Here is a 57,381-nt window from a genome sequence, read left to right as displayed (position 1 = left end):
CGTCGATCCGGCGCTCGTTCGTCGCTACGCAAGCGATCAGATCGTAACCCTTGCGAAACTCGTCATCGAAAATGCGTTTCAGCCCATCGTCGAGGCAGGGACAGGTGTCGTATTCGGCTATGAATCGCTGATGCGCGGACAGGAGCGCATCGGCTTCAGCTCCCCGGTAGAGATTCTGGACGAGGCCCATAAGAACCAGCAGCTGCTGCAGCTGGAGCAGATGGTGGCAAGCCGCGCGCTTGCGAAGTTCGCCACGCTCCCGCATTTCTCGAGCTCGACGCTGTTCCTCAATCTCGATGTCCGTCTGATCCCACATGGCGAGCGGCTGGTGGAAGGCCTGCTGCAGCATCTGAAGCTTGCCAATATCCCACCCTCATCGATCTGTTTCGAATTCTCCGAGCGCTTCGACAATACCAGCGTGCCGGAGTTTGCGGCCCTCGTATCACTGCTGCGCAAGGCCGGCTTCAAACTGGCGATTGACGATTTCGGCGTCGGCCACGGCGAAATGAAGCTGCTCTGCGACCACCCGGTAGACTATCTGAAGATCGACCGGCATTTCATCGCCGATATCGACAGCAACCCGCGCAAGCGACACCTTCTGAAGAACATCGTCCACATCGCCCACGTGCTTGGCACCCGCGTCATTGCGGAGGGGATCGAGACCGAGGCAGAGTTCGTCGCCTGCCGCGAATTCGGCGTCGATCTCGTCCAGGGCTGGTTCGTCTCCCGCCCGACGACCCATATCACCGAGCTGCAGCCGTCGTTTCCGCACCTGCTGGACCTTCCCAAGGGCAAGCGCAGCCCGCAATCGCTCGATGAGATCCTGATCCGCAAGCAGATCGAGATGCTGCCGACGGTCTACGAGAACGACACGATCGACAGCGTCTTCGAGCTCTTCCGTCGCAATCCGCATCAGGCCTTTTTCCCGGTATTGAACGCGAACGGCGAGCCGCGCGGCATCCTGCACGAGCGGCACCTGAAGGAATACATCTACCAGCCCTTCGGCCGGGATCTGCTGAAGAACAAGGTCTACGAGCGAACGATCTCGCATTTCGTCGAAATGGCTCCGATCGTCGGCCTTGACTCCGATACCGAACAGCTGATGGCGATCTTCGCCAACATGGAAGGCACGAACTGCCTGCTGCTGACCGACAACATGCGCTATGCGGGCGTCGTATCTGCCGCGTCGCTCATCAAGGTCATGAACGAGAAGAAGCTGAAGACCGCCCAGGACCAGAATCCGCTGACCGGGCTGCCGGGCAACAGGGCGATCCGCGACTTCATGCGCGAGTCGAGCCTCGATGGGGACGAGAAGCGTCACTTCTGCTACTGCGACTTCGACAACTTCAAGCCGTTCAACGATGCCTACGGTTTCCACCTCGGCGATCACGCGATTTCGCTGTTTGCCGCGCTCATGCGTCGCTATTTCTTCGCCGAGCGCCACTTCCTGGGGCATGTCGGTGGCGACGATTTCTTCATCGGCGTCCGTGGTTGGACCAAGGAAGAGCTGACCGAAATTCTCGATCGCTTGATCAGCGATTTCCACGATGATGTGCTCGACCTCTATTCCGACGCCGATCGGGCCGCCGGCCGCATTCGCGGCCATGACCGCGCCGGCGTCGAAGCGCTGTTCCCCCTGATGCGCTGCTCGATCGGCGTGCTGGAGCTGCCGGAAGGTCTCGTCATCGACGACATCAATCGCGTCAGCGCCGAAATCGCCCATATCAAGGCCGAGGCGAAGGAAAGCGATGAAGGGCTCGTCTTCCATCTCTTGGGCGAGACGAATTGACGCCACCCGTGCTTCCCTCCTTCTCAAGTCCGTAGAGCTGAACTATCTGACATGCTTTCGGAACGAGGAGACCGGATCATGTCTTTGCCCACGCAGATGCGCTTCATCGACCTGCCGAGCTTCGGGGCGCCTGAGGTGATGCGGATTGCCACCGGACCCGTGCCAGTGCCGGGGGAGGGCCAGCTCCTTGTTCGCACCGAGGCGATCGGCGTCAACCGGCCCGACGTCGCACAGCGCCAGGGCATTTATCCGCCGCCGAAGGATGCAAGCCCCGTTCTCGGCCTTGAGATGGCAGGAGAGATCGTCGCCGTCGGCGCGGGCGTTCGTGACTTTGCCGTCGGCGACAAGGCGTGCGGCCTGACCAACGGCGGTGCCTATGCCGAATATTGCCTGCTGCCCGCGGGCCAGGCTCTGCGCTTCCCCAAGGGCTACGACGCGGTCAAGGCTGCGGCGCTTCCGGAGAATTATTTCACGGTCTGGGCAAACATGTTCCAGATGGCCGGGCTGACCGAAGGCGAGAAGGTTCTCGTGCATGGCGGCTCGAGCGGCATTGGAACGACCGCTATCCAGCTTGCGCGGTCCTTCGGCGCAAAGGTCTACGCGACGGCCGGTTCGCAGGAGAAATGCGACGCCTGCGTAAAGCTCGGCGCAAAGCGGGCAATCAACTACAAGACAGAGGATTTTGCAGAGGTCATCAAGGCCGAGACCGGCCACGGTGTCGATATCATCCTGGATATGATCGGGGCTGCCTACTTCGAGCGGAACGTGGCATCGCTTGCAAAAGACGGTTGCCTGTCGATCATCGCCTTCCTTGGCGGGGCGGTCGCCGAGAAGGTCAATCTGGCGCCGATCATGGTCAAACGGCTGACGATCACCGGCTCGACGCTACGCCCGCGCACTGCCGAGGAAAAGCGGGCGATCCGCGACGATCTCCTGTCGCAGGTCTGGCCGCTGCTGGATGCAGGCAAGCTTGCGCCGGTCATCGATACCGTCGTCCCCTTCGAAAACGTTGCCGAGGCGCATCGGCGGATGGAAACGAGTAGTCACATCGGCAAGATCATGCTGCGTCTGTGACCGCTCGCACGTCGCTCACCGGGCCTGCCGTTCGGCGGGTGACGAGAGGGTCAAGGATATTGTGACGGCAAGCAGGCCAGGAAGTGCCATCAGCACGTAGAGCCAGTGTGCGGCCGAAACGGCGCCCGCAACGCCACCGGGATCCACCAGCCCAGTGCTGTTGACAATCACGCCAGCGACGGCGGCGCCGAAGGCGCTGCCGAGGGACTGCACCGTCGAGATCGCCGCCGAGGCCTTGTCCTGTTCGGAGTTGCCGACGAGGCTAAGAACCTTGGTCACCAGATGCGCCCAGCCAAGGCCGACGCCGAAGCCCATCAGGAACATGCCGATGACGGCCGGTCCCAGCACCGCCAGATTGCCGGACTGATTGTCCGTTGCGAGGAAGATCGTCAGGGACGCAACCGCAACCATCTCGATCACGCAACCGGCGACGATTGCGGTGTTGGCACCGCGTCCGGAGAGCGTTGCGCTGAAGAACGCGGCAAAGGTCCAGCCGAGTGCGACAAGGGCGGTCAGATAGCCTGAGACGAGCGGCGTCACGCCGTGCAGCACCTGCAGGAAATAGGGAATGTAGATGTCGCTTGTCAGCACCAGCAGCAGCACGAACATCGTCAGGTAGACGCGCGCCACAGGCTTTGCGAGCATGACGGCGCCGGTCGGCAGAAGACGGTTCTTGCCGCGCCGCTCGACGGTCAGCATCGATACGATCGCAACGATCGATGCGGCAATCAGCAACGCTTTTGAGCTTGCTTCGTCGATCGTTCCGGCAATGCTGACGAGCAGAACGGCCGCAAGCAGCAAGGCAATCTGAAGGATCGGTATCTTGCCATGGGCGCGATCGTCTTCGGCGCGCGGCAGCAGCCAGGGCGCGAGTGCCGCCATCAGCACACAGAGCGGAACCAGCAGCATGAAGGCATGCCGCCATGCGCTGCCTTCGGAAAAGAGGCCTCCGAGGCTTGGGCCGAGCAAGGTCGACACGCCCCAGATGGCCGCATAGAGCGTTGAAGCCTTCTGCCACAGCGGCTCGGGGTAGGCGAAGCGAATGAAAGCGTAGGCAAGTCCGGCAAGAATGCCGGCGCCGAACCCCTGTACCGTACGCCCGGCTAGCACCAGTGGCATCGCCGGGGCCAGCGCACAGATCAGGCTGCCGGCCCCGAACATGAGCGCGCCTGCGACGTAGACACTGCGAAGCCCGATACCGCGCGGACGCATTGCGACGAAGATCGACCCCAGGACCGCCGCGGCGACGAAAAGCGTCGTCATCCATGACAGCAGTTCGAGCCCGCCAATGTCGCGCACGATCGATGGCGCGATTGTCGCCGTGATGTAGGTCTCAACGGCGTAGAGGGTGACGCCGCCCCCGAGCATGAGGGTGGCGGGCAGCAGCGGCGCGGAAAACAGATGAAAGACGGAGGGCCTGTCTGCGGAAATCTCATCAATGCCGGTCATAATTCATGCCTTGTGTGCTTCCAGGGATATGCATTATTTTTGCAAGTTATTATTTGGAAAAAATACATGGCCATGATATTAAAGCAAGTATGAACTTGGAAAACTAGATGAGACAATCCCCGGCCAACCGCATTCTGCTGCTGATCAAGACCGAAGGACCCCAGCTTGCCGCCGCAGTTGCCGCAAGGCTCGGGATTTCCTCGGAGGCTGTCCGTCAGCAATTGACGAAGATGGCGCAGGACGGGCTTGTCGAAGCGGTGAGCGAAGCCGGAGCCGGCCGGGGTCGACCGCGGCAGCTCTGGAGCCTGACGCCTGCCGGCAACCAAACCTTTCCCGATGGTCACGCCGAGCTCACCGCCACGCTCCTGACGACACTGGTCACGCAACTTGGGAAAGCCGCCCTCGATGCGGTCATTTGCGCCCGCGAAGCAGAAACCCTCAGGCGCTACCGCCAGGAAGTCGACGCTCAGGATGTCCAATCCCGTGTGTTGCAGCTCGCGGCCGTGCGCACGCGCGAAGGATACATGGCCGACAGCTGGCATGAGGCCGACGGCTCGCTGCTGCTTGTCGAAAATCATTGCCCGATCTGCGCTGCTGCAAGCGTTTGCGCCGGCTTCTGCCGGTCGGAGCTGGACACCTTTCGAACCGTCCTCGGCGCGAAGGTGGAGCGCGAAGAGCACATTCTGCTTGGGGCCCGTCGTTGCGCCTACCGCATCACGCCGCTTTGACCTGCATCTGCGCGGCCGAAAGGCAATTGCATTATCGGCGCGACTCGCTATGCGTGACGCATCTGCGCAAACGATCAGGACCATGCCATGACCAATCCCGTCACCGTCGAAGTTACTCGAGGCTCGCTCGTTGAAAGCCAGCATCGTGGCACCGTCGTTGCCGTCGATGGCGATGGAAAGGTCGTGTTCTCGATCGGCGATATCGACGCGCCAACGTTCCCGCGTTCGGCATGCAAGGCCATGCAAGCGTTGCCGCTGATGGAAAGTGGCGCGGCGGATGCCTATGGCTTCGGCGACAAGGAATTGGCGCTTGCCTGCTCTTCGCACAATGGCGAGGACGCGCATGTGGCGCTCGCCGCCACCATGCTGGCACGCGCCGGACGCGGTGTCGAAACGCTCGAATGCGGCGCGCATTGGTCCTCGAGCCAAAAGGTGCTGATCCACCAGGCGCGCACGATGGACAAGCCGACGGCACTGCATAACAACTGCTCGGGCAAGCATGCCGGCTTTATCTGCGCTTGCTGCCATCAGGGCATCGACGCGAACGGATATGTTGGCTACGACCATCCGCTGCAGGCCGAAATCCGCGGCGTCATGGAAAGCCTGACCGGCGCCGTGCTCGGCCACGACAATTGTGGCACCGACGGCTGCTCCATTCCGACCTACGCGGTTCCCTTGCGCAGTCTGGCACACGGCTTTGCCAAGATGGCGACCGGCAATGGCCTGGAACCGCTTCGCGCCAAGGCGTCCCGACGGCTTTTCGAGGCCTGCATGGCCGAACCCTTCTATGTTGCCGGAACCGGCCGTGCCTGCACGGCGCTGATGGAGGCAGCACCGGGCCGCATCTTCGCCAAAACGGGCGCTGAGGGTGTCTTCTGTGCAGCCATTCCCGAGCAGGGAATTGCGATCGCCGTCAAATGCGACGACGGCCATTCGCGTGCCTCAGAGGCGATGGTTGCCGCCGCGCTCAGCCGCTTCTTCGGCAAGGACGACCCGATTCGCGCAAGATTGGCCGCCATGGCGACTATCGAGATGCACAATTGGAACGGTATTCATGTTGGCAACATTCGCGCGACGGCTGCGCCGACCGCATAAGCCGTTCCGGAACGGGACAGTCGCACCGCCAGAACAGAAATTGCTAATGTATGTGAAACTACAGCCCACGAGAACGGATGCGGTTTTCGAGGGTTGAGTTACCCTTTGCCCAGTACAGCGAACGCCATGAGGGCAGGATATGTTTGCGGGCCGCTATCTTTGGTGGATGTTGATCGCCATCGCGATCTTTCTCTTCTTCACCATGTGCTTCGACTATGTGACCTGGCTGACGGTCGTTTCCTCGGGTTGCGCCCGGATCGCCGGCTCCTGCGGACCGATCATCGTGACCATGACCGGGTCCATGAAACCGTCGGGCGTCTATCTCGCGGGCGGCATCATTCTCGTCGTTACCCTTGCCCGCATCCACTATCTGTCGATGGGCTGGGTCTGGGGTGTCGTCGTCGCAATCTGGTTCGTTGCATCGGCGCCGTTTCCGCTGCTGCTCGCCAATGGTTGGACCGGCCAGTTGAAGCCGGAGACCGTACTTGAGGGGTTGCCTGTGGCGTTCCTGTTCCTCGTGGTCTTCTGCGTCTATATCGGCTGGTCATTTGAAGACAGTGGCGCGCGGCCGCTTGGCGTGTGGCGGACACTGCGAGCGACCATGTTCCTCTCTGCCGTCTATGGCACCCTGCTGGCGCTGTCGGAGACGCCTGCGGTTGCCACCACTCCCGGTCGTCTCCTCGGTGAGATGCAGCTTTCGACGTCGATCGCCGCGTTGCAGCCCACACTGCATGATGTCCTCGCACTCGGGATGGCCCGCGACACCTTCGCCTATATTGTCGTCGCAATCTTTGTCGCCGGCCTCGCCGCGAGCCTGTTGCCGCAGAACCTCGGGGAACTAAAGGCGCGCCTTATCCAGCCGTTCATGCTTCGAGGATCTCGGCAGTGATGTTGCGATAGGGCTCGATGGCCGCCGCGGCGATGTCCGCGGTGACGATCAGCCCCGACACGCCTGACACCGGTAGAATATGACAAGGAGAGACATGGTCGAACTTCTCTTTCGTCAGCGGCACGTAGGTCTCGGCTGCGCAGGACGCGATGTGCCGCTTGATGGCCGCCTCCTCGAAATCGCCCGTCGACAGCCCGTGTACGGGATGGGCAGCCGTCACGCCGAGAAAGAAGATGTCGGGCCGAAGCTGCGAAATCGCGGCCATGGCAACGGATCCGAGTGAGACCATTGAGTGCTTGTAGAGCTTGCCGCCGATCAGGATCACACTCGCCGTCGGGTGATGTTCTAGCTCCGCGGCGATCGTCGGGCTGTGTGTCGCCACCGAGAACGCGAAGTCGCGCGGCAGTTGCCGGGCGATCTCAGCCGTTGTCGTACCACCGTCCAGAAAGATCAGCTGGCCCGGCTGCACGAGTGAAGCTGCCTTCCTTCCCAGCCGCGCCTTGGCCTCCGACGAGACGCTTCTTCGCGTCGAGAAGTCCGGAAGCTCAGGCGCAACAGGCATTGCCCCGCCGTGGACCCGCTTCAGCAAGCCTTCCGCCGCCATCTCCCTGAGATCGCGACGGATCGTGTCCTCCGACAGCGAAAAGTCTTCGGCGACGCGCTTGGCGATCACTTGGCCGTCTCGGCGAAGAATGTCGAGGATCAACGATTTGCGCTGGCTTGTGAGCATGGTTTCAATCCGATTGTTACACGAATTATCGTGAAATTGCACGAAACGAGTCGACATTCAAGAAATATCGTGCAGTTATTTGACTTCTCGTGCATGAGGCCGGGAGAAATGGAGTTTGAACATGTTGATTTTGATTGCTGGGCCTTACAGGTCCGGGACGGGGGACGATCCCGCAAAAATGGCAGCCAATTTGCAGCGGCTGGAGCAGCCTTCGCATAGGCTGTTTAAGGCCGGTCACGTGCCGATGATCGGGGAATGGGTGGCTCTTCCGGTGTGGAACGCCGCCGGCGGAAAGGCTGTTGGCGATGATCTCTACGACGAGATATTCCACCCCGTTGCCGGTCGCCTGCTGCAGCTTTGCGACGGCGTGCTTCGGCTCGAGGGAGAATCGAAAGGCGCCGACAACGACGTTCGTATCGCACGCGAACGCGGCATCCCGGTCTGGCACCGGGTCGAAGATGTTCCGGGCTGTGCCTGAAGCAGCTTGATTTTAGGAGGCCGGCTTGCCGGCCTCGATCTGTGCGTTTGCAGATAGCCGCGCTATAACGTCAGCATCGAAGGGAGTCGATTATGCTGACATTGTATTTTGCGCCGCACACTTGCGCGCTCGCAAGCCTCATTGCGCTGGAGGAGTCCGGTCTGCCGTTCAAAACCAAGAAACTGAACTTCGCCGAAGCGGAGCAGCGTTCGCCAGAGTATCTCGAAATCAACCCGAAGGGCCGGGTCCCCGCGCTTGGGACAGAACGCGGCATCCTAACCGAAACGCCGGCAATCCTGGCCTATATCGCGCAGCTCGCGCCGGCCGCGCAACTGGCGCCGCTCGATCCTTTCGAGTTCGCCCGCATGCAGGCCTTCAACAATTACATCTGCGCGACCGTGCATGTGAACCACGCGCATGGCCGCCGGGGCAGCCGATGGGCGGACGATCCGACGGCTCACGAAGCGATGAAGGCGAAGGTGCCGCAGACCATGAGCGAGTGCTTCGAGCTTATCGACGAGCGGATGCTGGAGGGCCCGTGGGTCATGGGCGAGTACTACTCGGTCGCCGACCCCTACCTCTTCGTCATGACCGGATGGCTGCGGTCCGATGGCGTCGATCCGATCCGTTTCAGGAAGTCGACGGCGCACTATGCTCAGATGATGGAGCGCCCGGCCGTCCAGCGAGCATTGGAGCGCGAGCAGGCATAACGACCATAGCCGAAGCGCGACTGCGACGATGGTATGGGAGGCGCGTGCAGCGCATGCGCTCACCCCCGGAAACGTGCGGCAAGCTTTTTCGGTGCGCGGAACCGCCAGGCGCCGATCAGCCGTTCTTTCAGTTCCGCGTCGCTGATTGCGCCGGCGCGCAAGGGTAGCGATGGCCAGCCGACATAGTGGTCGGTCTGATAGTAGATCTCGGGCGCCATCTCGATCAGCCGTTCCTTATCGTCGATCGAGACGGAAAGCACGACGGTCTCGTTGTTCTTGACCGCCACAAAGGATTTGCCGCCCACCTTCAGCGCCGGGTTGCCGTAGGACGTGCTTTCTTCCACGCCTGGCAAATTCGCTTCCGCAGAAAGACGCTTGAGGCGCGCATAGATCGTGTCGACGCTGTCGGTCATGGGCTCGCTCGAATGAAACGCTCACACAGACTAGCAGATTTCACAGTCTTACGCGCACCTTGCGAGCGGTTGCCGTTCGGGCTTTGGCGTGCTTGGCTGCGGGCCGAGCGGCAGGTCCGCCAACGCGGTCGGTGACATCCGCGCCAGATCGGGATGGTACAGCGGATCCCGGTTGATATCAGCGCTGTAGGGCGGCTCTATCGTCTCGACGCTAAAGAAAAACTTCAGGATTTGCATGGCGTGCCTCGCTTCCTTCCAGGGTGGCGAACGGAGCATTTGCTCAACACCGGCACATTATCGCGGCCGGCCGGGCACGTTTCAATTGAGATTACCACTCTCTCAGTATAGAAAAACTATATGCGAAACCTGAATTCGGTCCACCTGAACGGATTGCGTGCGCTCGAAGCGGTGGGGCGGCTTGGCTCTCTGCAGGCCGCTGCAGAAGAGCTGGGCGTCTCGATCGGTGCGGTCAGCCAGCAGGTCATCAAGGCCGAAGCGCAGCTCGACCACGTGATTTTCGAACGCACGCCGAAAGGTATGGTCGCGACGGAGGCAGGCGCGCGGTTGCTGGCCGGTCTGACGGAGGGCTTCAATGCCTTGTCACAGGCGGTGGCGACGACACAGCGACGCGACGACGGTATCCTGACAATCTCGGTGGCGCCGGTGTTTGCTGCTCGCTGGCTCGTCTGTCGGCTCGATCGCTTTGCCGAAAGGCATCCCGAAATCAGCCTGCGGATGGATGCCACCACCCGCCTCGTCAATCCGGCGCTGTGCGATGTCGATATCGGCATTCGCGTCGGAAGCGGGCAGTGGCCGGATGTGAAGGCGGAATTGTTGCTTGCGCAGGAGGTCTTTCCCGTCTGCTCGCCAGCGATGGCGGCGCGGTTGCGTGAGCCCGCCGATATCCTCTCGCTTCCGGCGGTGATCGACGGCCGCGCCATGTTCACCTGGGAGGTATGGATGCGCGAGGCTGGCCTTTCGGGTGCCACGCTTGAGACGCGCCACGTCTTCAACGACGCCTCGCTCTGCCTCGATGCGGCAATCGCAGGGCAGGGCGTCATGCTCGCCTGGCAGACTCTGGCGGACTTTTCCCTGCAGCAGGGACAGCTGGTCGCGCCGTTCGCCATCCGCGCCAAAACCGGCTTCGGCCACTATTTCATAACGGCCGAAGGTTCACGCGAGCCCAAGAACGTCAGGGATTTCAAGGCCTGGATCCGTGAGGAAATGGCCGGCACCCTGAAGCTCTTTGCCTGATCAGGCCGGCTCCTCGGAACGCGTCGCTTGCATGGCAATATAGGCCGGCCGAGACTGGCAGCGCTTGATCCAGGCGCTGATATTGGGATGGGCGTCGAACAGCGCCTGTTGCGTCTGCGCGTAGCGAAGCACCTCGGCGATATTGAGATCGGCGGCGGTGAAGCGGTTGCCAACAATGTAATCATTGGTCGCCAGGTGCTTCTCCAGGGTCGCGAATGGCTTCTTCAGCGAGCGCACGGCAACGCTGATCGTCGCCTTGCCGTCGTCGCTGTTCTGCTTCTCATCGTCGTAGACGTAGACGATTCTCACCGAATGCGGTTCCACCTCGGTTGCCGCCCAGATCGTCCACATGGTCATCAAACCGTCTTCCTCGACTGTTTTACCGGAAAGCGGTCCGCCATGCTTGCGCGCGAGATAGAGCGTGATGGCCAGCGACTCGTGCATCACGAGGTCGCCGTCCTTGATGCTCGGGATGAGCGCCATCGGATTGATCGCCAGAAAGTCCGGCGACAGCGTGTTCATCAACGCATCGGCGGCGAGCGGGTTGGCAAGGCGCCGCGCTTGAATGACGCGCACGGACTCGAATTCCAGCCCGAGCTCTTCCGCCATCCAGTAAACGCGCGAGGCGCGCGAGCGATAGACCCCATAGATCGTCAGCATGTCGATGTCCCCCTTGTTCGGCTGGACTCAGGGTAGGAGGCGAAGCGTCACGGCGGAAGCTGCCAAGCCTTATGAACCGATGAAAGCTTTTGATGTATCTCAGGAGGTGCGGTTGCGCTCGACCGTCAGTTGCCCATAGGGCGAGGAACCCGCCGTCGCCAGCTCGCCGGACACCTTCTTGTCCCATTCGAAACCGAGGACTGCACCGTCCGGTGTTTCCTGAAACACGTTGTCGGTGATGACGGCCGTTCCCGCGCCCTTGGCGACCGAGACGGCACAGCCCACAGGCGCCTTGCGGATGATATTGCCGGTCACGACGAGATTGCGCAGATAGGGTCCCCAACCGAGTTGCAGGCCCCACCGCGGCGCACCTTCGATGACGTTGCCGCAGACCAGCGTATCGGCCTCGGCGGCGATGCCGATGCCAAAGCCGACCTCGTGTTCATAGGGGCCTTTCAGGGTCAGGTTGCGCACCACGTTGCCGGTGACGCTTGCCAGCCTGCCGCCCTCGTCGAAATTGGCGATCGAGATGCCGTTCGCCGCGCCATCCACGATGTTGTCGGAGACGACGGCGCCCTGGAACTCGAATTCGACGTAGATCGCCGTCTCGCCCGAGCGCTGGCACTGGTTGCCGGTGATCTGGATGTTGGAGGCCGAGTTGGCGCGGATGGCGGTGAAGGCGCAATCGGAGATGTGGTTGTTTGCCACCATGACATTGTCGGCGCGAAAGATGTTGATGCCATTGCCGTTCTGGCCGGTGCCGCCGGCATTGGCCTTGATCCTGTGGATGCGGTTGCCGTTGACGACACTGTTGTCTTCCGCCTTCTTCCAGCGATGCACGAGAATGCCGCCATTGCCGCAGTCGAAGACCTCGTTGCCGGTGACCGAGAGGGCGTTAGCTTCGACGGCATAGATGCCGGATTGGGCGGCACCCGATATGCGGCTGCGCTCGATCCGTCCGCCGCATCGCTCGAGCTGGACGGCATGCTTGCGGCTGCCACCAATCTCGCAATTGTCGATCAGCACCTCGTCGACGCCGGTAAATTGCAGCAGCGCGCCGGCATAGTCGCCGAGCCAGCGGTTCTGCCCGTCGATGACGATGTCCGACAGTTCGACGCGCTTGATGTTCTCCGCGCTGAAGAGGTGGCCGTCGCCGGTGTAGACGATGCGTGATGCGCCGGGCACGCCTGTTATGCGCGTATTCTCCGGCAGCACGAGATTGGAAACCTTGTAGGTGCCTGGCGGCAGGAAAACCGGGACATTTTCTGCGGCGGCCTGATCGATCATTTTCTGCAGGCTGACGCTTTTGCGATCGGCCGCGCTCGACGTCGTCTTGTACCGGACGGCATCGATCGGTCCGCGCAGATCGCCCTCCCGCGTGGTCGCGAAGCTGCGGAAGGCGATCAGCGTAAGCGCGGATGCTCCCGCAAGACGGAGCAGGTGACGGCGCGAGGAGACTAACGAACTGTTTTCCATTCGCTAAGCTCTGCAGGAAACGTGCCAGCGCACCTGTTTCATTTCGATACAGGCGACAGTTTCGGGAGCACTACTCTTGTCGGAACCTGCACCCCACTGGCCCTTCCGTTCTTTCCCGCTATCTTTGCACGCATGAAACCAGACGCCTTGCTCTATCCCGCCCTCGAGGGGCTCTATTGTCCCGAGGGGGGATTTTATGTGGATCCCGTGCGGCCGGTGGAGCGAGCGCTGATAACCCACGGCCATTCGGACCACGCGCGACCCGGCCACACAAACGTGCTCGCCACGCGACAGACGCTGGACATCATGCAGATCCGCTATGGTGACGGCTTCTGCGCAAGCGAGCAGGCAGCGGCCTTCGGAGAGGAAATCCTGATCAATGGCGTCAGGGTCAGCTTCCATCCTGCCGGCCACGTGCTCGGCTCCGCGCAGATCGCCATCGAAAAGAACGGTACCCGCATCGTTGTCTCAGGCGACTACAAACGACGGGCGGACCCGACGTGCGCTGCCTACGTGCCGGTTCCCTGCGATGTCTTCATCACCGAGGCCACCTTTGGGCTGCCCGTCTTTCATCATCCGGATCCGGTCGATGAGATGGGCAAGCTCCATGCGTCGCTGCGCCAGTTTCCCGAGCGCACGCATCTGATCGGCGCCTATGCGCTTGGCAAGGCACAGCGGGTCATCCGCCTGCTGCGCGATACCGGTTATGACCAGCCGATCTATATCCATGGCGCGATGGAAAGGCTCTGCGACTACTATGTAGGGCAGGGCATTGACCTCGGTGAGCTTCGCCCCGCGACCATCGAAAGCCGTGACAGGTCCGCCTTCAAGGGAGCCGTCGTCGTCGGTCCGTCCTCTGCCTTTGCAGATCGCTGGGCGCGCCGCTTCAATGAACCCCTGCCGGCTTTCGCCTCGGGCTGGATGATGGTGCGTCAGCGCGCCAAACAACAAGGCGTCGAACTGCCGCTCGTCATCTCCGACCATTGTGATTGGCCCGAGCTCACTGAGACAATCACCGATCTGCATCCGGGGGAGGTGTGGGTCACGCATGGCCGTGAGGAAGCCCTGGTGCGCTGGTGCCAGCTGCAGGGCATCAGGGCCCGACCGCTCCACCTGGTCGGCTACGAAGATGAGGCCGATTGATGAAAGCATTCGCCGACCTGCTCGACCGCCTCGTGCTCACTCCCAGCCGCAACGGCAAGCTGAAGCTGCTCACCGACTACTTCCGAAACACCCCGGACCCGGATCGCGGCTACGGTCTTGCCGCCATTGCCGGCACGCTCGAAGTGCGCAACGTCAAGCCAGCCATGCTGCGCGAGTTGGTGCTGGAACGCATGGATGACGTGCTCTTTCGCTATTCTTACGACTATGTCGGCGATCTCGCAGAAACGATTTCCCTGGTGTGGGACAACGAGAAGGACATCGAGCGGTCGCCGCTTGCCCAGCCGCGTCTTGGCGAGGTCGTCACGCAAATGAATGCACTCGGCCGCACCGAGGTACGCAGCTTCGTGCGCGATCTGCTCGACAAGCTGGATACCTCAGGTCGCTTTGCCTTCATCAAGCTCGCGACCGGGGCGCTGCGCATCGGCGTTTCCTCGCGTCTGGCGAAACAGGCGCTCGCCGATCTCGCCAGCCGAGACGTGACGGAAATCGAGACGCTGTGGCATGGCCTTCAGCCGCCCTATGAATCCTTGTTTCGTTGGCTGGAAGGGCAGGGCGACAAGCCGATCCTGGCAACGCCTGCAATCTTCCACTCCGTCATGCTCGCCAATCCGGTCGAGGAGGGGGATCTGGATCAACTTGATCCAGCCGAATATGCCGCGGAATGGAAATGGGACGGCATCCGCGTGCAGCTGTCGCGCTCCGGCGACACGCGCAAGATCTACTCGCGCTCCGGTGACGATATCTCAGGCGCGTTTCCCGATATCCTTGAATCGATCAGCTTCGACGGCGTCGTCGACGGCGAGCTGCTGGTCGGGGGAACGACACGCTCGAACAGCCCGACGCGCACCTTTTCCGATCTGCAGCAACGCCTGAACCGCAAGACGGTGACGACGAAGATGCTCGACGAGTATCCAGCCTTCATTCGTGCCTACGATTTGCTTTTCGATCGAGAGGAGGACGTGCGTGGCCGCTCCTACGTCGATCGCCGTGCGCGTCTTACGGAGGTCATCGATAGCGCGCCGCACGACCGCTTCGACCTCTCCCCTCTGGTGGAATTCTCTTCATGGGACGAACTGGACGAGCTGCGGTCGATGCCGCCGGACCCTGTCATCGAAGGGGTGATGATCAAGCGCCGCGACAGCATCTATCAGGCCGGGCGGCTGAAGGGGCCTTGGTTCAAGTGGAAGCGCAATCCCTACAATGTCGACGCCGTGCTGATGTATGCGCAGCGCGGCCACGGCAAGCGCTCGAGCTATTATTCGGACTTCACCTTTGGTGTGTGGACCGAGACCCCGGAAGGAGAACAGCTGGTCCCCGTCGGCAAGGCCTATTTTGGCTTCACGGATGCCGAACTCGAAGTGCTGGACAAGTTCGTTCGCAACAACACGACGGAGCGCTTTGGCCCTGTGCGGGCCGTCAGAGCGGACAAGGACTTCGGCTTCGTCGTGGAAGTCGCCTTCGAAGGCATCAACCGCTCGACCCGCCACAAGTCGGGCGTGGCAATGCGATTTCCGCGAATCGCGCGCCTGCGTCCCGACAAACCGTCCTACGAGGCGGATCGCCTTCAGACGCTGGTCGCCATGATCGATGCCAAGGGTGAGCAGTAGGCTTTTCTGGAGCAAAACGCCGCAGGGCCACGTTTTTCAACACAACGTGTGTTGGCGACCGCGCGCTTCCGGTGCAATTCTCGAACCGCCGGGAACAATGGAAGTGTGAAATGACGTCAGACGAAGGTAATGCTTTTTTCCGCCACCGCCGCATGGTTCTTGCCGGCCTGGCCGGAGCCCTTGTACTCCCGGGCATTGCAAGTGCATTCGAGGTTCCGCAGGTGCCAAGGCTGATCGATCATGATTATGCCAAGGCCCGCAAGCGCTTCCGCACCAAGCTGCTGCAGAAGGGGCCGGCTCCCGACAAATACGAACCGCTGGATGCGCCTCCTCAGGGCGAGAAGATTCTCTATCGGTCCGGCTATGGCGGCGAATTGGAGCTGGTTGCGTGGGTCTCCAGGTACAAGCGCGGTGGCAAGCCGAAACCCGGCGTTCTCTTCCTGCACGGCGGCAACGCCATGGGCCTTGGCCACTGGGTTCTGCTCAAGGCCTATGTCGATGCCGGCTTCGTGGTGATGATGCCATCGCTGCGTGGCGAAAACGGCCAGATGGGCAATTTCTCGGGTTTCTATGACGAGGTGGATGACGTGCTTTCGGCGGCCGATCGTCTGCGCCATCTTCCGGGCGTCGATGCCGATCGTCTGTTTATCGCCGGCCACAGCATTGGCGGCACGCTGACCATGCTTGCGGCGATGAGCAGCCACAAGTTCCGTGCCGCCGCGCCGATCTCGGGCAATCCGGACGCTTTCCGCTTCTTCAATCGCTACCCGCAGGACATTCGTTTCGACGATAGCAACGCCCACGAGTTCGAGGTCCGCAGCGCGCTCTGCTATGCCAAGAGCTTCAAATGCCCGGTCCGCGTCGTTCATGGCACCGAGGAGGCGCATTTCAACGACCGCGCCGGTCTGCTTGCCAGCCGTGCGCGCTCGGGCGGTGTCCGTATCGAAACGGATACCGTGACCGGCAACCACACGTCGGCGCTGCCGGCGGAGATCGAACAAAGCATACGGTTCTTTCACGGCGTTGCAGCCTGAGTGGTCCGCCTTCAATTGATGCGAGGCTGATGTCGTCACCAGCCTCGCGCCAGCCGCAAGTGCCATCCTTGCCGCAGCTATACGTCTCGCTGTTGTCGATGAGGGTGCTTTATGACTGTTTTCAGCCGGGTGTCACCACTTGCCGGGCTTGCGGCCGCTGCTTTTTGTCTGAGCGGTTGTAATATCCTCATTCCAGATACTGGCGCCACCGATCCCGCCCGTTTCGTGCAGGAGACGTCGCCCGTCTTCTATAATCCGCCTGGCGTCGATCCCATGCGCGTCAAGGCGGTGGATACGCCGGTGCCGCAGAGGCGCGAGATCGAGCCGCCGACGCTGTATAATCAGACCTACGGGCTGTCGGCCACGAGTTATAATCGGACCTACGGCCTGCCGGTCACCAATCCGGTGAATAGCGCCATGTATGGCCAGGTGCGCGACACCGACTTCACTTTGCCGGCGATACCGATCAGCCGCATCGATCCGCAGTATCTGCGGCAGGAAGTCGACTATCCCTCGAACGAGAAGCCGGGCGCGATCATCGTCGATACGAAGAGCAAGCATCTCTACTTTATCGAGCCGGGCGGTAAGGCGATGCGCTACGGCGTCGGGCTCGGCCGCGAAGGCTACGCGTGGTCCGGCCGCGGTCTCATTCAATGGAAGCAGAAATGGCCGCGCTGGACACCGCCGGCCGAAATGGTCTCGCGTCAGCCCGACATACGCGCCTTTTCGGCAGAAAACGGCGGCATGAACCCCGGCCTCGGAAACCCGCTTGGTGCGCGCGCCCTTTATATCTTCAAGGATGGGCAGGATACGCTTTACCGTATCCACGGTACGCCGGATTGGCAGTCGGTCGGAAAAGCCACGTCGTCGGGCTGCGTGCGCATGCTGAACCAGGATGTGGTTGACCTTTACAATCGCGTTCCGGCGAAGGCCGCAATTGTCGTGATGTAGCCGCGCAACAGCGTTTGGGATATCGTGTGTCCGCGGGCGGACACGACTTCGTGAGGTGATGGTTTATTTAGCACAAGCGGATAGATTTCTTGTGCGTCACCGGCGTTGACCCACCCTCCGCGAAGGGCGTTCGTCCTTCCAGCGCAACAGGAAACCAGACCCGCGTTATGAGCTTTGAAAAATCCCTTTCCCGCCGCAGCTTCCTTTCGCTTTCGGCAATGACCGCAGCTTCAGCGCTGACCGGGTGTGCATCCACCGCCGGGCCGTCTCCGATGGCTCAGCCGGTCGTCATGCGCAATCCGATCAACATGTTCCAGGCGCCGCAGACGCCGGGTGATGCCGAGCTGGCGGTCATGTACGGTCCGATCGAGGATGGTGGCTTTCTCATTCCGGCCGTGCCCTACCAGCAGATCGATCCGCGCTTCTATCGCCAGCAGGTCGTCGATCCGACCGGCCAGGCGCCCGGCACGATCGTCGTCGATACCCCCTCGCGTTTTCTCTACCTGGTGCAGCCCGGCGGCACGGCGATGCGCTATGGCGTCGGCATCGGCCGCGAAGGCTTCGCATGGCAGGGCTCGGGCGTCATCCAGTGGCGTCAGAGATGGCCGCGCTGGAAGCCGCCGAACGAGATGGTCGCGCGTCAGCCAGAGCTTGCCAAGTATTCGATCGAAAATGGCGGCATGGAGCCGGGCCTGAAGAACCCGCTTGGTGCACGCGCACTCTACATTTTCTCGAGTGGCGAAGACACGCTCTACCGCCTGCATGGCAACCCGGAATGGCGCTCGATCGGCAAGGCGGTGTCGTCTGGCTGCGTGCGCCTGCTGAACCAGGACATCATCGATCTCTATGACCGCGTGCCGAACAAGGCGCCGGTCGTCGTTCTGCAGTAATCCGCGCAGGTGCGGCCGGCCGATTGGCTGGCCGCATTCATTGCCGATGTTCGGCGAGCTGGAATTCGGTGGGCGGCGACAGTTCCCTGATCAGCTTCTTGCGGATCGCTGCTGAATAGTCTGCAAAACGCCTGACTTCGATCACGAACGCGTCGTCGCCGAGGATGACGCGTCGTTCGTAGTAGCCGGGAAGATCGGGTTCCTCGTCGGAAATGACCAGTCCATTGACCGTTGTGCCCGTCTTCATGGCGCGCTGGCGCGCCTGATAGAGAGATGGCGTCGGCCGTCGTTTCGGCGCAATCGTCTCCTTGCCATCGCCCGAGACGTTGATGATGGTTTTGGCGGCGCAGAAGCGTGGATCGGATAGCATGTCGAGCGCGGACCATATGCCGTTGCCGATATCGGTGTTGCCAAAGACTTTGCGCCGGTTGGCCTCCATCGCCAGCGCGAAGGGCTCGGCGCCGTTGCCGCTCTCTATGACGAACCATTCGAGTTTCTGGGTGGAGAACTCGCCGTCGCCCCAGAAGACCGCCGATACGGCGACGACGCCGGCATTTCTCAAGGCCGCCAGGACGTCATCGTCGCGGAAGGCCGCGGCGATGGCAGACTTCTGAAACTTGTATTCGTCGTCGGTGATGCTGCCGGATCCGTCGACGGCGAGAACAAGTGCGATATCGGCGCAGGCCGAGGATTGAGAGGCTGCCATCGTCCAAACCAATGCCACAGCCAAACCGATCAGCTTCTTCAGCATCGCCACATCATCCCCTCGCTCACCGCCCCGTGAAATTGACTATGACAAACGGCCGCTTTCCTGCTGTTATAGGGATGTTAAGGCGATCGCTAAAATAAGGCTCTGAGGGGAGCTCGATGGGGTTCACGCTGCGCCTGCTTGGTCGATTCCAGATGCTTTCGCCCACAGGCGAGAGCATTGCGATCGCCTCGCGCAAACATCAGGCGCTGATCGCGATGCTCGCGCTCTCGAACGGAAAGCCGATCGCGCGATCGAAACTGGCCGGCATGCTGTGGGCCGAGCGGACGGAAGAGCATGCCCGTAACAGCCTCCGCCAGGCGTTCTTCACGATCCGTCAGGCCGTCGACGGCCACGGCGTGTCACCTCTCGTCTTCGACAGCGGCTGCGGTTGGACGAGAAGCGATGCCATTGTCACCGATATCCAGGCTCTTACTGAATGCGCAAGGGCAGGGTGTCTGCCACCGTCGCTTGATGCTTTCGAGGGGGAATTTCTCGAGGGGCTGAGCTTCAACGACGAGACGTTGGAAGCATGGCTTCGCATGGAGCGCGGCCGACACCGCGATTTACTGGTCGATTGCCTTGCGAGCCTGGCCGCCGGATTGGAGAAGGCGGGCAACCTGGAGCAGGCGCTTCTCGCTGCACAATACCTTTTACGGCACGATCCCTACCACGAACCATCTCACCGGACGATCCTGCGCCATCACCGGGCGCGCGGCGAGCGCGCTCGCGCCATCAAGCACTACGAGAGCCTGAAAGCATTGCTGGAGGCCAATCTGAGTGTTGCGCCTGATCCGGAGACGCAGCAACTCATTGGTCAAATTCGCGGGCAGCAGGAGCCGCCGGCGCAGGTGGATTTGACCAATGGCAAGCCTAGGATCGCCATTCTACCGATCAGGAGCCTGTCACATGAACGAGGCGACAGTCTGGTCGCCGAGTCCCTGACGCGTAAACTGATCGGAGAACTCGGCCTGTTCTCGCCGCTCTCAGTGGTTGCCGCCGCGACGATGTTTGCCTTGAATGCGAGGCACGAGACCGTGGAAGAAATCGGCAAGCGGGTTGGTGCCGACTACATCCTGGAAACCGCGGTTCAGGGCCACGAGGAAGGTGGCTGGGCGCTGGTGCAACTCGTGTTGGTGCAAAGCGGGACACAGATATGGAGCCGCAAATATCCCGGCGAAAGCGCGGGTTCGGACCTCGGTGAGGACCGGCTCGTCCGCAAGATCAGCGGTAACCTCTATCATGTTCTGATGAAGCACGCGGCAGCCCGTTCGGCGATGGAGCCGGAAGGTGGGATCGGCACCGAGAAGCTGTACCTGCAGGTGTTCAACCACGTCGAGCGGCCGACATTGAAGGGGATGATCCGCGCCCGGCGTCTGTGCGAGCGGCTCCTGGCCATCGATCCCAATCACGTTCTGGTCCGCGAGAGCCTTGCCTGGATAAACTTCCACTCCTGCTTCAACGGCTGGCTCGACGATCCGGTGCATGGTTTCAGGCAGGCCCGCGATATCGTGCGGGCCGGACTAGGGCTAGACGATCGCGAGCCCTATCTGCTGAGCGCCTTTGGCCTTGCCGAAACGTATCTCGGAAACGCTCGAGCCGGCCTGGACGCACTGAAAAGGGCCGTCGACCTCAATCCGAACGACGCCGAGTTCCATACATGGCTCGGCATCGGCCTGACCTTTGCAGGTCGGATCGGCGATGCGCATATGGCGTTCGATCAGGCCGATCAGATCAGTCCGGACTATCATCCGATCTTCCTCTTTCGGGGCGACGCTCATTTCGTCTCTGGGAACTATGAGGAGGCGGTTGCCTGCCTGGACCGTTTCCTGATCGTGCTGCCGGAATATCATTGGGCGCGGCTGCTGCGAGCGGCGTCATACGAGGCGCTCGGCAAAGACGTGACGGCGCGGCTCGACGTGGCGTATGTCAGGGAGAACACGCTTCTGTTGAATGGCCGATATCTCGAACAATTACTTCAGGCTCGCGCCCTGTCGTTCCGGCAAAATCTGTGGCTGAGGCTTGAGGCCGCAGGGCTGCCCTGGGCGAAATGAGGCGCTGACGCTGGTTGCCTTCTGCTCACACCGCCGACATCAGGTTAGACCGCAACCCTTTCAGCATCTCGCGTATTGTCGCCATTTCCTGGAGCGTGCAGCCTGCAGCCTGGCCGATCGCGGCCATGATCCTATCGACCTCGCTCCTCATCATGCGGCCTTTCTCGGTCAGCGACACGATGACCTGCCGCTCGTCGCGGGAATCGCGGGTGCGCTTGATCAGGCCATTCTGCTCCAGGCGCTTGAGCAGCGGCGAGAGTGTGCCCGAATCGAGATCGAGCTGCTCGCCGATCGCTTTCACCGGCTGCTCTGACTTTTCCCACAGCGCCAGCATGACGAGATATTGCGGGTAGGTGAGGCCGACCTTGTCCAGGATCGGCTTGTAGGCGCGGGTGAAGGCATGCGCCGTCGAGTAGACCGCAAAGCAGAGCTGGTTTTCCAGCCGTCTTTCCTCTTCCGGAATTTCCATCGTGTTTGCCAGATGCGCTTTCATTGTCGTTGTCCTCGAGGCGCGATTGTCCTCTTTTCGAATTCCAAATGCAATTTGCAAAATTAACTTGCGTACAATTTAATTGCGCATTAAACAAAATCCAACCCCAACGCAAAGGAGACTGACATGCCTATCCTCTACACGACCAAAGCTTCTGCCACCGGTGGCCGCGCAGGCCGCGCCGTTTCCGAAAACGGCGTTCTCGATGTCACGCTGACGGTTCCGAAAGAACTCGGCGGCGATGGCGCGACCGGCACCAACCCTGAGCAGCTCTTTGCGGCCGGCTATTCAGCCTGCTTCCTCGGTGCCTTGAAATTTGTCGCCGGCAAGGAAAAGGTCAAGATTCCGGAAGAAACCACGGTCAGCGCCACCGTCGGCATCGGCCCGCGCGAAGACGGCACAGGCTTCGGCATCGAAGTCGCCCTGACGGTCAACATTCCCGGCCTTGATAAGCCGACCGCCGAAAAACTTGCCGCGGCGGCTCACATCGTGTGCCCCTATAGCCATGCCATGCGCACGTCGACCGAAGTTCCGGTTACCGTTGCTTGACCAAAGCAAAAAAGAGCGTCGTGCATCGCGGCGCTCTTTTCATCTGAAATAAATTCGCTATATTCTTTCTAGTGAAAGGAGTATGGCATGGCAGTAGCACATCCGATCTCCGGCGCCCGGTCCCCCGAGGCTGCCGTGATCACCAAAGCGGCCGTCAATGCCGCCGACCATCTTGGCCTCAACGCCCGAACGCTTTCGGCGGTGCTCGGTGTTTCCGAAGCAACCATCTCGCGCATGAAGCGGCAGGATTATCTGCTCGAGCGCGGCTCGAAGTCCTTTGAACTCGCCATCCTGCTCGTGCGTCTGTTTCGTTCGCTCGATGCGATCGTCGGCGGCGATGAGGCGGTCGCCCGGCAATGGTTGCGCAACGCCAATACCGCCCTCGGCGCCAAGCCGCTCGAAAAGATCGTCAGCATCTCCGGATTGACCGATGTCCTTGCCTATCTGGACGCCCGCCGCGCTATCGTCTGAAAAGCGGGCGATCTCGGGCAGGTTCTGGCGTCTGGTCGAGGCGCAGCACCAGATTTCGACGCTGAAGCTTGTCGATACGCTCGACGAGCAGGCGCTGCTCGAAACCCTGCTCGAAGAAAGCAAGCCGGCATTGCCGCCGGAGTGCATCGGGCTGGACTATCTGCTGGCCACTCCGTTCCGCTATGGGGCGGTCTACCCGCATGGCTCGCGCTTTCGCCGGGCAGGGCGAACGCTCGGCGTCTTCTACGCCTCCGAGCGGGTGGAAACCGCGCTCGCCGAAATGGCCTTCTACCGGTTGCTGTTCTATGCCGAGTCGCCGGCGACATCGCTTCCTGCCAATGCCGCCGAGTACACGGCCTTTGCTGCAGCGATCGCCACTGCGTCCGCAATTGACCTGACCCGTGCGCCTCTCGATGCCGACCGTATCATATGGACCGATCTCCAGAACTATGCACCGTGCCAGGCTTTGGCCGACGATGCCCGCGAAGCGGGCTGCCAGGCGATCCTCTACGAATCCGTGCGGGACCCGCGGCGCGGCCGCAACATCGCGCTTTTGACCGCCGCGGCATTTGCTGCCCGCGAGCCCGTCGAACGCCAGACATGGAGGATCCGGTTTTCGGGGATCGGTGTCCAGGCGCTTTGCGATTTCCCGAAGGTCAGGATTGGGTTTTCGATCGAGGATTTCGCCAGGGATCCGCGAATAGCGCGCGGCTAAATGCATGCCGCACAAAGTGTTCAGCGGTCTTGCGGCAACGATATGCATGAAAAACAATAGTCAAAGCCGTTGACGCGGACCGCTCGCGTGTGGCCGCCTTTTAGGCGAGGGCCTGCAGGTCGCGGCGCAGCCGCTCCGGATCGCCGTCCGGTAAAGCCGCCTCAATACTGGCGTGGGTGCTTTCCCAGATCGGCAGTGCGGCGACGAGCACTGCCTTGCCCTCCGGTGTCAGGCTTAGCAGACGCCGGCGCTTGTCTTTCGCATTCTGCGTTACATTTACCCAACCACGGCGCTGCAATGGCTTGAGCGCTGCCGTCAACGTGGTCTGGTCCATCGCAAGCAGGGTCGCGACCGGTCCCATCGGCGGCGGCTCTGGCCGATTCAGCGACATCATCAGCGAGAACTGGCCGTTGGTGAGCCCGACAGGGCGAAGGGCATCGTCGAATAGCCGCGCAAGTGCGCGCGCCGCCCGCTGTACATGCAGGCACAGGCACGTGTCGCGTACCAGAAGCGTCGTCGAAAAAGGAATCTCTACCGCGTTTGACATCCTCAATTTATATTGATATCAATGTAAGTAGTCAAGGAAAAGAAGCATGGACCGCCACGTCTCGGTCGCGCCGGAGGAGGGCGCACGTGATGCAGAACCAAGTGGTTTCCCGTGAAGAATGGCTGGAGGCGCGCCGCGCGCTGCTTCTCAAGGAGAAGGAAGCAACGCATTTGAGGGAGAAGGTCAACGCCGAGCGCATGGCCTTGCCCTGGGTCAAAGTCGATAAGAACTACGTCTTTGATACGCCGCAGGGAAAGAAAAGCCTTGCTGAACTCTTCGATGGCCGCAGCCAGCTCTTGATCTATCACTTCATGCTAGGGCCCGATTGGGAGGCCGGCTGCCCCGGATGCTCGTTCCTGTCCGATCATGTCGACGGAACGCTGCCGCATCTCGACCATCACGACGTCACCTGGGTCGCCGTTTCGCGGGCGCCGCTCGAAAAGATCGAGGCCTACAAGAAACGCATGGGCTGGAAATTCCCGTGGGTTTCCTCCTTCGATAACCGCTTCAACTTCGATTACCACGTGTCCTTCAGCCCGGAAGATTTGGCCAAGGACAAGGTCTTCTACAATTTCGAGGCAATCGAGCCCGCCAACGCCAATGATGAGCTTCCGGGCCTCAGTGCGTTCTACAAGAATGAGAATGGTGAGGTCTTCCATACTTATTCAACTTATGCCCGCGGCCTTGAAGAGGCTGTTGGCACCTTGATGATCCTCGATCGCGCGCCAAAGGGCCGCAACGAGGACAGCACGATGGACTTCGTCAAACGCCACGACGAATACGAACCGGCCAAGAGCGCGCCATCCAGCTGTCACTGATATCTGCGACCATCATCCAAGGGAGAAGGACGATGCAGCAAGCGAAAGTGTTGAAGGAGCATGAATTCCTCGAGGACCTCGTCGGCGTCTGGGACGTCAGCGCGCCTGAAATGACGGGGCAGGAGTCGTGGACGGAGATCGTCCGTTCGCTGCACGGCATCTGGTTCGTTGCCGAAGGTTCCGGCCAGATGCCGGGTGGCGGGGCCGCCACCACGGTTTTGACGCTGGGCTACAGCGCCGACAAGGGCAAATACGTCGGCACTTGGATCGGCACGATGATGGACCATATGTGGGTCTATGAGGGCGAGGTCTCCGACGACGGCAAGGTTTTGAACCTCTATACGACAGGCCCCGATTTCAGCGACGCGAACAAGCTCGCCGACTACCGCGAGCAGATCATCTTTCACGATCGCGACCACCGCACGTTCAACTCCGCTGCCAAGCAACCGGACGGCAGCTGGAAGCAGTTCATGGAAGCGCACTACACGCGCAAGCCGTGATCGCGAGCGAAACTCGACCGGTACTCATGAAAAGGAAAGAGATCATGGCTTCCGATACGCATGGAAAATTCATCTGGTGCGAATTGATGACCCCCGATCCCAAGGCCGCAGCCGAATTCTACGGCAAGGTCGTCGGCTGGACGACGAATGAAATGAAGATCCAGGACCTGCCGCCCTATACGATCTTCGAGGCGAATGGCGCAGGCGTCGCCGGCCTCATGGATTTTCCCGCCGAACTGGAAGGGAAGGGCATTCCGCCGAACTGGACGGGCTATGTCGCCGTTGATGATGTCGATCAGACGGCGAAGGATTTTACTGCCAATGGTGGCTCGGTCCGCCGCCAGCCGGAGGATATTCCGACGGTCGGACGCTTTGCCGTCCTCGCCGATCCGCATGGCGCCGTGATCTGCGTCATGACCCCGCTGCCGAGAGACAATCCGACCCCGCCCGCGCCGGCAGGCACGCCTGGCCATATCGGTTGGCACGAACTGATGGCCGGCAACATGGAGGAAGCCTTCGCCTTTTATTCGAAGATCTTCGGCTGGACCAAGGATCACGATTTCGACATGGGCGAGATGGGCGCCTATCGCATCTTCGCCGAGCATGGAAAGCAGATCGGCGGCATGATGACCAAACCCGCCAACGTGCCGATGTGCTATTGGGGCTACTACTTCAACGTGCCGGGGATCGACAGCGCTATCGAACGCGTCAATGCGGGCGGCGGCAAGGTGATCGTCGGTCCAATGGAAGTGCCCGGCGGTAGCTGGATCATCAATGCGACCGATCCGCAGGGCGCATTTTTCTGCCTCGTGGCGCCCACCCGATAAGGCAGTCAGGACCTTTTTGAGCTCAGCGCGAGACGGCGGACGCCGTCTCGCGCTGAGCTGCTTTTGGGAGCTCGAAGCGCGCTGCCGGAATGCCCTGGCGGCGGCGTGAGTATCGAATCGACGGACCGGAACGCACAGCCATCAACCTCTGAGCGCGTTTGTATTTCATTAATTTTATTAGAATTTTAGCGTTTCCAGCCACATTCAGGGCCTCGCCGTTAACTCTTCCTAAAACATTTTTGGGTGGATGCATAACCGGCTATGTCTGAAACGGCTGCAAGTATTGCTTTTGGCTCTTCTGCGTAATTGATTGGCCCCAGTTTCTCATTGGGGTTGTTTTGTTATGTCTATCGAAGATCCGCGCATTTCCGCTATTTCAAGCGAAAACGTTTCGCACGACTTCCGCCAGGACATTCATGAAGACGCAAGTATTGAGGCTTCCGTCCAACAGGGTGTCGAGGTCGCACAGGCTGATAATAGCCAGCAGCCTGAGAAGACCGACCGCGTGCCGGCGGCGCCGCAGATCGTAGCTGCCAACGCCCATCCCGCCGAAATCGTCCCGGATCAGAACAACATCGCCCATCTGCCGGCTGATGTATCGATCGACGACATTCGCGTCGAAGGCAACAATCTCGTGCTCGTTCAGGCCGACGGCACGGAGATCGTCATCGTCAACGGCGCCCTGCACGTGCCGACATTCCTGCTCGGCGAAGTCGAGCTGCCGCAGCAGGCGGTGATCGCCGCCCTCGAGCAGAGCAACATCAACGTCGCGGCCGGTCCCGACGGCTCCTACTCGGCAAGCGCCTCCGCCCCGAGCTCCGGCGCTGACTTCCAGGACACTATCCAGCAGGACCCGAACGATCCGACGCAGCTCGCCAAGCTTCTGGCTGACACGCAGCAGCCCGACCCAGGCTTCGGGGACGGTCAGGAGCTGTTCGACGATCTGCCGACGATCTCCGACACCACAACGCTGAGCCTGACTGAAATCGAAGGCCAGGAAGGCGGCTTCGAGACGCAATCGGTGAACGGCACGTTCGGTTTCAACGGCGGCGCAGATGTCGGCCAGATCACCGCGGTCCAGTTCGTCGATTCGCTGAACGTGGATGAAGGCACGCAGAACGGTTCGCACCTTGATCTGACGTCCGATGGCAAGCCTGTCGTCATCACGGTCGATGGCCTGACCATCACTGGCAGCGTCGACGGCCAATCTGTCTTCGTGCTGACGGTCACAAACGCGGCAACCGGCGCCTTCACCTTTATTCAATTTGGCCCGCTCGATCATCCGGACAAGGGGCAGGCAGGTCTTGATGATATCCTACGCCTGCAGTTCAGCTACACCGTTACCGACAAGGACGGCGACCAAGCCACAGGAATTGCCTCGATCAACATCAACGACGATGGTCCGAATACCGGCAGCGGCGTTGACTCAAGCTCGATCGATGAGTCCGACCTGCTTTCCGGCGAAGGCGGCAATGCCAGCGTCCACGATGTCTCGCTTGGCATTCATTGGGGCGCCGACGACGGAGCAAACCGGAATCTGACGTTCGCAAGCGTTCAGGATCAGCTGAGCGGCCTGAAATCCGGCGGCCAGACCGTTCAGTTCGAAATCTCCGCAGATGGTCATACGCTGACGGGCTTCACCGGCGAAGGCGAGGGCCGTACCGAAGTCTTCGTCGTCACGCTTGACCCGACGGCGCCGAACGGCGCCTACAGCTTCACCCTGCTGCAGCCCCTCGATCATCCGCACGAGTCCGAGACCGGCGACACGCAGCTAGACCTGGGCTTCAATTTCGTCGCGACCGACGCCGATGGCGACACGGCAAACGGTTCGTTCGCGGTCGATGTCAACGATGACGTGCCGACGGCAGATTCTTCCGACATGGTCACGGTCACGGAAGCCGCCGCCAACGGCGTGTTCGCTAAGCAGACGGCCAATGGCACACTCGTCTTCCATCAAGGCGCCGACGGTGCCGAAGTAACCAACATCACCTATCGCTTCGGCTCCTCGATCACGGAAATGCCAGAGGCCGAAGGCGATAAAATCGAGTCCCATGCACTGACGTCGAACGGCCAGCCGATCACCGTCAGCACCTCTGCCGATGGTCTCACCGTCACCGGCAAGGTCGGCGACGTCACCATCTTCGCCCTGCAGGTGACGGACGCCAAGACCGGTGCCTACACGTTCACGCAGACGGGTCCGATCGATCATCCGGACAAGGGCGAGACCGGGGCGTCGGATTCGCTGCGCATGGTCTTCGACTTCACCGTGACGGACCGCGACGGCGACACGGCGACCAATGCCGTGCAGGTCGATATCCGCGACGACGGCCCGACAATCAGCGGTGACGCTCACGCAGTGAACCTGCTTGCCAACGGTAATTTTGCTGGCGGGACCTGGGCTCATCCGGAGTCTTGGGGTGCGTGGGCGACCGAATCCACCGGTTGGAAGATCGACGGCACTGTCGCCGGCCAGTCGAGCGTTCAGCTTGAGCGCGTGACCGATGGCTATCTGGGAATGCACGCCGCCAATGGTTCGCCGATGGTCGACCTCGGCGCATCGCCGGGCAACATTGCCATCTCCCAGAACATTGCCGGGCTTGCAGCAGGCGAAGTCTACAAGCTGAGCTTCCAGGCGGGGTCGCCGGATCCGGCATCCTCGGGGCTCGAAGTCTATTGGAACGGCGAGCTCGTCTACACCTATTCACCAACTTCCACGATGAAGTCGATCAATCTCGATCTGACTGCGATTGGTGGTGCGAATACTCTTACCTTCAAGGAGATTGGCAACAGCTCCGACAACACCGGAACCTATCTTGCTAACGTAAGTCTGACGCACGGCGACGCTGTGCCGGTGCTCACGGCGACGACAGGTGAAGACAGTGGTGTCGTTTCCTTCCACCTCACGCCCGGCCAGGACTACTCCTTCGGCGCTGACGGCGCGGGCGCGGTCACGTTTAATACCGACGACGCGACAATTGCGACGCCGACCGGCACCATCATCACGCTCCCCGCGGGCGCTTACCACTATGACAGTGCCACGGGCATCTTCACGATCAACCCCGGCTGGGCCTTCAATGGCTTGAGCCAGGGCGAAGTCGCGACACTGAGCGTTCCTTTCACCGTCACAGACGCGGATGGCGACACCAAGACGGGCGCCTACCAGATCACCATCACCGGCTCCAACGACGCGGTCACGACCTCCGAGGCGTTCCCCGACAAGGGAACCATCACCGAATACCAGGAAAACGACTCGCGAGCTGGCTCCGGCGATGACCGGACGATCTTCGATGCACCGGTCGGTCATGCTGGCTACAATGGCGGCGCGTTCTACATCTATGACGACCAGGGTGACAAGCACATCGTTACGGTTCAAGCCGGAGGCGAAGGCTATCTCGGTTACATCACCGCCGCCGTCAGCGAGGAAACCGCCAACGATGGCGTCGGCCTCGTGTCCTGGAAGTATCACGTCACCGATGCAGCGCTGAATCCGCTCGGTGCCGGCGAGACGCGAACCGAAGTCTTCCACATCAAGGTCGATGACGGCCATGGATCATCCACTGTCCGCGACGTCACCGTCACGCTGGTCGGTACCAACGACAAACCGATATTCGAATTTGTCACCGACACTGGCTCAGTGGTCGAGGACACGTCTCCGACCGCGACCGGAACGATCGCCTTCAGCGATGTCGACCTGATCGACACCCACATCGTCAGCGTCACTCCGCCGGCTGGTGCGCTTCTCGGGACCTTCTCGCTCGGCTCGGTCAGCGAAGGTGCCAATGCTGCCAATGGCAGTGTCGGCTGGACCTATACGCTGAACGCCTCGGCCCAGCCCCTCGCGGCTGGCGAAGTTCGCACTGAAACCTACAAGATCACGCTCGATGACAACCATGGTGGAGTGATCACCAAGGACATCACGATCACCATCACCGGCACCAACGACGCCGCAATCATCGGTGGCGCAACGTCCGGCTCTGTAACGGAAGACGTCACGACAGGCGCAACGCCGATCTACAGCGAAAACTTCGACAATCGGCCGCTCGGCAGCGCAGGCGACTGGGGCAACAATGGCTGGATCCAGGACAGGGGCTTCTCGCAGCACCTTTCTGAAAACAATTTCGGCAACTTCGACGGCCAGCAGTCGATCTCAAAGGTGATCAATCTGGGCTCTGCTCCAGCAGTGGTTCAGCTCGATTTCGACTTCATCAAGATCGACAGCTGGGATCAGGGCGAGAAGCTTACCGTCTATCTCAATAACGGTGTGGCGTTCACCTTTACGCCTGAGAATTTCGGCTTCGACGGGAAGGATGGCGCTACGGGCACTTTCTCGGCTGGCGGCATCACCGGCACCTATGTGATCACCTCCAGCGGCCACGATTCGCAATTCGGCGGCTCGGTGCTCTTTGGCGATCGAATCTACCACATCAGCATCACCGCATCGGGGGCCAGCGATTCTTTCAAGCTTGGCTTCGGCAACAATCTGGACGAACACTACAGCAACGAAGATTTCGGCATCGATAACATCGTAGTTCGTGACGCAGCCCAGGGACAGCTGTTCACGCAGGGCGACCTGACCGTTACCGACGTCGATCACGACCAGTCGAGCTTCGTCGCGCAGTCGGGTACAACAGGCGGCCACGGCTACGGCGTCTTCACGCTGACGGCCGCGGGCCACTGGACCTACACGGCAAACAATGCGAACCCGGATATCCAGGCGCTTGCGGCAGGCACGTCTGTCACCGACTCCTTCGTCGTGCGTTCGATCGACGGCACGGAGGAAACCGTCACCGTTACTATCAACGGGACAAATGACGCTGCCAAGATCACCGGCTCGGCGACCGGAAGCCTGACGGAAGACGGCGTTGTGACGGCCGTCTCCGGCAAACTCATCGTTACCGACATCGATACCGGCGAAGCGCACTTCCAGACGCCTGGCTCAGTTGCGGGCACCTACGGAACCTTCACGTTCAACACGACGACTGGTGAATGGGGGTATTCGCTGAACAGCGCGGCGGCCAATGTCCAAGCACTGACCAACGGTCAGAAGGTCTACGACACGCTGACCGTTACCTCTGCCGACGGTACGGCGCAGCAGGAAATCAAGGTTACGATTACCGGCAGTAACGACACGGCAACGATCGACGGGACAAAGACCGGCTCGATCGTAGAGGACACCTCGACCGGCATCACCGGAACTCTGAGCGTCAGCGACGTCGACAGTGGCGAAGCTCGTTTTGAGACGCCGAAAAACTCCTCGCTTGAAGGTAAATACGGCGATTTCACCTTCAATGCCGCCACGGGCACCTGGACCTATAAGCTCGACAACCAATCCAACGCGGTCCAGTCGCTGAAGGCGGGCGAGGTCGCCACCGACACGCTGACGGTGAAGTCGTTCGACGGAACGGCCACGGAGACGATCACCGTCACCGTTACCGGCGCCAACGACGTCGCCAAGATCACGGGCCAGGCCACGGGTTCCATTACGGAAGATTTTTCGACGAAGTTGCAGGGTGACCTGGATGTCAGCGATCGCGACAGCGGCGAAGAAGCGTTCCAGGTACCGGCACAGTCCGCGCTTGCGGGCAAGTACGGCACCTTCACGTTCAACGCCACCACCGGCAGCTGGACCTACAAGCTGGACAACAGCTCGTCTGCCGTCCAGTCGCTGGCCGCGGGCCAGAAGGTTACCGATACGCTGACGGTGACGTCGCTCGATGGCACGGATTCCGAAACCATCACCATCACCGTCACCGGCACCAACGACAAGCCGGTCGCAACGGCTGACACCTTCACGGTGACCGAAGACGACGTCGCATCGCGCAACTCCGCTGCAGCTCCGTTCGTGGCTGGCAACGTCCTCGCTAACGACACGGATATCGATAGCACCAGCCTGAGTGTCACCGGCATTTCGAACGTGACCGTCAATACCGCGAGCGGCACGGGACTGACGCTTTCGGTCGCCAGCGAAGGCAACGGCGTCTACAAGATCACGACGAATTTTGGCGAGGCCCACCTGTCGGTCGGCGCAAATGGCGACGTCAAGCTGTGGTCGGACAGCGGCGAGGACCCGTTCAAGGCGCTCGGCGTCAACGAAACCGCGACGATCAAGTTCGACTATACGGTCTCGGACGGCAGCGGTGGCACCGACAAGGCGACCGCAATCATCACGGTCCAGGGCTCCAACGACAACCCGGTGGCCGTTGACGATACAACGCTGGGCGGCGTTTCGGCGACCTACAGCGACAACTTCAACAACACGAACACGGACGGCTGGACCTTCGTCAAGCTTTCGGGCAATCCCAATTGGTCCATGAACGGTGGTAGCCTCGTTGAGCGGACCAACTCTTCGTCCAACGATGGCAATGGCATCGCGCTCGCACCTGCCAACAGCTTGCCGGCTACCAGCAAGGTGTATACGATCGAAGTGGATGGCGATCCGAACACCGGCAACGGGAATCCCCAGTCCAATCAGGCCCTTGGCGTGGTCTTCGGCTATCAGGACGCAACTCATTACTATCGCGCCTACTGGAAGGATTTCGGCGACAACTATGCCAGCCAGGACACCCACCGCGACCTCGTGCTTGAGCGCGTGGATGGCGACCAAGTCACCGTTCTGGATATCGTCGACAAGGCCAATCTTGGCCCCAACACGATCCACTTCAAAGTCGAGGTGGACGGCAACGGCATCGATGTCACGGTGACGGGGAATGGGCACCCCGTCGTTCTCCATAGCTCCGACGTTCCGGCGCTCGGCGGATACGGTGTTTACACTGACGACAACGACGACGGCATCGCCTATGACAACTTCACGGCATCGACGGGTGGTGGTCAGATCGCGACCAACGAGGATACCGCCCTCACGATCAGCACGGCCAATCTGCTGGCGAACGACAGCGACGTCGACGGCGACACGCTGAGCATCGTCGGTGTCAGCGCAGCCTCCGCGCACGGTGGCACGGTAACGCTGAACAACAACGGCACCATCACTTACAACCCGGCCGCCAACTACAATGGCAAGGACACGTTCACCTATACCGTCAGCGACGGCCATGGTGGCACGGCGATAGCGACGGTGACGGTCAACGTCACACCGGTCAACGATGCGCCGGTGAACTCCGTTCCGGGCGCGGTCATGGTTGACGAGGACACGAGCGCCGGGCTGACGGGCCTGTCGATCTCGGATGTCGATGCGGGGTCCTCGACGATCACTACCACGCTTTCGGTGCTGCACGGCGCGCTGACGCTGGCGTCCTTGGGCGGTGCGCAGGTGTTGGGCAATGGCTCGAGCCAGGTGACGTTGACCGGTACGGTTGCGCAGATCAACGCCGCGCTGGCCGACAACAACGTGTCCTACAAGGGCGTTTCGAATTACAGCGGTTCCGACACACTGACGGTGAAGACCGACGACGGCGGCCACACGGGTGGCGGCGCACTGACCGACACCGACACGGTGTCGATCAGCGTGACCCCAGTCAACGATCCGGCGGTCCTTTCTTCGGCGGTCGTCGACCTGACCGAAGGCAACACGCAATCGGCCCTCAACGCCTCCGGCAAGCTGTCGATCAGCGATATCGATAGCCCGGCGACCTTCGTGCCGCAGAGCAACGTCGCCGGCTCGAACGGCTACGGCACCTTCTCGATCGATGCGAACGGCAACTGGAGCTACCAGGCCAATTCGGCGCACGACGAGTTCAAGGCCGGCCAGACCTACACGGACAGCCTCACGGTCTCGTCGGCCGACGGCACGACGTCGACGGTGACGGTCAACACTACAGGCACCAACGACGCACCGAAGACCAATGCGGCGTCCGGCAGCGGCGACGAGGATGCGGCCTCGATCTCGGTGGCTCTGTCCGGCAGCGACATCGATGGCTCGGTGGCGTCCTACACGATCACCGACCTGGCGGCGAACGGCAAGCTCTACAGCGATGCCGGCCTGTCGCATGCGATCGCTGTCGGCGAGACGGTGACTGGCTCGACGGTCTACTTCGTGCCGGATGCGAACTACAACGGCACGACGAGCTTCCACTATGCGGCGGTCGACAATGACGGCCTTGCGGACGGCAGCCCGGCGACGGCGACGATCACAGTGGCCTCGGTCAACGACGCACCGGAAACCACTGCGGCATCCGGCAGCGGCGACGAGGATGCGGCCTCGATCTCGGTGGCTCTGTCCGGCAGCGACATCGACGGCTCGGTGGCGTCCTACACGATCACCGACCTGCCGGCGAACGGCAAGCTCTACAGCGATGCTGGCCTGTCGCATGCGATCCTCGTCGGCGAGACGGTGTCCGGTTCGACGGTCTACTTCGTGCCGGACGTGAACTACAACGGCACGACGAGCTTCCACTATGCGGCGGTCGACAACGACGGCCTGGCGGATGCCAGCCCGGCGACGGCGACGGTCACCGTGGCCTCGGTCAACGACGCGCCGGTCGCGGTGAACGATAGCTATACGACGAATGAGGACACAACACTCCACATCTCGCCCGGCGGCCTTCTGGCCAACGACAGCGACGTCGAGCAGAATACCCTGTCGTCGATCCCGGTCACCGGTCCGGCGCACGGCACGCTGACGCTCAGTGCCAACGGTTCGTTCGACTACACACCGAACGCCAACTACAACGGCACCGACAGCTTCACGTACAAGGTGAACGACGGGACGGCCGACTCCGCGGTGGCGACGGTAAACATCACCGTCAATCCGGTGAACGACGCGCCAAACGTCCCGAGCGACGGCAGCGGCCTAGCTGATGCGGTTGCGGAGGGTGCGGCGACCGGCACGCTGGTCGGCATCACAGCGACGGCGACCGATGTCGACGGTGATACCGTGACCTACAGCCTCGACGACAATGCCGGTGGTCGCTTCACGATCAACAGCACGACGGGCGTGGTGACGGTGGCGAACGGCTCGCTGCTCAACTACGAGACGGCGACCTCGCACGTGATCGTCATTAAGGCGTCGGATGCCAGCGGTGCCTCCTCGACGCAGTCCTTCACGATCGGCGTCAGCGATGTTGCGCCGAGCGCGCCCGCGGACGGCAACGGCGGGACCAACACGGTCGCGGAAGGTGCGGCGACCGGCACGCTGGTCGGCATCACAGCGACAGCGACCGATGTCAACGGCGGCACGGTGACCTACAGCCTTGACGACAATGCCGGTGGTCGCTTCGCGATCAACAGCTCGACGGGCGTGGTGACGGTGGCGAATGGCTCGCTGCTCAACTACGAGACGGCGACCTCGCACATGATCGTCATTAAGGCGTCGGATGCCAGCGGTGCCTCCTCGACGCAGTCCTTCACGATCGGCGTCAGCGATGTTGCGCCGAGCGCGCCCGCGGACGGCAACGGCGGGACCAACACGGTCGCGGAAGGTGCGGCGACCGGCACGCTGGTCGGCATCACAGCGACGGCGACCGATGTCAACGGCGGCACGGTGACCTACAGCCTTGACGACAATGCCGGTGGTCGCTTCGCGATCAACAGCTCGACGGGCGTGGTGACGGTGGCGAATGGCTCGCTGCTCAACTACGAGACGGCGACCTCGCACATGATCGTCATTAAGGCGTCGGATGCCAGCGGTGCCTCCTCGACGCAGTCCTTCACGATCGGGGTGACTGATGTTGTCGAAGTTGCCGCCCAGGCAACACAGCATGACTACGGCCAAGGTAACAACTCCTCCCGTTCAAATGCCTACAACATCTCGGACCTCAATTACGTCAAGTCGTCGGATTCGGAAGTTACGGACGCTTTGAACAGCCCTTCGGTGACGATTAGTGCACGCACGACATCGAACCAGACCGATTTCTACAAGCTGGTGATTAGCGAACCGGGTACTTTCGTGCGACTCGATATCGACCACGGCAGCTTCGACACAGTTATTTATCTGCGGGATAGCAATGGAATGGTTATCGCGGGCAACGACGACTCGGCGAGCGACGCAGGAAGCTCCAACTCGACAGACTCAGCCCTCGCGCGGACGCTGAATGCGGGCACTTACTACGTGGAAGTAGGGAAATTTAACATATTTGGTGACGACATGGGCGACTTCACCAACTCCTCGGGTACATACGAACTGCAGGTATCCGTTGTTAAACCCAACGGCGATCCCATCATCCTCGACCTCGACCACAATGGCGTCGCGCTGACCTCCCTCGACAACAGTGTCCAGTTCGACATCAACGCCGATGGTCACAAGGATCAGATCGCCTGGACGGCCGGCACCGACGGCATCCTGGCGCTCGATGTGGATGGCAACGGCAAGATCGACAATGGCAGCGAGATCTTCTCGCCGCACTTTGCCGGTGGCAGCTATGTGGATGGCCTGGCGGCACTTTCGACGCTCGACAGCAACCACGACGGCAAGATCGATGCGGCCGACGAGGCCTTCTCGAAGCTCACCGTCTGGCAGGACCTGAACCATAACGGCATCACCGACTCGGGTGAGCTTTCGAGCCTGGCGGATCATTCGATCAGCAGCATCTCGCTCGATGCAAACGCCTCGAATTCGGAGATCAACGGCCAGTCAATCCTCGCCGATGGCAGCTACACGCTGACGGATGGCTCGACCGGCCACTTCGTCGAGGTTGCCTTCGACACGACGCTCGGTGGCAGCGAAAACGGCGGCAATGCCTATTCGCTGATCGGCAGCGATGGCGATGATACCCTGTCGGGCAGCGGCGGCATGTTCACGATATCGGGCGGTGCAGGGGTTGATACCTTCGTCCTCGACGCCGATGCCCTGAACGACGTCAAGCTCGCCGATGTCATCACCGACTTCAAGGCAAGCGAAGGCGATACGCTCGACGTCTCGAAACTCCTCGACAGCCTGCTCGGCCACGAGGCAAGTGAGGCTGAGGCACTCGCCAGCGTCAAGACGACGGTCAGCGGCACGGACACCGTGGTCAGCGTCAGCGCTAATGGCGGTTGGCACGATGTGGCGGTTCTTCAGAACACCACGGAAGCGGTCAAGATCCTGTTCGACGACAAGCACGACACGACAACGGCTCCGCATGTCGGCTGACGCTCGTACAAACTAGCAAAGGAAGAGGCGCCCTCCGGCGCCTTTTTCGGTTGGTATCAGCTCAGGGAGCTTCGTCTCTTGCCGCCGCTGCATGCCATTTCGTCGGCTGCGGACCGATGTGATTGAAGTCCGGCGGCCCTCGAAGGCCGTGCCCGACGGCGTCAATGATATTCGCGTACCCTCGCCGAGAAAGAGGCTTCGGCCAGCGGCTGGCGCATGCGGGTGCCGACATCTTGAGCGTTCTCGACGATCGAAAGACGCCGCGCTTGTTGAAGACGCCAACAACAACGAAAAGGGCGCCTCTCGGCGCCCTTCCTTGGTTCTTGTGGCTCCTGTCAGCTCAGGCTGCCGGCAGCCGCGACATCGGGATGGCGTCTTCGCTCTCGCCGCCGCGCTGCATGGCCATTTCGTCGGCCAGTTGGCGGATGTGGTTGAAGTCGGTCGGTCCCTCGAAGACCGCGCCGCCGAGACGGATGCCGATCGTCATCGGCGTGCCCTCGGCCGAGAAGGAGGCTTCAGCCACGCGCCGGCGGATACGGGTGCCGACATCCTGGGCATTCTCAACTGTCGCGCCGGGGAGGAAGACCCCGAGTTCGTTGGTGGCGAGGCGGGCAACCAGATCGCCCTTTCTGACCGACGACTGGATGATCGCGGCAAGCGACTGCATGACCGTGTCGGCCCATTGCGGACCGTAGCGCCGGCTGATCTCGTCGAGCGTATCGACGACGACCGCGATCATCACGCCGCCGGCGTCGGTTGCGATTCGTTTGCGCCGGTCGATGTAGTGCTCGACGGCTGCGGCAAAGGCCGTGCCGTTCAGCGTCTTGGTCACGCTGTCGTGGCGCGCAGTATAGTTAACCGTTTCCTGCAGTTTTCGGAGCTCGCTGACCTTGAACTGCAAGATCAGAAGCAGCGGAAATGCAACAAAAAGAGAAATTACGCCGGCGCCGGCAAATCCTACCAAAAATGGTCGATCCGGCATGAGAAGGTTTAAGATAAGTAAAACGCCGACGGATCCAGCCGCGTAGCAGATTGCGCCGAGGGTGGCGATCCGAAGAGCTGAAACGATTGTGGCGGAAGAGTAACGCTGGCTGAAATTCATCGCGGTTCATGTCCGTTTGAAAGTAATGCCAGATAAACAGGTTCGGGCAAAGCCCCCGTTAAAAAATCCTGTAAAATTCTCGCTTTAGGCAGTTGTCCACCGCGATTAACTGTCTTGGCAGGAATGCTCGCCGTCGCGATTGGAATGTGGAAAGATTGGTGTTACTTACTTGCTAAAGAAAATCTTTGGTATACGGGTACGCCGGGTGAATCTTTGATGTTGAGGGGCATCGATCTTGTTTAAAGGCAAAAGAATTTTTGCAGCATTGTCTGCGACGGTTGCTTTAAGTTTTTCGTTTTATGCTGATGCCAATGCAATATCTCTGCAGCAGGCCATCGAAAAGACGATGAAAACGAACCCGCAGATCTTGCAGGCTGCGAAGGATCGTGAAGCTGTCGAGTTTGAACTTCGCCAGGCGCGCGGTTTATACTTGCCATCGGTGGATCTGGAGAGCGGGATCGGGCGTCGTCGGCTCTCGAATGCCAGCTCCGGTTCGCTGAGAGATGATCATGACTATCTGTCGCCAGGCGATGTTGGTCTGACGATCTCGCAGACACTTTATGATGGCGGCAGCCGCCGCTCCCAAGTCGAGCAGCAGGCCTCGCGCGTCGATGGCGCCTCCTTTCGGGTGCTCGAACGCTCCGAGTCGCTCGCCCTTGAAGTGACGCAGGATTATCTGGAGTACGTGCTCCAGAACCAGATCGTTGCTGCTGCCAAGCAGAACGTCGCCTTCCACTCGCAGATGGTCGGCGACATCGACGAGAGCATCAAGGGCGGCGCCCTGACGGATGCCGACCGGCTGCAGGGCAGCGAGCGCTTGCAGGCCGCCAAGGCGCGGCTGCGCGAAGCGCTCGAAGAACTTGAGCAGACGAAGATCCGCTTCCTGCAGGTCGTCGGCGAGCCGATCACCAATGCGCAGACGCCGCCCACGGTCGGCAAGTTCGTGCCGAAGACGTTGAACGATGCGGTCTTCGTTGCTGGCAAGAACAGCCCGCGCATCTATTCGGCCAATGCGGATATCAACGCAGCCGATGCCGGCGTTCGCGGCGCGCGCGCCAACTATATGCCGAAGGTCAATCTCGAAGGCACGGCCCGCGTCGGCAACGACATCGATGGCGACGAAGGCAACACCAACGACTATCAGGTTCGCGTCGTTGCCCGCTGGAACCTCTATCGCGGCGGCATCGATGTCGCCCGCGAGCAGGAGCAGATCCGCCGCGCCGATGAGCAGCGCTATAATCTCGCCCAGGTTCAGCGCGAGGTCGAGCAGTCGGTTCGCTCGGCCTGGAACGAGCGCGTCAGCCGCGGCGAGCTTTCCGGTATCCTCAACAAGCAGGCCTCGATCAACAACCAGCTCGTCGGTTCCTACCGCGAGCAGTTCAAGGTTGGCCAGCGCTCGCTGCTCGACGTGCTCGATGCGCAAAACACCAGATTCAACACGCAGGTTCTCGCCGATACCGCGCGCGTCGCATCGCAGTTTGCCGAGTACAAGATCCTGGCGGCCTCGGGCAATCTGCTTCAGACGATGAAGCTGAGGCCGGTCGATCAGTCCAAGCCTTATGCGCGGGAAGAGTTTGCTGTCCCCGCCAGTGTCGCGAATCCTGGATATGTCGAGCTTGATTCCCATCAGAAAGCCGGCTTGCCCCTGGATCTCCTAGCGCCAATTCGACAGCAGTAGTCGAGATGGCCATGGAACAATGCTGAACGTAGCGCTCGAGACTTCCAGCAGCACATCGCTGCAGACATTCAAAGCCGCATTCAAATCCGTGGCTGCGTTCTATGGCCGACCAAGCTCCGACACGGTCCTCTTCTCCGGTCTTCCGGATGAGGTGACCGAGTCGCTTGAGGTTGACGATGTCGAACGCATGGCCGAGCGCATCGGCCTGCAGGTGATCAAGCATCAGGAGCGCGAATGCCGCCAGGGCAATTTCGATTGTCCGGCGATCGCTGCGTTTGCCGATGGCAGCGTGCTGCCTCTGCTCGAGGTCGCCGAGGACGGTTCCTATGTCACGGATATCGTTCCCATCGCCGGCAGTGAGATCCGGCTGACGCGCGAAGAATTCCTGGCGCTGAAGCCGCAGCTGGCATTTGCCTTCACGCTTTACTATCAGAACGCCTCGGAAGAGGCACTGGTTGGTAATGCCGTGGAGATCGAGAAGCGGCATTGGCTAGCAACGACCCTCGCACCTTACTGGCGCACCTATGTGCGCGTCATGGTCGCGGCGCTCTTCATCAATCTGATTGCGCTCGGCTCTCCGCTCTTTACGATGAACGTCTATGATCGGGTGCTGCCGAACAAGGCAATCTCGACGCTTTGGGTGTTGGCCGCGGGTATCTCGCTTGCCTATATCTTCGACTTCCTCTTGAAGACGGCGCGTTCGTCGCTCATCGACTATGCCGGGCGAAAGGCCGACCTGCGTCTGTCGCAGCTTCTCTTCGACAAGGTGCTCAACTCGACGCTCGCCTCGCGGCCGATGTCGACGGGCGAATATGCCAACCGCGTCACGCAGTACGAATTCGTTCGCGAGTTCTTCACCTCGAACACCATCGGCGTGCTGATCGACAGTCTGTTCGTTTTCATCTTCCTCGCGGTCATTTATCTGATTTCCGGCTGGCTGGTGGTCATTCCGGCCGTAGCATTCGTGTTGTCTGTCATCATTGGCCTCTACGCGCAGGCCGCGATCGGCAAGCGCATGGCGACCGCCGCCAACGAGGCATCGCGGCGCCAATCCTTGCTGGTGGAGACGATTTCGACGATCGAAACGCTGAAGAGCCTGCGCGCCGAAGCGACGATGCTGCGCCGCTGGCAGGAGCTTACCAAGTATTCGAGTCGCACCAGCGAGGACATCAAGCATATCTCGACGAACGCCATCAACATGACGATGTTCATCCAGCAGATGGTGAGCGTCCTGATCGTGATTGCCGGCACCTACGAGTTCTCCGAAGGCCGCATTGCCATGGGCGCGATTGTCGCGACGGTCATGCTGGCGAGCCGCGCGGGCGCACCGCTCGGCCAGATCGCCATGACGCTGGCGCGCTTCCGCCAGGCAACCATGTCCCTTCGCATTCTCGATAAGATCATGGAGCAGCCCGACGATCGTCCGTCCACCGTCGGCTTCGTCAACCGCGAGATCACCCGCGGTGCCTTCAGCTTCCAGGATGTGTCCTTCCAGTATCCGGGATCGGACTATCCCGTCATCAACAAGCTGTCCTTTACGGTGCAGCCGGGTGAACGCATCGGCATCATTGGCCGCATCGGTTCCGGCAAGACCACTCTCGGCCGCTTGCTTGACGGGCTCTTTTGTCCCTCGGGCGGCCGTGTGCTGATCGATGGCGTCGATATCCGGCAATATCACATGGCCGAAGTTCGCTCGGCGGTCGCCGTGGCCGGCCAGTCGTCCGATCTCTTCTCGGGCACGGTCAAGGAAAACCTGTTGATCGGGCGCGCCGACGCGACCGACGAGGAGCTCCTCGAGGTCGCCCGCATGACCGGTGTCGACGAGTTCGTGGGCAATCATCCTCGCGGTTTCGACATGCCGGTCGGAGAACGCGGCACCAACCTGTCGAGCGGCCAGAAGCAGGCGCTGACGATCGCCCGTCTGCTGCTCACCAAGCCGAAGATCGTATTTCTCGACGAGCCATCGGGCGCCATGGACCTGGCGACCGAGCGCAACCTGATTGCGCGCCTGTCGACGGCCATCAGTCGCGACACCACACTGCTGATCGCCACCCACCGCTACAGCATGCTCGAGCTCGTCGACCGTCTGATCGTTGTCGACAAGGGTCGGATCATCGCCGACGGACCGAAGAATGCAGTCATCGAAGCGATGCAGCGCAAACCGGCGGGGGCGCAGCCATGAGCCTCAACAATCGCCACGACAATCCTCCACTTCTCGCCCGCGGCATTCTGGCGTTGGTGGCTCTGGTCATTGCGAGCTTCCTCGCCTGGGCGGCGATCGCCGATGTCAACGAGATCGCCCGCGGCGAGGGCAAAGTCATTCCAGTTTCGAAGACGCAGATCATCCAGTCTTCGGAGCCCGGCGTCGTGCAGCAAATCGCCGTCGTCCTCGGTCAGGTCGTTCGCAAGGGCCAGCTGCTGGTCCAGCTCGACAACACGACGACGACGTCGTCGCTTGGTGAATCCGTCGCCAAGGCCCGGGCGCTTGGTGCCAAGGTGGCCCGATTGAAGCTCGAGGAAGCCGGCCAATACGATACGCCTTTTATCTGCCCGCAAGAGATTTTGGCCGTTGCAAAGGAAGTGTGCGCAAACGAGGAGCAGCTTTTTGCCGCCGATCGTGCCAGCTACCAGAACAAGCTCGGGGTTCTGAAGGAACGTGTTCGCCAGCGCGAGAACGAGCTCAGCGAAGCCCACGCCAATATCGATCGCCTGCAGCAGAACATCGAAGGCGCACAACGCCAATATGACCTCATCCACCCGTTGGCCCAGAAGAAGCTTGTGGCCCAGACCGAAGTCCTGAAAACCGAGCGTGATCTCACCGACCAGCAGGGCCAGCTCAAGGTCTATCAGGAAAGCATCGACCGTCTGGAAGCAGCCGTGCAGGAAGCCAAGCTGCAGCTCGGCGATCTTGCCCTCGAATTGCGCCAGCAGGCGCTGACCGATAAGGCACAGGCCCTGGCCGAGCTCTCGGTCGTCGACGAGACCATTCGCGGCGCCTCTGACCGCGTGAAGCGCACCGACATCCGCTCGCCGGTTGACGGTATCGTCAACACGCTTGAGGTCAACACCATTGGAGCCTATGTCGATCCCGGCCGCGTCATCGCCGGCATCGTGCCGACCGCCGATACGCTGCTGATCGAAGCGAAGATCTCGCCGCGCGATGTCGCCTTCGTGCGCCGCGGCCAGCCGGCCGTGATCAAGGTCACGGCCTACGACTTCTCGATCTTCGGCGGCCTCGAAGGCGTCGTCGAGAACATCTCGGCCGACAGCCTCGTCGAAAAGGAAAAGGGCGAGACCTACTACCTGGTTCAGGTCAAGACCGACAAGTCGGCGCTCGAGCGCAACGGCAAGTCCTATCCGATCATCCCCGGCATGGTTGCCTCGGTCGAAATCATGACCGGCAACAAGACGGTGCTCAGCTATCTGATGAAGCCGATCAACAAGGCGCGCAGCGAAGCGCTGACGGAGCGATAGGATGCTGATCGTCAAGCCAGGCAGCAATGCACTCTCCGAGCTTGAACCGCTCGATGAGCCTTTGCCGGCCATCGGCGCCGATGAGATCGAGCCGCGCTTCCGCGCTGTCGTCGGCCGCGGCGGCGAGCGACGTGGCATCCGCCTCGAACGGATCTACTGGGATGGCCTCGGTCGCATGTCGTCGGCCGGCAAGATGAGCACTGCCGACCTCGTGCACTACACCGCCTCGCAGATGCCCGAGTCTGGCAACCTCGCCTCGCTGCTGCGCGTCCTCAGCTTCAAGTGGGCGCTGCGCCGGCTGGATACGGTCGAGGACGCGTCATCGCTGGCAAACGTCAATGCCATCATCCAGGCGTCGCCCTCGCCAACGATCCTGCTGACGCAAGAGAAGAAGATCCAGCTCTTCAACGATCCCTTCCTGACCATGCTGCGCCAGCGTCTCCCGCTTGGAGATACGGCGCAGTTGACAAAAAGCTTGAGGTTTTCGATCGACACGCAGATCGACGAAGCGATCGCAACGCTCTATCGCAATCGCGGCAAGACGCTGAATACCGGCTTCACCATTGGCGTCGGCTCACAGTCGATGAAGGGACAGATCAATCTGGCTCTGGCGCCGACGCATGAGAAGTCGATGCTGATCGGCTACATCTCACGTTATTGATCGACTATTCCGGACATGAAAAAGGCAGTTGAACGCAACCGCCTTTTCCCGTGTCTTGCTTGTGATCCTCAGAACGCCACGCCTTCACCGGGAGCCACCTTTTCCAGCGGCATTGCCGAAGCCACCTGCTTGGCGCCGGTGCGCGTTCCATGCAGATAGCCTTTGCCCTCCGCAATCGAATAGAGCGGCATGTAGTCGGGCAGCTTCGTATCAGGCAGAACCTCGTCATGCATGTTGTCGAGGATGAAGCGATTGCCGTCGACCGCGACGGAAAGCACCGCGTGGTAGAAATGCCGCTTCTGGTCGAACAGGACGACAACTGACATGTCCTTGAGATCGACGCCTTCGGCGTGCAGGGCCGCCATCTTCAGGATCGCGAAGTCCTCGCAATCGCCCTGCTGGCGCGCGAGCGTTTCGGCGGGCGTTGCCCAGTAGTCAGCAGCCTTGTAGGTGTCGATGTCGCGGCTGTAGCGGATCGTGTGGTTGATCGTGACGTTGACTGCGTTCAGCTTGTCGCGGATCGAGGCCTGCGAGGTCTTGGTGAAGGCAAGGTTGATCGCGGTCGCGGCATCGGAGCATTTGCCTGCGCTGCAGTTGATTGCGGTTCCATCCGTCATTTCCGACAGCGACGGTGCGAACTTCTTCAGAGCGGCAAGACGCTTGAAAGGAATCGCGACCGTTCCGAATGCGCCGCTGCCCATCGGCGCGGCAATCGCCGGGCGCTCGGCTGGCTGCACCGGTGCGACGCTCTCCTTCACCCAGCCGGCAGGCTCGGGCTGCAGCGATCGGGTCAGCGCAGTAACGTCCATGGTACCGATGGCGTTCGCCGCCAGGCTGAGGAGGTTGGCGATGCCGCCAAGGGTCAGCGCGCGGGCTGTGTCAGCAGCGAAGTCAACGGAGTACATCGCGCCGGAGATCCGTGGGGACGGAAGCGCGGAGGCCGAGGAGATATTCGGCGACAATGCAAGGGAAAATGCGGAGAAAGTAAACGCGGCGATATTGCTTATTTTTATACTGCGCTTCATGGATCGTCGTCTCTCGTTGGCTGAGAGAAACGTACAAAACAGCTATAAAAATCAGGTATTTAAGCGTGGATAAAGCCAGTATAAATTATCCATTCAAAAGAACATAAAAGTTTAGTGTCTCCATCAACCAAGTTTGGGCGAAGGGTTTGCTTTCCCGTGTTGCCTGTGCAGATATGAAATCTGCCAAAAGGCCGGAAGAGGCGGCGATTACGAGAGTGGGGGAACAGGTGACAGTGCAGTCAATCGAGCAGGTGCAAGGCTCGCATGGTTTACGCTCGACACGGCAAGTGTCGCCTTCGGAAGGCGTCGGTTCCCTGAAACTCATCAAATGCCTTCTCGCAATGTCGATCGTCGTCGCCTGCGGGATGCTCGCGGGCTGCCAATCCGACGTCGATGGCATCGCCAAGAATGTGAAGACCAATGATATCAAGGCCCCCTCGAGCGAGGTCGAGGAGAGCTTCGGAGAAACGGGAGCGGAAATCACGCTCCTGTTGCCCAAGGGCACGACCGGCATTTACGACGGCGCTGCACGTGACGTGCGCGACGGCGCCGGCCTCGGCGTCGGCGAACTCGGTGGTAATCAGGTCTTCGTGAAGGTTGTCGACGTGGCCTCCGGCGCTCCGGCTGCCGCGACTGCGGTGAGCGCTGCCAAGACGCGCGGTTCCGTTCTCCTCGTCAGCTATGCATCACCTGCCGTCACCTCGGCTATTGCCGCGGTCCCGGCCGACCAGCGACCGCCTTTGCTCAATCTCGGCGCGCCGGTGCCGCCGACATCTGGCAATGTCTACAACTTCGTTTCCGATGAGATCGACAGCGCCATCGACGGCGCACGGGCAGCCTTTGCCAGCGGTCATAAGAAGGTACTAGTTTTTACGCAGAGCGATTTTCCGGCTGCGGGCGAGGAGCGATTGGCAAGCGCCATCCGTGCCGGCGGCGGCACATACCTCGGCCTCACCCGCTATGATCTGACCGATGCCGCCGCAGCGGACGCGGTCAAGAGGGCTGGCGCCATTCTGCAGAATGCCGACACCGTGCTCGTCCTGGGGAAAACGGTGATCACGACGACCATTGCGGGCGCTGTGAAAGCAAGCGGCAAGACGAACATAACCGTCGTCGGCACCAGCGCCTGGCCGTCGCAGGCTTATTCGAATCCCTCGGTGGCGGGCACGGTGATTGCCATGGTCGAGCCCGAGGGCGCGACGATGATTGCCGAGCGCTACCAGCGCCACTACAAGCGCACGCTCTCTACCGATGCGGCTTACGGTTATGATGCGGTGGCCGTTGCCGCCGGCATTGTCCGGACAAAGGGACCGGAGGGGATGAACGCGCAGAACCTGACGAGCAAGGTCGGCTTCCGCGGCGTGACCGGTCTCTTCAGGCTGACGCCGGCCGGTACCGTGGAGCGCAAGATGAGCCTTTATTCCATCAGCGGCGGCAAGCTCACTCTGCTCGGTGCAACGCCGGCGTCGTTCTGACGTTGACACCAGCCTCGGGCATAACCACGTGTCCAGGCGCTGCACGCATGGCGGAGCCGTTGCTCGTCGAGGATGCCGACACCTTGCCGCCCGCGATCATGGACCGCGACTTCTCGTTCGACGTCACCTCGGAGCTATTGGCGCCATATGACGATCCGTTCGGGCAGGTTTGGGTCGTGGAGCCCCATCGCAAGTCGTACGGCTTTGACCCGGACGACTTTACGGCTGGACCGGATCGCCGCTTGGTGATTGTAAGCCGAGCGGGCAGGGCGTGCGGTTACCTCTTGTCGAAGAGCTGGAACGACTTTGTCTCGGTGGAAGACCTCGCGGTCGACAGCCAGGAGATCCGGTGCCGGCAGGCTGCTTATGGACCGCGCCATCGGCTGGGCGCGCGAGCTAGATGCGCGCGGCATCCGTTTGGAGACCCAATCGAACAACGTGGCCGCCTGCCGCTTCTACAAGCGATATGGCTTCGAACTCGGCGGATACGACAAGTATCTCTACGCCGCGTTGGAGCAGCGTAGAGAGGCAGCACTCTTCTGGTACCTGTTCCTTACGGCTGTTGAAGTCTAAGGCCGTGCCGAAGAAAAGAAAAGCTCCGGGCTTTCCACTTCAACGAGCCGTCGGCGCTCGATCTGCCAGAACCGGTTGCCGACCGCGCGTACGAAGCTGCGGTCGTGCGAGACCACGAGGCAGCTGGCCTGATGTGCCATGAGCTCGCCCTCCAGCGCTTCCTGCCCGTCGATGTCGAGGTGGTTCGTGGGCTCGTCGAGCAGGTAGAAATTCGGCTCCGCCAGCCGCAGGACCAGCATGCCGAGCCGCGCCTTCTGGCCGCCCGAAAGCCGCCCGACGGCGCGCGACTGCATGTCGATGGTCATGCCGGCACCCGCCAGCAGCGCCCGCGCCCGCTGATCGCCGACCTCGAAACGGCGGATGATCGTCTCCATCGGCGTGTCCTTGTCCTTGAGGTCGGCGAGCGCCTGATCGCTGTAGCCGAGAACCAGGGAAGGTGTCGCCTTGATACCGTCCTGTGCCGTCTCGGCATTGCCGATCGCCTTTCGCAGCATCGCAATCAGCCGCGATTTGCCGGCGCCATTCTCCCCGAGCAGCACGATCCGGTCACCCTGGCAGATGAACTGCTTACCAGTCCGGAAGAGCGGTGTGCCGTCGGGCGTGCAGACCTCGGCGTCGTCGAGCGTCACCAGCACCTTGGCATGCGTGCCGCGGTTGGCGAGCTTGATCGCACCGGCCGATCGCTCGAGGCGGGCGGGCTTGGTCGCATCCTCCAGCTTGTCGGCGCGTTGCTTCAGTTGCTTGGTCTTGACCACCAGCAGGTCGCTACCGGAGTTGATGCCGATATTGTTGAGCTTCGCGGCCTGCTTCCGCAGCTGCTCGGCTACCTTCATGTCGCGCTCGTAGCGTCGCTTGTCGGCTGCATCCGCCTCGTCCAGCGCCGCCCGCGCCCGACTGTAAGGTAGGGAAAAGACCTGCGATTGCTCCGGTCGCAGGAACAGCGTGCGATTGGTGACGGCATCGAGAAAGGCACGATCATGGCTGGAGATAATGACGGGAACGTCGCGTGGCAGGGCGTTCAGCCATTCCTCGAGTGCCGCTATCTTGCCGAGATCAAGGTGGTTGGTCGGCTCGTCGAGCAGCAGTGCGTCCGGCTCCATCACCCAAGTCCGCGCCAGCATCGCCAGCCGCTGCCAGCCGCCACTGAGCTGTCCGACCGGGCGGCTGCGCAAGGCTTCCGGCACGTCGAGTGAATCCAGCACGATGTCGACGCGCCAGCTTTCGTTCGCCTGCTGGTCGGCGGGCAGCGCCTGAAGGACCGCATCGTGGAACGGAACGTCAAGCAACCCTGTCGGCACGTCCTGCTCGACATGGCCGATCGTCAGTCCGCGCGAGCGCGTGATGTCGCCCTGGGTTGCCTCCAGCGCGCCTGAAATGCAACGCAGCAGCGTGGACTTGCCACGGCCGTTGGCGGCGATGAGCCCGAGACGGTCGCCGGCATTGATGACGAGGTCGAGCTTGGCAAAGAGCGGTGCGCTCAGAGTGACGCCGAGATTGCGGATATTGATAAGGGTCATGATCTTGCTCTGGTCTTGCCGAGCGATCACACGGGGCGAGGGCATGCAGCCTTCATCGCGTGCGTGTGCTCAAGCTCGGTGGATGGATCGTTGCAGACGAGCTGAATGCCCGAACTGCTGCCACGAGGGGCAGACCAGGAAGAGAGTGAGAACGGTCTCTGGTCAGCCCTGCAAACGCATTTGCAGGGCGTTGACGGGGCCACGCTGCCGGTTGAACCGGAAATAGCATTTTTGCACGCGACCCTCCTTTCTCTTTGAGTGCATAGGCGAAATACCATCAGGCATGGAGAAATGCAACCGAAACGGTTGCATCAGCTCATTCAGAACTCTGTGCGGAGGAGGATTGCCAGGCCAGACGCTGCTTGAAGACCCCACAGGCGTTGGCAGCTATCCGTTCGGTCCGCAAGAAATCGCGGCAAAGGAGCGGGTGAAGCTGATTGAAGCGCCCTCTGTCGCGAACGTGCACATTTGTTGCCCGTCGGTTGGTGCTGCGGAAGAGCATCTTTCTCAGCTCCTCTTCAGCCAACACAATTCCGGCGGTCAATGATCAATCACCGCCGAACTGCATCTAAAACCTCTTGTTCAAAAGCGGCGCTGTCACCTTTTCCCAGACCATCCACGGTGAGTTGAATATCGATGATATCCCTTGCGGCAAGACCTGAGGCCGCTGTGGAGCCAATGTGGTGTATATATGCGCCAGCCTGTGCGGCCCGCATGACAACCATCCTCAGATCTGTGAAATCTTCGAGCCAACTCGGTGGAGATTGCCCAATTTCTATTCGCACCGAAGCTCCTCACCGGTTCTCCGATCGATGGCAGGGTTGCGGTACGGCCAACCGAGGACATCCGGATAAAGACGCTGATCAGTTGAGTCAGCATGGCCTAACTTGCACAGGGCGGTTTGGCTGTTATAAGCGCCCCGATCGGCAAATTCTTGCTTTCAGGAGAAAAGCCCATGGCAGGCGGTGACGACGACTACGTTTATGACGAAGTGACGGGTGAATGGCGTCCGGCTGCGGAATTGGCTGCCGCCGGGCAGGGGGCGAGCGAAGTCCGGGATGCTTCCGGAAATGTTCTCAAGGATGGCGATTCCGTCACCTTGATCAAGGATCTGAAGGTCAAGGGGGCCAATCAGACCCTGAAGCAAGGTACGGTTATCAGATCGATCCGGTTGACGGATAACCCGGAAGAGATCGACTGCCGCCACGACACCATCAAAGGCCTTGTCTTGCGCACGGAGTTCGTGCGCAAGCGTTGAGCGGCGTGATTGGCGCAGGACTATGGGACGCCGCGCAGGATAAGGGCAGCGCCCTTTCCGCTCAGCGCTTCAAACTGCCCAGGATGCCGCGCACCAGTGCCCGGCCGACCTGTGTCGCGACCGTGCGAGCCACGCTCTTCATCGCGGCTTCGACGACCGTCTCGCGCTGGTAGCCGGACGAGCGGGCGCGGCCCTCGGTCTTGCTCTGCTGTTCGTTGTCGTCATCGCCGAAGCCCGGCAGCGTCCAGCGACCCGAGGCACTGCCCTCGGTCGGCTGCGTCGGTTGCGCCTGCTTGGCTGCGTCGGAGTCAGACGCTTTCCTGGCGCGCGCAGCCAGGATCTCGAAGGCGGATTCGCGATCGAGATCCTCGTCGTAGACGCCGAGCACCGGGCTCTTGTCCATGACCTGCTGGCGCTCCGGATCGGTCAACGGGCCGACGCGGCCGGATGGCGGGCGGATCAGTGTCCGCTCGACGATCGAGGGGGATCCTTTTGCCTCGAGTGTGGACAGCAGCGCCTCGCCCGTGCCGAGCGTGGTGATGACGGTGGCACAGTCGAAGGCTGGATTGGGCCGGAAGGTGTCCGCAGCCGTCTTCACCGCCTTCTGCTCGCGTGGGGAATAGGCGCGCAGCGCGTGCTGCACTCGGTTGCCGAGCTGCGCGAGTACGGTCTCCGGCACGTCGAGTGGATTCTGCGTCACGAAATAGACGCCAACGCCCTTCGAACGGATAAGGCGGACAACCTGTTCGACACGCTCGATCAGCACCTTCGGCGCGTCGTTGAAGAGCAGATGTGCTTCGTCGAAGAAGAAAACGAGGTTCGGCTTGTCGGGATCTCCGACCTCAGGCAGTTCCTCGAAAAGTTCGGAGAGCAGCCACAGCAAGAAGGTTGCATAGAGGCGCGGGTTCATCATCAGCTTGTCGGCGGCAAGCACCGAGATCTGACCATAGCCGCGGTTGTTGGTCCGCATGATGTCGGTGATCTTGAGTGCGGGTTCGCCGAAGAAATGCTGTGCACCCTGCTGTTCCAGCACGAGCAAGCCTCGCTGGATCGAGGCGACCGACGCCTTCGAGATCAGGCCGAATTGGCCGGATAGTTCGGTCGCGTTCTCCGCCATGTAGTTAAGCAGCGAGGAAAAGTCCTTGAGGTCGAGCAGCGGCATGCCGCCCTGGTCGGCGATCTTGAAGGCGATGTTGATGACGCCTTCCTGCGGCTCGGAAGCATCCATCAGCCGCGCAAGCAGCAGCGGTCCCATCTCGGCGATCGTGGTACGGACGCGGTGGCCCTTTTCACCGAAGAGGTCCCAGAAGATCACCGGGAACTGGTCGAATTCGTAGTCGTCGAAGCCGATCTGCTCGGCCCGTTTGGTCAGGAAGTCCTTCGGTTCACCCTTGGCGGCAATGCCGGAGAGATCGCCCTTGATGTCGGCGCAGAAGACGGGCACGCCAGCCTTCGAAAAGCCCTCGGCAAGCACCTGCAGTGTCACCGTCTTGCCGGTGCCGGTGGCGCCCGTCACCAGGCCATGGCGGTTTCCGAATTTCAGGTCGAGATATTCCGGCTTGTTGATGCTGTCGTCCGGATTGCGGCTGACGCCGACGAAAATCTTGCCTTCCTCGAGCATTTCGAAAATTCTCCCTACGGCTGTCGGCGCCGATTGCGTCAAAGTGCGGAGCGTCGTTTTCCCGCACGGTCATTGTAATATCGCTTCCCTGTTATAAGCAGGGAGTCCAGTGCGGACAACTGTCTGCATTAAAGGGAAAAGTAGGATAAAGCCTGCATTTGCGGCAGGCGGCTTGAGTTGCCCCGAAAGTTCGATTAACGTTGACGTTAACGTCAAAAATAGGAGGCTGACAATGAATGAAATCGTAGACCAGATCGCCGCGCGCGTGGGCATCCCCGCAGAGGTGGCCGAAAAGGCGCTCGGCATGATGCTCGGTTTCCTGCAGCGCGAAGCGGCAGACGGTCCGGTCGCCAAGATGATCGAGGCGATTCCGGGCGCCTCCGATCTCGTTGCCAAGTATAACGGCGAAGGCGAGGGCGGTGGCGGCGGGATCCTTGGCAGCATCATGGGCGCGCTCGGCGGCGGCGGCATCATGGCGCTCGGCCAGCAACTGATGTCGGAAGGCCTCGGCATGGGTGAGATCACGACGCTTGCCAAGGAGACCATCGCGATTGCCGAGCAGCATGCCGGCAAGGAAGTCGTAGACGAGGTCGTCGGCTCGGTTCCAGGTCTCAGCCAGTTCGTCTAAGAGGCAAAGCCAAGACTTTCGGCGGGCGGGCTTGTCCCCGCCCGTTTGCATTTTTAGCTATGGCGTTACGCCGAGCAAGGTCAGCCAGGTTTGCGACTGGTCTCTGGCAGCTTTGCGCCCGGCATCGTCAAGCGCGCGAGGGCCGCAGTAACGCTCGACGTTTGCCCGGTCGGCGTCGTTGATCTGAGGATTGCGCGATGCGGCGATGACCTGGCGCCAGGCGCAGCCAAGGACGGGCTCGACAACGATGCCCTTGTTGCAGCCGGTGCTCAGGCACAAAGAGACTTTTCGCTGACTTTCAACGCGGCCAGCGATCGCATTGGCGTAAAGGCCGGTCCAGGCCGCACGAATTTCTGCGCAGCGCTCGGCGGCATCGCTTTCGTGGCAACTGATCTTCGGCACATAGCTGTCCGCAGGCGGCCAGTCGGCAACCTCGGCGAGGCTGACGCATCCACAGGCAAGAAGAGCTGCGGCAATCAACTGCAACATCGGGCTCCTTTGCTTGGCGCAAGCGGCAAGAGAATCACGGGAGACAAGCTCAAGGATTTCTTTACGTGCTAAAGGAGCACTTCTGAAGCGTCATTATATCAGGATCGGCAAGGCAAGCGGTCAATGCTTGCTCTTCGTTTCCCTTGCCAGCTGAAGGATGACGTCGTCAGCCGCGTCGGCCAGCGCCATCGCGATTTCGGCCGCCTTCCATCCCCGCTTCTCACCATTGCGGATGAGCTCGAAGAGGAGGGGCTCGAACTCCGACCTGCAGGTTTCCATACGTTGATCGGAAATCGAACGATTCTTAGACAAATGAGTATCTACCATGTTAATACCCCAAAACCCTCGAGATAGATTTAGCAAGGCGGTGGAAGAGCGCAAGTAAATATATTAATCGAGCTTTAACAATTTCGACTAATATATACTTTATTCGCCAAATGATAGAAAAACGCAAGAAGGGCCCGTCGGGGTTGGACGAGCCCCGCCTTCTTTGTCGCATTGGAACAGCAACGCGGTCAGCAGGAAAATCTTCGTTGTACAAGGCGAAAGGGTCAACACCTCAATATTCTGTATAGCGTACCATAAATGTGTTGCGATGGATTACGATCACACATTCATGATACAATATTTTCGCTCGCCATACGGGAGGCGTTGCGAAATTCTCTTCTGTTTTACTTTAGTTAAACGTGTATTTCCGAAATTACTTTCGAACGTGGTTGTGCATGATCACACCCAGCTCGTGCCATTCTCGGCCATCGCGCCGGATGAGTTCCTCGGCGCAAGACGGACCCATGCTCCCCGGTGCATAGGACTCCGGGGTTTCGCTGCTTTTCGCCCAAATATCGAGGAATGGCTGCACGGCCGCCCAGCCGGCCTCGATGCCGTCGGCGCGCTGGGAGAGCGTCTGGTCGCCGATGAAGAGATCGTAGAGGAGGGACTCGTATCCGGTCATCTTGCCGATGTCGAATTTGTCGGCATAGCGGAAGTCGAGCGAGACGGGCACGGTGTCCACGGAAAGGCCGGGCGACTTGATGGAGATCTCGACGCTCAGCCCCTCATCCGGCTGGACCTGGATGACCATCCTGTTCGGCGGCAGTTGCCGCTTGACGTCGGTCTCGCGAAACTGCGCGAACGGCACCTGCCGAAAAGTCACCACGATCTCCGTATCGCGCGCCTTCATCGCCTTGCCAGTTCTCAAATAGAACGGCACGCCTGCCCAACGCCACGTATCGACAAAAAGCTTCAGCGCGACGAAGGTTTCGGTGTTGCTGTCGGGCGATACATCCTTGGTCTCCCGGAAGGCCGTGATGTCGTTGCCATCGAGCTTGCCGGCCGTATAGGCGCCGCGCACGGCATGGGTGACTGCCTCCTCCGGTGTGCAGATGCGAAGCGCGCTCAGCGCCTTGCTCTTCTCGGTACGGATCGCTTCTGCGCCGAAACCGTTCGGAGCCTCCATCGCGATCATCGCCAGCAGCTGGAACAGGTGATTGGGGACCATGTCGCGCAGCGCGCCGGTGGCGTCGTAGAATTTGCCGCGCGTTCCGACGTCGACCGTTTCGGCGGCCGTGATCTGTACGTGGTCGATATAGTTGTTGTTCCACAGCGCCTCGATCATCATGTTGGCGAAGCGGGCGGTCAGAATATTCTGCACCGTTTCCTTCCCCAGGAAGTGGTCGAGGCGATAGACCTGGCTCTCGGCGACGTTCTTGAGAATGCGGGCGTTCAACGCGCGGGCCGAGGTAAGGTCGGTGCCGAAAGGCTTCTCGATGGCAATCCGGCGGAAGCATCCGTCAGCCTCGCGGGTCAGACCGTGTTCGGCCAGCTTTTCGACAAGCGGTCCGAAAAACTGCGGCGGCACGGCGAGATAGAAGGCCGCATTGCAGCTCGTCAGGTGCTTCTTGATCTCGAGGAATATGCCGTCCTGGGTGAAATCGCCTGACATGTAGGAGATCCGCTGACGCAGCCGTCGCCACGCATCGTCCGTCTCCGGCAGGATCGGTTCGCTCAGTCCGGAAAGGAAACTGTCCAGTCGTGCCACCAGCGAAGCGTCGTCGCCTGGATCTATGCCGACGCCGAGAATGTTGAGATCATCGCCGACCAATCCGCTTCGCGTCAGATTGATGATCGCCGGTATCAGCAGGCGCCGCGTCAGGTCGCCCGTAGCACCGAAAATGACAAGTGTGGCTGGCGGAATGGGAGCGGCGTTCATGAATGTCTCCTCGCTATGTGCGACGACTATAGTGCGCGCGGGTGCGGCGGCAAGCAGGACGCCGCCTGACCTTGCAAGCCAATGTCAGCCGATCCTGGCGCCCATCTGATGCGCTAGCCAGGAGGCTTCCACGTCGACGGCGCTCTCAAGCCTTGACGGCAACCATGAAGAACCGCGGGAACCGCAGCAATACGCGGCCGTCCGACATCTTCGGGTAGGCCTTTTCCACGCGGCCGATGTAGTCGGCCAGAAACGCATCGCGATGCTCGTCGCCGGCGTGGTCGAGATAAGGCCTGAGACCTGTTCCTTTGACCCATTCGACGATCGCCGCAGCATCCGCCATCGGATGGTTGTAGGCGGTATGCCAGATGTCGACGTGGGCAGCCTTGCCGATGAGCCGGCTGTAGTAGGTGGAGGGCGGCGGCAGTGGCTGACGGCGAACGCTCTGCCCTTCGAAGGCGGCTTTCCAGGGCCCGGCATGCGCCGTCTCCTCCATCAACAGATGGGTTGGCTCGGTCAGGTTGTCCGGCATCTGCACCGCCAGCACGCCGCATGGCGCAAGTCCGTTTATCAAGCGGTCGAAAATGTCCAGGTGGTTCGGCAGCCACTGGAAAACGGCATTGGCAAAGAGCAGGTCAGCCGGTTCGCTTGGCTGCCAGGTGCCAAGATCGGCCTCGACGAAGGGCGTGCCGGGCATGCGGTTGCGAGCCGCCTCCAGCATGTTCAAGTCGCTGTCCAGGCCGGAGACACCAGCCGCCCCGAAACGCTCGACGATCAGCTCCGTCGAGTTGCCCGGCCCGCAGCCGAGGTCCACCGCACGACGGACATGCTCAAGCGGCACCTGCGCCAGCAGATCGCGCGCCGGACGCGTGCGTTCATCTTCGAATTTGACATACTGGCTGGCAGACCATGCCATGGATCTCTCCAATGAAAGAACTCAAGGGGAAAACACCTTCGGTTGGCGGCTTTTCCTTGGGTTCCGTTGCGTTTCGACCGGCATTCGCACCGATCGGCGAAGTCTTACTTTCCGCCGGACAGATCGCTTTGCTGTCCTTCGGTTCTTGAACCATTCTCCATCTGTGGACGCCCCGGTGAATGCAAGAAGAGTTTCCGGCGGCATTACGCGTAGTCGGGTGCTGACATCTGTCCGGCCTTTCGCGCGACCGTTCATCTGTCGCTGGCCCGTATGGGAGTTCGCGGATCGGGCTCCAAATCAATGCGGCGTGCTGGAAGCACTCCGGAGATTCCTGGCTTTCCCGACCCCGTCTCATCGACTGTTGCGCCATACCTTCCGTTCGACCTTCCTACATCTCGACGACCTCTGGCCGGGCGGTTATGCCGCCACAGCTGGAGCCTTATAGACGCCACCCTTTGCCATGAGTGCCCACACGATGCGGGCCATCTTGTTGGCGAGAGCGACCGTCACAAGCATGGGTGGCTTGCGGGCAAGTATGCGCCCGAGCCACGAACCTTCTGGGGTGCCGCGCCGGCGAGCCTGCAGCACCACGGCGCTTGCACCAATGATGAGCAGGCGGCGCAGTGTTCGCTCTCCCATCTTCGATGTTTCGCCGAGCTTTTGCTTGCCGCCGGTGGAGCGCTGCAAGGGGGTCAATCCCAACCAGGCAGCGAAGTCGCGACCTCGCTTGAAGCCAGCCGCTTCTGGGGCCAGGGCAATCAAAGCCGTCGCGGTGATCGGACCGATGCCGGGAATTGTTGCCAACCGCCGTGCGTCTTCGTCTTCCCGGGCACGCCGAGCGATTTCGACATCCAGTTTCTGGATCCTTTGGTCGAGCGACTTCAGCGTATCAACCAAAATGGCGAGAGCCATGCGTGTGGCCTCCGGCAACTTGCTCCTGGGATCCTCCACGTGCAAAACAAGTCTGGTGACGTGGGTCGGGCCCTGGGCAACAATCAGTCCGTATTCCGCCAGGTGGCCCCGCAAGGCGTTGATCGTCTGGGTACGTTGCCGCACCAGCAAATCGCGTGCCCGGAACACCGCCGCGCTTGCCTGCTGCTCCTCACTCTTAACCGTTACAAAGCGCATCGTCGGGCGCTGGGCCGCCTCGCAGATTGCCTCGGCGTCGGCGGCATCGTTCTTTTGGCGTTTTACAAAAGGCTTTACATAGGCAGGGGCAATCAGGCGAACCGAGTGGCCGAGTTTGCCGATCTCGCGTGCCCAATAATGCGCGCTGGAGCAGGCTTCCATCGCGACGATGCAGGCCGGCTGTCCGGCAAAAAACGCGAGCAGCTTGTCCCGCCGCAGCTGCTTGCGGAAAACGACGGCGCCGGCGGTATCCGATCCATGCACTTGAAAGACATTCTTGGCCAAATCCAACCCCATCATGCTAGCGTTCATTTCGGACGTCTCCTCTGTTGTGGCGGTTAACACCCACCATGTTGGCACATTCGATGCCGTCGAGGGGCGTCCACCCCATCAATGCGTGACCCTGATGCATATGGCTTCGGTCACAGAGTGGCGTTCGGCTCCCGGCTTCCCATTCTCCTGCAAGAGCGCAGCCCAGACCTGCCGGGCTCGCT

Annotated in this window: 49 protein-coding genes and 1 pseudogene (1 of these 50 only partly in view); 31 read left to right on the top strand and 19 right to left on the bottom strand. The window is 61.0% G+C overall.

The window, feature by feature from the left end:
- Together BSG20_RS27410 and BSG20_RS27405 are read left to right on the top strand one after the other, a co-directional pair.
- Nucleotides 1-1,789, top strand: partial view of a GGDEF domain-containing protein gene (locus BSG20_RS27410; RefSeq protein WP_072380401.1) — the 3' portion only. 17 nt of this gene lie to the left of the window's left edge; only the last 1,789 of its 1,806 coding nucleotides appear in the window; the start codon falls outside the window, past its left edge; its stop codon occupies nt 1,787-1,789.
- A 78-nt stretch (nt 1,790-1,867) separates the two neighbouring features.
- The gene (locus tag BSG20_RS27405) at nt 1,868-2,863 is read left to right on the top strand and encodes an NAD(P)H-quinone oxidoreductase (RefSeq protein ID WP_072380399.1); all 996 of its coding nucleotides are present in this window, start codon (nt 1,868-1,870) and stop codon (nt 2,861-2,863) included.
- 15 nt (nt 2,864-2,878) lie between these two features.
- Here the strand turns inward: BSG20_RS27405 and BSG20_RS27400 are convergent, their stop codons facing one another.
- Complete coding sequence (locus BSG20_RS27400; RefSeq protein ID WP_072380397.1) at nt 2,879-4,312, bottom strand: MFS transporter; 1,434 nt, start codon at nt 4,310-4,312, stop codon at nt 2,879-2,881.
- A gap of 107 nt (nt 4,313-4,419) precedes the next feature.
- Here BSG20_RS27400 and BSG20_RS27395 point away from each other — a divergent pair, with 107 nt between their 5' ends.
- From BSG20_RS27395 to BSG20_RS27385, 3 genes are all read left to right on the top strand, one after another.
- Nucleotides 4,420-5,040, top strand: a complete 621-nt coding sequence (locus tag BSG20_RS27395) for a helix-turn-helix transcriptional regulator (RefSeq protein ID WP_072380395.1) — start codon at nt 4,420-4,422, stop codon at nt 5,038-5,040.
- 87 nt (nt 5,041-5,127) lie between these two features.
- Nucleotides 5,128-6,135: an asparaginase gene (locus BSG20_RS27390; RefSeq protein WP_072380393.1), complete on the top strand. Its 1,008-nt coding sequence runs from the start codon at nt 5,128-5,130 to the stop codon at nt 6,133-6,135.
- A gap of 139 nt (nt 6,136-6,274) precedes the next feature.
- A complete protein-coding gene (locus BSG20_RS27385) occupies nt 6,275-7,024 on the top strand; it encodes a hypothetical protein (protein WP_072380391.1) in 750 nt (249 codons plus the stop codon).
- On the opposite strand, the gene BSG20_RS27380 is transcribed toward BSG20_RS27385, so the two are convergent.
- Nucleotides 6,999-7,754 (bottom strand): DeoR/GlpR family DNA-binding transcription regulator, encoded by a 756-nt coding sequence (locus BSG20_RS27380; protein WP_072380389.1) that lies wholly within the window; start codon nt 7,752-7,754, stop codon nt 6,999-7,001. The two genes, BSG20_RS27385 and BSG20_RS27380, sit on opposite strands and share 26 nt — an antisense overlap.
- A gap of 121 nt (nt 7,755-7,875) precedes the next feature.
- Between BSG20_RS27380 and BSG20_RS27375 the strand changes: the two genes are divergently transcribed.
- Nucleotides 7,876-8,232 carry a DUF4406 domain-containing protein gene (locus BSG20_RS27375; RefSeq protein ID WP_072380387.1) on the top strand — a complete coding sequence of 119 codons (357 nt, stop codon included), beginning with the start codon at nt 7,876-7,878 and terminating at the stop codon, nt 8,230-8,232.
- 92 nt (nt 8,233-8,324) lie between these two features.
- Nucleotides 8,325-8,942, top strand: coding sequence for a glutathione S-transferase family protein (locus BSG20_RS27370; protein WP_024317990.1), 618 nt, complete (start codon nt 8,325-8,327; stop codon nt 8,940-8,942).
- A gap of 59 nt (nt 8,943-9,001) precedes the next feature.
- On the opposite strand, the gene BSG20_RS27365 is transcribed toward BSG20_RS27370, so the two are convergent.
- Nucleotides 9,002-9,355 (bottom strand): MmcQ/YjbR family DNA-binding protein, encoded by a 354-nt coding sequence (locus tag BSG20_RS27365; protein ID WP_072380385.1) that lies wholly within the window; start codon nt 9,353-9,355, stop codon nt 9,002-9,004.
- 48 nt (nt 9,356-9,403) lie between these two features.
- Entirely contained in the window at nt 9,404-9,592 is a 189-nt protein-coding gene (locus BSG20_RS27360; RefSeq protein ID WP_072380383.1) for a hypothetical protein, read from the bottom strand.
- Nucleotides 9,593-9,712: 120 nt separating this feature from the next.
- On the opposite strand from BSG20_RS27360, the gene BSG20_RS27355 reads away from it, so the two are divergent.
- Nucleotides 9,713-10,609: a LysR substrate-binding domain-containing protein gene (locus tag BSG20_RS27355; protein ID WP_072380381.1), complete on the top strand. Its 897-nt coding sequence runs from the start codon at nt 9,713-9,715 to the stop codon at nt 10,607-10,609.
- On the opposite strand, the gene BSG20_RS27350 is transcribed toward BSG20_RS27355, so the two are convergent.
- Both BSG20_RS27350 and BSG20_RS27345 read right to left on the bottom strand, forming a co-directional pair.
- Complete coding sequence (locus BSG20_RS27350) at nt 10,610-11,269, bottom strand: glutathione S-transferase family protein (protein ID WP_072380379.1); 660 nt, start codon at nt 11,267-11,269, stop codon at nt 10,610-10,612. It abuts the gene before it with no gap.
- A gap of 99 nt (nt 11,270-11,368) precedes the next feature.
- The gene (locus tag BSG20_RS27345) at nt 11,369-12,745 is read right to left on the bottom strand and encodes a TIGR03808 family TAT-translocated repetitive protein (RefSeq protein WP_072380377.1); all 1,377 of its coding nucleotides are present in this window, start codon (nt 12,743-12,745) and stop codon (nt 11,369-11,371) included.
- 132 nt (nt 12,746-12,877) lie between these two features.
- Between BSG20_RS27345 and BSG20_RS27340 the strand changes: the two genes are divergently transcribed.
- From BSG20_RS27340 to BSG20_RS27320, 5 genes are all read left to right on the top strand, one after another.
- Nucleotides 12,878-13,888 carry a ligase-associated DNA damage response exonuclease gene (locus tag BSG20_RS27340; RefSeq protein WP_072380437.1) on the top strand — a complete coding sequence of 337 codons (1,011 nt, stop codon included), beginning with the start codon at nt 12,878-12,880 and terminating at the stop codon, nt 13,886-13,888.
- A complete protein-coding gene (locus BSG20_RS27335) occupies nt 13,888-15,516 on the top strand; it encodes a cisplatin damage response ATP-dependent DNA ligase (protein WP_072380375.1) in 1,629 nt (542 codons plus the stop codon). Before BSG20_RS27340 ends, BSG20_RS27335 begins: the two co-directional genes overlap by 1 nt.
- Nucleotides 15,517-15,626: 110 nt before the next feature.
- The gene (locus BSG20_RS27330; protein WP_072380373.1) at nt 15,627-16,550 is read left to right on the top strand and encodes an alpha/beta hydrolase family protein; all 924 of its coding nucleotides are present in this window, start codon (nt 15,627-15,629) and stop codon (nt 16,548-16,550) included.
- 111 nt (nt 16,551-16,661) lie between these two features.
- Nucleotides 16,662-17,501, top strand: coding sequence for a L,D-transpeptidase (locus BSG20_RS27325; protein ID WP_072380371.1), 840 nt, complete (start codon nt 16,662-16,664; stop codon nt 17,499-17,501).
- Nucleotides 17,502-17,668: 167 nt separating this feature from the next.
- Nucleotides 17,669-18,391 carry a L,D-transpeptidase gene (locus BSG20_RS27320; protein ID WP_072380369.1) on the top strand — a complete coding sequence of 241 codons (723 nt, stop codon included), beginning with the start codon at nt 17,669-17,671 and terminating at the stop codon, nt 18,389-18,391.
- Between the two features lie 37 nt (nt 18,392-18,428).
- Here the strand turns inward: BSG20_RS27320 and BSG20_RS27315 are convergent, their stop codons facing one another.
- Nucleotides 18,429-19,142 carry a DUF1194 domain-containing protein gene (locus BSG20_RS27315; protein ID WP_072380367.1) on the bottom strand — a complete coding sequence of 238 codons (714 nt, stop codon included), beginning with the start codon at nt 19,140-19,142 and terminating at the stop codon, nt 18,429-18,431.
- Nucleotides 19,143-19,258: 116 nt separating this feature from the next.
- Between BSG20_RS27315 and BSG20_RS27310 the strand changes: the two genes are divergently transcribed.
- Nucleotides 19,259-21,193, top strand: a complete 1,935-nt coding sequence (locus BSG20_RS27310; RefSeq protein ID WP_072380365.1) for a BTAD domain-containing putative transcriptional regulator — start codon at nt 19,259-19,261, stop codon at nt 21,191-21,193.
- A 25-nt stretch (nt 21,194-21,218) separates the two neighbouring features.
- On the opposite strand, the gene BSG20_RS27305 is transcribed toward BSG20_RS27310, so the two are convergent.
- A complete protein-coding gene (locus BSG20_RS27305; protein ID WP_072380363.1) occupies nt 21,219-21,686 on the bottom strand; it encodes a MarR family winged helix-turn-helix transcriptional regulator in 468 nt (155 codons plus the stop codon).
- Nucleotides 21,687-21,809: 123 nt separating this feature from the next.
- On the opposite strand from BSG20_RS27305, the gene BSG20_RS27300 reads away from it, so the two are divergent.
- The 3 genes from BSG20_RS27300 (at nt 21,810) to BSG20_RS27290 (ending at nt 23,418) form a co-directional block, all read left to right on the top strand.
- The gene (locus BSG20_RS27300; RefSeq protein ID WP_007791565.1) at nt 21,810-22,232 is read left to right on the top strand and encodes an organic hydroperoxide resistance protein; all 423 of its coding nucleotides are present in this window, start codon (nt 21,810-21,812) and stop codon (nt 22,230-22,232) included.
- 87 nt (nt 22,233-22,319) lie between these two features.
- Nucleotides 22,320-22,703 (top strand): antitoxin Xre-like helix-turn-helix domain-containing protein, encoded by a 384-nt coding sequence (locus tag BSG20_RS27295; protein ID WP_072380361.1) that lies wholly within the window; start codon nt 22,320-22,322, stop codon nt 22,701-22,703.
- Nucleotides 22,663-23,418, top strand: coding sequence for an RES family NAD+ phosphorylase (locus BSG20_RS27290; protein WP_072380359.1), 756 nt, complete (start codon nt 22,663-22,665; stop codon nt 23,416-23,418). The genes BSG20_RS27295 and BSG20_RS27290 overlap by 41 nt, the downstream gene beginning before the upstream one ends.
- 100 nt (nt 23,419-23,518) lie before the next feature.
- On the opposite strand, the gene BSG20_RS27285 is transcribed toward BSG20_RS27290, so the two are convergent.
- Nucleotides 23,519-23,965 carry a MarR family winged helix-turn-helix transcriptional regulator gene (locus BSG20_RS27285; protein WP_072380357.1) on the bottom strand — a complete coding sequence of 149 codons (447 nt, stop codon included), beginning with the start codon at nt 23,963-23,965 and terminating at the stop codon, nt 23,519-23,521.
- A gap of 89 nt (nt 23,966-24,054) precedes the next feature.
- On the opposite strand from BSG20_RS27285, the gene BSG20_RS27280 reads away from it, so the two are divergent.
- From BSG20_RS27280 to BSG20_RS27265, 4 genes are all read left to right on the top strand, one after another.
- On the top strand, nt 24,055-24,783 hold the full coding sequence (locus BSG20_RS27280) for a DUF899 domain-containing protein (RefSeq protein ID WP_072380355.1): 729 nt from the start codon (nt 24,055-24,057) through the stop codon (nt 24,781-24,783).
- A 32-nt stretch (nt 24,784-24,815) separates the two neighbouring features.
- A complete protein-coding gene (locus tag BSG20_RS27275) occupies nt 24,816-25,283 on the top strand; it encodes a DUF1579 domain-containing protein (RefSeq protein ID WP_072380354.1) in 468 nt (155 codons plus the stop codon).
- Nucleotides 25,284-25,327: 44 nt separating this feature from the next.
- Nucleotides 25,328-26,110, top strand: coding sequence for a VOC family protein (locus BSG20_RS27270; RefSeq protein ID WP_024318980.1), 783 nt, complete (start codon nt 25,328-25,330; stop codon nt 26,108-26,110).
- A 343-nt stretch (nt 26,111-26,453) separates the two neighbouring features.
- The gene (locus tag BSG20_RS27265) at nt 26,454-37,133 is read left to right on the top strand and encodes a VCBS domain-containing protein (RefSeq protein WP_072380352.1); all 10,680 of its coding nucleotides are present in this window, start codon (nt 26,454-26,456) and stop codon (nt 37,131-37,133) included.
- A gap of 340 nt (nt 37,134-37,473) precedes the next feature.
- On the opposite strand, the gene BSG20_RS27260 is transcribed toward BSG20_RS27265, so the two are convergent.
- Nucleotides 37,474-38,097, bottom strand: a complete 624-nt coding sequence (locus BSG20_RS27260; protein WP_244541448.1) for a GGDEF domain-containing protein — start codon at nt 38,095-38,097, stop codon at nt 37,474-37,476.
- Nucleotides 38,098-38,551: 454 nt separating this feature from the next.
- Here BSG20_RS27260 and BSG20_RS27255 point away from each other — a divergent pair, with 454 nt between their 5' ends.
- Genes BSG20_RS27255 through BSG20_RS27240 form a run of 4 tightly spaced genes read left to right on the top strand, consistent with a single transcriptional unit; the run spans nt 38,552 to nt 44,048 of the window.
- The gene (locus tag BSG20_RS27255; protein ID WP_072380435.1) at nt 38,552-39,913 is read left to right on the top strand and encodes a TolC family outer membrane protein; all 1,362 of its coding nucleotides are present in this window, start codon (nt 38,552-38,554) and stop codon (nt 39,911-39,913) included.
- Nucleotides 39,914-39,932: 19 nt separating this feature from the next.
- Complete coding sequence (locus BSG20_RS27250; RefSeq protein ID WP_072380348.1) at nt 39,933-42,095, top strand: type I secretion system permease/ATPase; 2,163 nt, start codon at nt 39,933-39,935, stop codon at nt 42,093-42,095.
- Nucleotides 42,092-43,387, top strand: a complete 1,296-nt coding sequence (locus BSG20_RS27245) for an HlyD family type I secretion periplasmic adaptor subunit (RefSeq protein WP_072380346.1) — start codon at nt 42,092-42,094, stop codon at nt 43,385-43,387. The genes BSG20_RS27250 and BSG20_RS27245 overlap by 4 nt, the downstream gene beginning before the upstream one ends.
- 1 nt (nt 43,388) lies before the next feature.
- A complete protein-coding gene (locus BSG20_RS27240) occupies nt 43,389-44,048 on the top strand; it encodes a ribbon-helix-helix domain-containing protein (protein WP_072380344.1) in 660 nt (219 codons plus the stop codon).
- Nucleotides 44,049-44,116: 68 nt separating this feature from the next.
- On the opposite strand, the gene BSG20_RS27235 is transcribed toward BSG20_RS27240, so the two are convergent.
- Nucleotides 44,117-44,953: a transglutaminase-like cysteine peptidase gene (locus BSG20_RS27235; RefSeq protein ID WP_244541447.1), complete on the bottom strand. Its 837-nt coding sequence runs from the start codon at nt 44,951-44,953 to the stop codon at nt 44,117-44,119.
- 347 nt (nt 44,954-45,300) lie between these two features.
- Here BSG20_RS27235 and BSG20_RS27230 point away from each other — a divergent pair, with 347 nt between their 5' ends.
- Both BSG20_RS27230 and BSG20_RS38955 read left to right on the top strand, forming a co-directional pair.
- On the top strand, nt 45,301-46,548 hold the full coding sequence (locus tag BSG20_RS27230) for a type 1 periplasmic-binding domain-containing protein (RefSeq protein WP_072380433.1): 1,248 nt from the start codon (nt 45,301-45,303) through the stop codon (nt 46,546-46,548).
- Between the two features lie 47 nt (nt 46,549-46,595).
- Nucleotides 46,596-47,121, top strand: a pseudogene (locus BSG20_RS38955) (GNAT family N-acetyltransferase).
- On the opposite strand, the gene BSG20_RS27220 reads toward BSG20_RS38955, so the two are convergent.
- A complete protein-coding gene (locus BSG20_RS27220; protein WP_072380431.1) occupies nt 47,118-48,638 on the bottom strand; it encodes an ABC-F family ATP-binding cassette domain-containing protein in 1,521 nt (506 codons plus the stop codon). The pseudogene BSG20_RS38955 and the gene BSG20_RS27220 overlap by 4 nt on opposite strands.
- Nucleotides 48,639-48,981: 343 nt before the next feature.
- On the opposite strand from BSG20_RS27220, the gene BSG20_RS37805 reads away from it, so the two are divergent.
- The gene (locus tag BSG20_RS37805) at nt 48,982-49,185 is read left to right on the top strand and encodes a hypothetical protein (protein WP_072380340.1); all 204 of its coding nucleotides are present in this window, start codon (nt 48,982-48,984) and stop codon (nt 49,183-49,185) included.
- Nucleotides 49,186-49,189: 4 nt separating this feature from the next.
- Here BSG20_RS37805 and BSG20_RS37800 read toward each other — a convergent pair whose 3' ends face one another.
- Nucleotides 49,190-49,363 carry a GrpB family protein gene (locus BSG20_RS37800; protein WP_244541449.1) on the bottom strand — a complete coding sequence of 58 codons (174 nt, stop codon included), beginning with the start codon at nt 49,361-49,363 and terminating at the stop codon, nt 49,190-49,192.
- A 230-nt stretch (nt 49,364-49,593) separates the two neighbouring features.
- Here BSG20_RS37800 and BSG20_RS27210 point away from each other — a divergent pair, with 230 nt between their 5' ends.
- Nucleotides 49,594-49,896, top strand: a complete 303-nt coding sequence (locus tag BSG20_RS27210) for an alkylphosphonate utilization protein (protein ID WP_072380335.1) — start codon at nt 49,594-49,596, stop codon at nt 49,894-49,896.
- 61 nt (nt 49,897-49,957) lie between these two features.
- Here BSG20_RS27210 and BSG20_RS27205 read toward each other — a convergent pair whose 3' ends face one another.
- Nucleotides 49,958-51,517, bottom strand: coding sequence for a helicase HerA-like C-terminal domain-containing protein (locus tag BSG20_RS27205; RefSeq protein WP_072380333.1), 1,560 nt, complete (start codon nt 51,515-51,517; stop codon nt 49,958-49,960).
- 232 nt (nt 51,518-51,749) lie between these two features.
- Between BSG20_RS27205 and BSG20_RS27200 the strand changes: the two genes are divergently transcribed.
- Complete coding sequence (locus BSG20_RS27200; protein ID WP_024317911.1) at nt 51,750-52,145, top strand: hypothetical protein; 396 nt, start codon at nt 51,750-51,752, stop codon at nt 52,143-52,145.
- Nucleotides 52,146-52,202: 57 nt separating this feature from the next.
- Here the strand turns inward: BSG20_RS27200 and BSG20_RS27195 are convergent, their stop codons facing one another.
- From BSG20_RS27195 to tam, 4 genes are all read right to left on the bottom strand, one after another.
- A complete protein-coding gene (locus BSG20_RS27195) occupies nt 52,203-52,634 on the bottom strand; it encodes a hypothetical protein (RefSeq protein ID WP_083540007.1) in 432 nt (143 codons plus the stop codon).
- A gap of 120 nt (nt 52,635-52,754) precedes the next feature.
- Nucleotides 52,755-52,946 (bottom strand): hypothetical protein, encoded by a 192-nt coding sequence (locus BSG20_RS35845; RefSeq protein ID WP_141652601.1) that lies wholly within the window; start codon nt 52,944-52,946, stop codon nt 52,755-52,757.
- Between the two features lie 388 nt (nt 52,947-53,334).
- Nucleotides 53,335-54,843 carry a glucose-6-phosphate dehydrogenase gene (zwf, locus tag BSG20_RS27190; protein ID WP_072380331.1) on the bottom strand — a complete coding sequence of 503 codons (1,509 nt, stop codon included), beginning with the start codon at nt 54,841-54,843 and terminating at the stop codon, nt 53,335-53,337.
- A 145-nt stretch (nt 54,844-54,988) separates the two neighbouring features.
- On the bottom strand, nt 54,989-55,759 hold the full coding sequence (gene tam / locus BSG20_RS27185) for a trans-aconitate 2-methyltransferase (RefSeq protein WP_072380329.1): 771 nt from the start codon (nt 55,757-55,759) through the stop codon (nt 54,989-54,991).
- A gap of 11 nt (nt 55,760-55,770) precedes the next feature.
- Here tam and BSG20_RS36660 point away from each other — a divergent pair, with 11 nt between their 5' ends.
- The gene (locus BSG20_RS36660; RefSeq protein WP_167371608.1) at nt 55,771-55,908 is read left to right on the top strand and encodes a hypothetical protein; all 138 of its coding nucleotides are present in this window, start codon (nt 55,771-55,773) and stop codon (nt 55,906-55,908) included.
- A 268-nt stretch (nt 55,909-56,176) separates the two neighbouring features.
- On the opposite strand, the gene BSG20_RS27180 is transcribed toward BSG20_RS36660, so the two are convergent.
- The gene (locus tag BSG20_RS27180; RefSeq protein WP_072380328.1) at nt 56,177-57,199 is read right to left on the bottom strand and encodes an IS110 family RNA-guided transposase; all 1,023 of its coding nucleotides are present in this window, start codon (nt 57,197-57,199) and stop codon (nt 56,177-56,179) included.
- Nucleotides 57,200-57,381: the final 182 nt, after the last annotated feature.

It is taken from the genome of Rhizobium tibeticum (assembly GCF_900110205.1).
GTDB classification, from domain to species: Bacteria; Pseudomonadota; Alphaproteobacteria; order Rhizobiales; family Rhizobiaceae; genus Rhizobium; species Rhizobium tibeticum.
Note: the sequence above shows the minus strand (reverse complement) of the source record. Positions and strands in the feature narration are given on the sequence as shown.

Excerpts from the sequence above, each read along its gene's own strand:
- BSG20_RS27405 (WP_072380399.1), top strand. The coding sequence starts at position 1,868 with ATGTCTTTGCCCACGCAGATGCGCTTCATCGACCTGCCGAGCTTCGGG.
- BSG20_RS27400 (WP_072380397.1), bottom strand. The coding sequence starts at position 4,312 with ATGACCGGCATTGATGAGATTTCCGCAGACAGGCCCTCCGTCTTTCAT.
- BSG20_RS27395 (WP_072380395.1), top strand. The coding sequence starts at position 4,420 with ATGAGACAATCCCCGGCCAACCGCATTCTGCTGCTGATCAAGACCGAA.
- BSG20_RS27390 (WP_072380393.1), top strand. The coding sequence starts at position 5,128 with ATGACCAATCCCGTCACCGTCGAAGTTACTCGAGGCTCGCTCGTTGAA.
- BSG20_RS27385 (WP_072380391.1), top strand. The coding sequence starts at position 6,275 with ATGTTTGCGGGCCGCTATCTTTGGTGGATGTTGATCGCCATCGCGATC.
- BSG20_RS27380 (WP_072380389.1), bottom strand. The coding sequence starts at position 7,754 with ATGCTCACAAGCCAGCGCAAATCGTTGATCCTCGACATTCTTCGCCGA.
- BSG20_RS27375 (WP_072380387.1), top strand. The coding sequence starts at position 7,876 with ATGTTGATTTTGATTGCTGGGCCTTACAGGTCCGGGACGGGGGACGAT.
- BSG20_RS27370 (WP_024317990.1), top strand. The coding sequence starts at position 8,325 with ATGCTGACATTGTATTTTGCGCCGCACACTTGCGCGCTCGCAAGCCTC.
- BSG20_RS27365 (WP_072380385.1), bottom strand. The coding sequence starts at position 9,355 with ATGACCGACAGCGTCGACACGATCTATGCGCGCCTCAAGCGTCTTTCT.
- BSG20_RS27360 (WP_072380383.1), bottom strand. The coding sequence starts at position 9,592 with ATGCAAATCCTGAAGTTTTTCTTTAGCGTCGAGACGATAGAGCCGCCC.
- BSG20_RS27355 (WP_072380381.1), top strand. The coding sequence starts at position 9,713 with ATGCGAAACCTGAATTCGGTCCACCTGAACGGATTGCGTGCGCTCGAA.
- BSG20_RS27350 (WP_072380379.1), bottom strand. The coding sequence starts at position 11,269 with ATGCTGACGATCTATGGGGTCTATCGCTCGCGCGCCTCGCGCGTTTAC.
- BSG20_RS27345 (WP_072380377.1), bottom strand. The coding sequence starts at position 12,745 with ATGGAAAACAGTTCGTTAGTCTCCTCGCGCCGTCACCTGCTCCGTCTT.
- BSG20_RS27340 (WP_072380437.1), top strand. The coding sequence starts at position 12,878 with ATGAAACCAGACGCCTTGCTCTATCCCGCCCTCGAGGGGCTCTATTGT.
- BSG20_RS27335 (WP_072380375.1), top strand. The coding sequence starts at position 13,888 with ATGAAAGCATTCGCCGACCTGCTCGACCGCCTCGTGCTCACTCCCAGC.
- BSG20_RS27330 (WP_072380373.1), top strand. The coding sequence starts at position 15,627 with ATGACGTCAGACGAAGGTAATGCTTTTTTCCGCCACCGCCGCATGGTT.
- BSG20_RS27325 (WP_072380371.1), top strand. The coding sequence starts at position 16,662 with ATGACTGTTTTCAGCCGGGTGTCACCACTTGCCGGGCTTGCGGCCGCT.
- BSG20_RS27320 (WP_072380369.1), top strand. The coding sequence starts at position 17,669 with ATGAGCTTTGAAAAATCCCTTTCCCGCCGCAGCTTCCTTTCGCTTTCG.
- BSG20_RS27315 (WP_072380367.1), bottom strand. The coding sequence starts at position 19,142 with ATGCTGAAGAAGCTGATCGGTTTGGCTGTGGCATTGGTTTGGACGATG.
- BSG20_RS27310 (WP_072380365.1), top strand. The coding sequence starts at position 19,259 with ATGGGGTTCACGCTGCGCCTGCTTGGTCGATTCCAGATGCTTTCGCCC.
- BSG20_RS27305 (WP_072380363.1), bottom strand. The coding sequence starts at position 21,686 with ATGAAAGCGCATCTGGCAAACACGATGGAAATTCCGGAAGAGGAAAGA.
- BSG20_RS27300 (WP_007791565.1), top strand. The coding sequence starts at position 21,810 with ATGCCTATCCTCTACACGACCAAAGCTTCTGCCACCGGTGGCCGCGCA.
- BSG20_RS27295 (WP_072380361.1), top strand. The coding sequence starts at position 22,320 with ATGGCAGTAGCACATCCGATCTCCGGCGCCCGGTCCCCCGAGGCTGCC.
- BSG20_RS27290 (WP_072380359.1), top strand. The coding sequence starts at position 22,663 with ATGTCCTTGCCTATCTGGACGCCCGCCGCGCTATCGTCTGAAAAGCGG.
- BSG20_RS27285 (WP_072380357.1), bottom strand. The coding sequence starts at position 23,965 with ATGTCAAACGCGGTAGAGATTCCTTTTTCGACGACGCTTCTGGTACGC.
- BSG20_RS27280 (WP_072380355.1), top strand. The coding sequence starts at position 24,055 with ATGCAGAACCAAGTGGTTTCCCGTGAAGAATGGCTGGAGGCGCGCCGC.
- BSG20_RS27275 (WP_072380354.1), top strand. The coding sequence starts at position 24,816 with ATGCAGCAAGCGAAAGTGTTGAAGGAGCATGAATTCCTCGAGGACCTC.
- BSG20_RS27270 (WP_024318980.1), top strand. The coding sequence starts at position 25,328 with ATGGCTTCCGATACGCATGGAAAATTCATCTGGTGCGAATTGATGACC.
- BSG20_RS27265 (WP_072380352.1), top strand. The coding sequence starts at position 26,454 with ATGTCTATCGAAGATCCGCGCATTTCCGCTATTTCAAGCGAAAACGTT.
- BSG20_RS27250 (WP_072380348.1), top strand. The coding sequence starts at position 39,933 with ATGCTGAACGTAGCGCTCGAGACTTCCAGCAGCACATCGCTGCAGACA.
- BSG20_RS27245 (WP_072380346.1), top strand. The coding sequence starts at position 42,092 with ATGAGCCTCAACAATCGCCACGACAATCCTCCACTTCTCGCCCGCGGC.
- BSG20_RS27240 (WP_072380344.1), top strand. The coding sequence starts at position 43,389 with ATGCTGATCGTCAAGCCAGGCAGCAATGCACTCTCCGAGCTTGAACCG.
- BSG20_RS27235 (WP_244541447.1), bottom strand. The coding sequence starts at position 44,953 with ATGTACTCCGTTGACTTCGCTGCTGACACAGCCCGCGCGCTGACCCTT.
- BSG20_RS27220 (WP_072380431.1), bottom strand. The coding sequence starts at position 48,638 with ATGACCCTTATCAATATCCGCAATCTCGGCGTCACTCTGAGCGCACCG.
- BSG20_RS37800 (WP_244541449.1), bottom strand. The coding sequence starts at position 49,363 with ATGGTTGTCATGCGGGCCGCACAGGCTGGCGCATATATACACCACATT.
- BSG20_RS27210 (WP_072380335.1), top strand. The coding sequence starts at position 49,594 with ATGGCAGGCGGTGACGACGACTACGTTTATGACGAAGTGACGGGTGAA.
- BSG20_RS27205 (WP_072380333.1), bottom strand. The coding sequence starts at position 51,517 with ATGCTCGAGGAAGGCAAGATTTTCGTCGGCGTCAGCCGCAATCCGGAC.
- BSG20_RS27200 (WP_024317911.1), top strand. The coding sequence starts at position 51,750 with ATGAATGAAATCGTAGACCAGATCGCCGCGCGCGTGGGCATCCCCGCA.
- BSG20_RS27195 (WP_083540007.1), bottom strand. The coding sequence starts at position 52,634 with ATGTTGCAGTTGATTGCCGCAGCTCTTCTTGCCTGTGGATGCGTCAGC.
- zwf (WP_072380331.1), bottom strand. The coding sequence starts at position 54,843 with ATGAACGCCGCTCCCATTCCGCCAGCCACACTTGTCATTTTCGGTGCT.
- tam (WP_072380329.1), bottom strand. The coding sequence starts at position 55,759 with ATGGCATGGTCTGCCAGCCAGTATGTCAAATTCGAAGATGAACGCACG.
- BSG20_RS36660 (WP_167371608.1), top strand. The coding sequence starts at position 55,771 with ATGAAAGAACTCAAGGGGAAAACACCTTCGGTTGGCGGCTTTTCCTTG.
- BSG20_RS27180 (WP_072380328.1), bottom strand. The coding sequence starts at position 57,199 with ATGAACGCTAGCATGATGGGGTTGGATTTGGCCAAGAATGTCTTTCAA.